Source organism: Georgenia sp. SYP-B2076, assembly GCF_003991205.1.
Lineage (GTDB): Bacteria > Actinomycetota > Actinomycetes > Actinomycetales > Actinomycetaceae > Georgenia.
In genome coordinates this window covers 1-56,310 of record NZ_RXOZ01000012.1, presented here as the reverse complement: position 1 = coordinate 56,310, position 56,310 = coordinate 1, and the positions used below count along the sequence as shown (strand labels likewise).

The window sequence follows — 56,310 nt, the reverse complement described above, 5'->3', positions numbered from 1 at the left end:
GTGCTGTTCCTCACCGCGAAGGACGCCGTCGAGGACCGGGTCGCCGGCCTGACGGCGGGCGGGGACGACTACGTGACCAAGCCGTTCAGCCTCGAGGAGGTCGTCGCCCGGCTGCGGGCGCTGCTGCGCCGCACCGGCCAGATGGCGGCGGCCCGGGAGCCCTCCGTGCTCGCCGTCGGCGACCTGACCATGGACGAGGACGGCCACGAGGTGGCCCGGGCCGGCGAGCCGATCCGCCTCACGGCCACCGAGTTCGAGCTGCTCCGCTACTTCATGCGCAACCCGCGCCGGGTGCTGTCCAAGGCGCAGATCCTCGACCGCGTGTGGAGCTACGACTTCGGCGGCCACGCCAACATCGTCGAGCTCTACATCTCCTACCTGCGGCGCAAGATCGACGTCGGGCGCGCCCCGATGATCCACACGCTGCGGGGCGTGGGCTACGTGCTCAAGCCCGCCGACGGCGCCAGCGTGCGACCTCGTGACCTCGTGACCTCGTGACCGTGACGGCCTCCCCGCGGCCACCCCACCGGCCGGGACGGCGCAGCTGGACGCTCCGCCGGCGCCTGGTCGTGGTCGTTCTCGCGCTGGTCGCCGGGGTGGCGGCGATGATGGGGGTCTTCTCGACGCTGCGGCTGCGCGACTCCCTGCTCCACCAGCTCGACACCGAGCTGGTGGCCGCCAGCGGCCGGGCCACCGAGCACGCACGCAGGCACGAGTCCGGCGAGGAGCGCGAGCCCAACGAGGCCGGCAACCCGTCACCCGGGCCGCCCGGCGGTCTCCGCGCCCTCGGGCAGCGCGTCGGCACGCTGAGCGTCTCGGTCCGCGACGGCGTGGTCCGCTCCGGCCTCATCGACAGGTCTGGCGAGCTCCGCACGCTCTCCACCGGGCAGCAGGCGGCGCTGACCGCCGTGCCCGTCGGCGTGGGGCCCCGCACCGTCGACGTGCCGGGTCTGGGTTCCTACCGGGTCCTCGCCGCCTCCCGGCCGGACGGGGACACGGTCCTCACCGGCCTGTCCACCGCGGACCTCACCACGACCGTGCGCAGCTACGTCGGGACGGAGGCGGTGGTCGCCGCCGTGGGCCTGGCGCTCGCGGCCGCCGTCGGCGCCGCCGTGGTGCGCCGGGAGATGCGCCCGCTCGAGCGCGTGGCCGCCACCGCCACCCGGGTCTCCGAGCTGCCCCTCAACCACGGCGAGGTCGCGCTCGCCGAGCGGGTCGCCCCGGCGGACACCGACCCGAGGACGGAGGTGGGGCAGGTGGGCACGGCGCTGAACCAGCTGCTGGGCCACGTCGAGGGGGCGCTCGCCGCCCGCCATCGCAGCGAGACCCAGGTGCGCCAGTTCGTCGCCGACGCCAGCCACGAGCTGCGCACCCCGCTCGCCTCGATCCGCGGCTACGCCGAGCTGGTTCGGCGCCGCCCCGGGGAGCTGCCCGAGGAGGTGGTGCGCGCGGTGGGCCGCGTGGAGTCCGAGGCGCGCCGCATGACCGAGCTGGTCGAGGACCTGCTGCTGCTCGCCCGGCTCGACGCCGGCCGGTCCCTCGACCAGACGGAGGTCGACCTCACCGCCCTCGCGGTCGACGCCGTCTCCGACGCGCACGCCGCCGGGCCGGACCACCGCTGGCACCTGGACCTGCCCCTCACCGACGGCGACGGCGCCCCCGGCGACGCCGGCGACGAGACCGGCTGGGACGGCGCGCAGGCGGCAGCCACGGGAGGCGACGACGGGCGCACGGTCGTCGTCGGCGACGAGCACCGGTTGCAGCAGGTCCTCGTCAACCTGCTCGCGAACGCCCGCGTGCACACCCCGCCCGGGACGACGGTCGTCACCGGCGTCCGGACGGTGGGCGGTGACGTCGTCGTCGAGGTCCGCGACGACGGGCCGGGCGTCCCCGCCGCGGTGCGCGGGACCCTCTTCGAGCGCTTCGCCCGCGCCGACGCCGGCCGGTCGCGGGCCACCGGGCCCACGGGGTCCACGGGGCTGGGGCTGGCGATCGTGCAGGCGGTCGTGGCCGCGCACGGCGGCCGTGTCGGGGTGGACAGCGAGCCGGGCCGGACCGTCTTCACCGTCACCCTGCCCGCGGCGTGAGGCGCGCGCGTCCCGGTCACACCGGCCGGGGGACGCCGATGCGCACCGACACGCCGGGGCTGAAGTGCGCCAAGGGGCCACCCGCCGGGGGCGGCAGGCCCGCCGCCGCGAAGAGCTGGCCGACGTCGGCGCGCGCCGTCGCGGTGTGCAGCGGCCAGGGGTCGTGCTCGACGGGCACCCGCCACAGGCGCCCCGCCCGCCGGGTGAAGGCCGACCACCGGCCGGTGAGGAAGTTCTCGAGCGGGCCGGGTGAGACCGCTGACCCCGTGATCACGGCGGCCTGCATCCGGATGCCGCCCTGCCGGCGGCGGCTGCGGTAGGCGATGCGTCCGACGTCGGGCTCGACCTCGATCTCGGCCCACCGGTAGGGCAGGCCGAGGGTGCGCAGCGCGGCGACCACCGGCAGCCGGGCGCAGTCCAGGGAGAAGAACCAGATGCCCGTGGCGCCGTCGGCCGCCCGGACGTAGGTGCGCAGGTTCACCTCGGGGAAGCGCGAGAGGTGCGGCACCGCCGGCGTCCCGGGGGTCCGGACGTCGTCCATGACGAAGGGCGTGACCCCGAGCCAGGCGGCGTCGTCGAACGTGTCCACCTCCAGGCCGGGCGGGAGCAGGGCCGCGATCACGGCCGGGTCCGCGCGCCAGTGCAGGAAGGTCAGGTCCCGCCAGCGCTGCAGGGTGAGCGCGAGCGTCACGGGCTGGTCAGGGAGCCGGCCGGTCACGGCGCCTCTCCCGCCCCCGGCGCCCCCGCCCGTCAGAACACGGCCTTGCCACCGGTCACGCCGAGGACGGTGCCCGAGACGTAGCTCGCCTCGTCGCTCGCGAGGAAGACGAACGCGGCGGCCACCTCGATGGGCTGCCCCGCCCGGCCCAGCGGCGTGTTCTCCCCGAAGCCCTCGACCTTCGAGTCGGGGAACGTCGAGGGGATCAGCGGGGTCCAGATCGGTCCCGGGGCCACCGCGTTGACGCGGATGCCCTTCGGGCCCAGCTGGGCGGCGAGGTTGACGGTGAGGTTGTTCAGCGCCGCCTTCGTGGCGGCGTAGTCGAGCAGCGGCTCGGAGGGGTCGAAGGCCTGGATGGAGGTGGTGTTCAGGACGGCGGACCCCGGCTGCATCTCGGGGGCCACCGCCTTCGTGAGCCAGAAGGTCGAGAAGACGTTGGTCGCGAAGGTGCGTTCGATCTGGTCGCCGGGGAAGTCCTCCAACGACTCCTGAGCCATCTGGAACCCGGCGTTGTTGACGAGGACGTCGATCCCGCCGAGGGCGCGCACCGCCCCTGCGGCGAGGTCGATGTTCGCCTGCTCGGTGCGCTGGTCGGTGGGCAGCTGCACGCAGGTGCGCCCCGCCGCCTCGACCTGCCGCTTCGTCTCGTCCGCGTCGGCCTGCTCCTCGGGCAGGAACGCGATCGCGACGTCGGCGCCCTCCTTGGCGAACGCGATCGCGGTGGCCCGGCCGATCCCGGAGTCACCCCCGGTGATCAGGGCCCTCTTGCCGACGAGACGCTCGCGGCCGGTGTAGCCGCTCTCGCCGTGGTCGGGCGCCGGCCGCAGCTGTTCCGCGCTGCCGGGCCACTCCTGCTGCTGCGCGGGGATCTTCGGTGTCTCGGGAGCCATGACGCCATCGTGCTGGGCCGGGCCGGAGGACGCATCCGGGGACGGGCGCACAGGGGCACGCGGGCGGCACGCCGGGGCCCTGCCGGTCACGGGCGGATGGCGTCCCGGTCAGGGCGCCGGGTGGAGGAAGCCGTCAAGGAGCAGGTCGCGGGCGGCGGGGAGGACCTCGGCGGCGACGTCGTCCGCGGGCACCTCGAGCAGCGCGGCCAGGCCCCCGATGATCTGCCCGAGGGTCAGGTCCCCGTCGCACGCCCCGACGGCCCCGGCCACGAGCGTGCCCGGGCGCACGACCCGGCCCAGGCCCCCGCCCTGGCGCAGCTGCAGCACCTGCGGGTCCTGCTCGCCGGGCGCCAGGTACCGCTCCTCGGTGACGTCCCCGGACACGACCAGGCGCTGCGCCGTGAGCGCGCCGAGCCCGGCCGGGCCGCTGCGGCCGGGAGCGCCGGCCGGGCCGCTGAGAACCGCGCCGCCGGCCGAATCGCCGCGGCCGGGGCCGCCGGACCGGCCCCCCGGCTCGCCGCCGATCCCGAGGCCGGCGAGCCAGGCGCGCGTGGCCAGGACGTCGGCGACGTGCCCGCCGAGGGGCTGGCGGACCGGCCCGGTGACCTCCTCGACCCGTTTCCAGGGGGACCGCGGGGACCCGGCGGGACCGGCGTCGTCGGGCCGGTGCAGCACCACGTACCCGAAGCCCACGCCCTCGACGCCGCGGGCCTCGAAGTCCCCCAGCCAGGCGGCGTAGGCCGCCTCGTAGGCGCCGCGGTCGAGGTCGGCGCGCAGCCCGCCGTCGCGCAGCCACAGCTCGGCGTACTCGGCGGGATCCTGGACCTCGCGCTGGACCACCCAGCCGTCCAGGCCGGAGGCCTCGAGCCAGCCCAGGACGCGCTCGCGCCAGTCCTGGCCCTCGTGGTGCTCCCAGTTGCCGAGGAGCTGGGCCACCCCGCCCGGGGCGAGATGGGCGCCGACGCCGGCGACGAGGTCGCGCACCAGGTCGTCGCCGCCGCGCCCGCCGTCGCGGTACTCCATGAGCGGCAGGCCGGCGTCGTAGGCGGCGGCCGGGGTGATGACGAATGGCGGGTTGGACACGACCAGGTCGAAGGTCTCGCCGTCGACCGGCTCGAGCATCGACCCGGCGCGCAGGTCCAGGCACTCCCCCGCCAGGGCCGCGTTGAAGCCGGCGAAGGCCAGCGCGCGCGCCGAGATGTCGGTGGCCACGACGGCGGCGCTGTGGCGGGTGGCGTGCAGGGCCTGGATCCCGCAGCCGGTGCCGAGGTCGAGGGTGCGCCGGCGTGGGTCCCGCACGGTGAGCTGGGCCAGCGTGATCGACGCGCCGCCGATGCCGAGCACGTGGTCGGCGTGCAGGGGCGCGGCGGTGGCGAGCTCGCCGAGGTCGGAGGCCACCCACCAGTGGGCCGTGCCCGCGGCGTCGGTGGCGCCGTAGGGGCGCAGGTCCACGAGGGCGCGCACGGGGTCGTCGTCACCGTGGCCGGCGGCGGTCACCAGCCCGAGCGCCGCCGCGCCGTCGGCTGTCGTGGCGGGTAGCGCGGCGGCCAGCTCGCCTCGGGTGACGTCGTCGCCGAGCATGAACAACCGCAGCAGGGTGGCGACGGGTCCCTCCGCGGCGCGAGCCGTGCGCACGGCGGGCACCCGCTGCTCCCGGCGCAGCGCGGCGCCCGCGACGTCACCGAGGAGCTCCGCGACGCCGTCAACGGTGAACGGGGCGAGGTCCCCTCGCAGCGCGCCGAGCTGCGCGGCGGTGCCGGCGGGCGGGGCGGCGCTCCCGGCGGGCGGGGCGGCGCTCCCGGCGGGCGGGCCGGCGCTGCCGGCGGCGCGGGTGTGGCCGGTAGCACCGGACGGCGGGCCTGCGGGGGCGTTGCTCGGGCGGGGATCCATGGGGACGAGCCTAAGGAGCGCCGTCGCGCGTTCGTGGCCGCCGGCCTCAGGTGAGGAGCATGGCGGCCAGAGCTATGGCGGGTGGGATGCTCTCACCGAGGGCGCTGAGCGAGAGCCGGTGCTCGGAGCCACGCCGAAGCACAGGTTGTAGGCGCCGACGTTGACCGCCCACCGCCCGCACGTCCTGCGGGCGGATCAGGAAGATGCTGTGGAGCCGCTGATCACCGTGGCACGCGATCTCCAGCACGCCGACCACGAGCAGCATGACGGCCGTCAGACCCGCGAACACCTGGGCCACCACGTTCATGACGGGCTCTGCGCGGCCGCCGTGCCGTGCCGCCACATCGCGACGCTCGCGCCGAGCAGGTACAGGAAGGTGAGGACGGTCGCCGGCAGCAGCACCCGCCCCGCGGCCATGGAGAAACCGGTGTGTGCCGTCACGACTCCTCCGACGAGGAGGGCGAGGCCGGCGACGGCGCCGAGCACGCCAAGCCCCCGGCTGTAGCTGCGGCCGAGCGTCATGGAGAGTCCGAGGGCCAGCAGCGTCGTGCCGTTGAGGAGATGGAAGAAGCCGCTGAGCGCCTTCTCGAGCGCGCGGACGCCCTCGGCCACGAGGAACGCCGCCGCCCTGTCGGCCGCCGGCGCGGCGAGCCACGCGTGGATCGCGGCCTTGAGGGCGACGCCGTCGACGGCCATCTGCACGGCGAAAACCCCGGCGACCAGCACCGCCGTGACCCGGGCGACCATCGCGAGCGCGCCGGCCGTCCCTGGCTGGCGGGCCAGGGACCCGGCCAGGGCGACGAGGGCCAGGACGATGAGCAGCGCGGCGAGGAACTGTCCGATGTGGACCGCCGTCCACACGCCGGAGCGGGCGTACTCCGCGAAGGCCGCGGCGGAGTCGTTGGGATTTTCTCGGGACGGGTGCAGCGCCTCCATGACGACCTGCAGCACGATCCCGGCCACGATCGCCACGGCGCCCAGGCGCAGCATCGCCCGGTCGGCGGACCGCAGGGCCGGGACGCCGACATCGTCCACGGGCCGGTGAGCGCGGACCGGCTCCGGGGAACCTGCCCTGGCCATCGCGGACCACCTCCCCGCGGGTGCGGCATGCGGCCGAGCCCGGCGGCACAGTCAGCCCGGGCGGGCGCAGCTCGTGCCGTCCACGCCCCGCCGCGGGTGCGCGGCTGACCGTACGGTGGGGCCGTTACTGGCGCGTTACCCCGGCCGGCGCGGGCGGATCAGGCGCTCAGCTCGTGGAGCAGCCGCGGGAGCTCGTCGAGCAGCTCGCGGGCGAGGAACCCCACCTTCCCGACGCTGGCGGTCAGCGAGTCCCCGGCGCTGGCGTGCAGGTGGGTCCCCCACACCGCGGCCTGGGCGGCCCCGGCGCCCCGGGCGATCAGGCCGGCCATGGCGCCAGCCAGCACGTCGCCGCTGCCCGAGGTGCCCAGCCCCGAGTGACCGGTGGTCGCCTCCCACATCCAGTCCCCGTCGCTGACCAGGCCGCGGCAGGAAACCACGGCGCCGTAGCGCTCCGCCAGCTCGGCGACGGCGTCCTGCACGTCGTCGTCGTCGATCTCCTCGACCTCCAGCAGCCGGGCGGCCTCCGCGAGGTTGGGGGTCAGCACGAGCCGACCGTGCAGGGCCTCGCGCACCTCGCCCAACCCGGGCAGCACGCCCAGGGCGAAGGCGTCCAGCAGCACAGGGGTGGTCTCGGGCATGCGGGCGGCGAGGCCGGTCAGCAGCGCGCGGGCCCCCTCGGGCTCGCCCAGGCCGGGGCCGACCAGCACGGCGTCGGCGCGCTCGAGGTCGCTCGCGATCACGCCGAGCCCGGTGCCGCGCACGTCGCCGCCGTCGTCCTCCGGCAGGCCGCGCACGCCCGCCTCGGGCACCGCGACCGCGAGGGTGCCCGCGACGGAGGACGCGACCGCCAGGGAGAGCCGGCCGGCGCCCACCCGCAGGGCCGCCAGCCCCGCCAGCAGCACCGCGCCGGGCGTGGCCCGCGCGCCGCCCACGACGAGCACCTGCCCGCGCCCGTACTTCGACCCGCTCGGCGACGGCAGCGCCCAGCCGCGCAGGAGCGTGGGGGTGATCGGCTCGGTGCTCATGCGTCCCGCTCCGACACGCTCGGCTCCGCGGTGACCCTCGCAGCGCTCTCGGCGAGGTGGGTGTCGAGGTTGTAGTCAGCCACCTGCCACTCGCCGTCGGTGCGGACGAGCCGGGTCACCGCGGCGTTGCGCACGCCCTGGGTGCGGGCGATCTCGAGGACGCCCGCCTCGTCCAACCCCTCGCAGACGTAGCGGAAGACGAGGATGACGACGTCGTGGCAGGTCACCATGAGCCGCTCGTGGCTCTCCTGCCGCTCGAGGTCGGCCAGGACGGCCCGGACGCGCAGCGCGACGTCCGCCCAGGACTCCCCGCCGGGCGGGCGGTGGTAGAACTTCCCGAGCCACTCGCGCCGGCGCGCCTCCTCGGGGTAGCGGGCCTGGACGCCCGCCCAGGTCAGGGTGTCGGTGATGCCCAGGTCGCGGTCGCGCAGCCGCTCGTCCAGGTGCACGGGCAGGTCGAGCCCGGCCTCGCCCAGGGCGGTGCGGGCCGTGTCGCTGGCCCGGCGGTACGGCGAGGACCACACCGCCTGCGGGGTGCGGCCCGCGGGCAGGTCACGCAGCCAGGCCCCCAGCGCCCGCGCCTGCTCGGTCCCGTTCTCGGACAGCTCGACGTCGGCGTCGCGGGCTGGGACCTCGATGGTCTCGGCGCCCGACGACGTGGCGCGGTTCGCGGCGACGTTGCCGGCGCTCTCCCCGTGACGGACCAGCAGCAGCTCAGTGGCACCCATGGCCAGAACCTATGACGCCGCGGGGCCGGACGCGCGGCGTGCCCTCACCGGGGCGCGTGCTCCTCACCCCGCGGCGTCGCGGTCACGGGCCGGCTCGCCGGCGCCGGCGTCGCCTCCGTCGCTGCCGTCACGGACCGGCGCTCGGTCGACGCGGGGACGGCCGCGGTGCTGCTCTCCTCCTCGGCGTGGTGGACCGGCGCGGGCGCCGCGTGCGCGTCGCTCCGGTGCTCGTGGTCGGTGCGGCCCGCCCGCCGCCGGGAGGCGAGGACGGCACCGAACGCGATCGCCGCGGCGACCAGGGCGATCCCGATGCGGACCCCGTGGTTGGCGCCGGCCGGCACGGAGAGCTGGACGACGGCGGGCGCGATGAGCAGCGCGACGAGGTTCATCACCTTGATCAGCGGGTTGATCGCCGGGCCCGCGGTGTCCTTGAAGGGGTCGCCGACCGTGTCGCCGATGACGACCGCCGCGTGCGCGGGCGAGCCCTTGCCGCCGAAGTGGCCGTCCTCGACGATCTTCTTGGCGTTGTCCCAGGACCCGCCGGAGTTGGCGAGGAAGACGGCCATGAGGACGCCGGCGCCGATCGCGCCGGCGAGGAAGCCGGCCAGGGGGCCGACGCCGAGGCCGAAGCCCACGGCGATGGGCGCGAAGGCCGCGAGCAGCCCGGGCGTGGCCAGCTCCTTGAGCGAGTCGCGGGTGCAGATGTCCACGACCCTGGCGTACTCGGGCCGCGTCTGGCCGGTCATGATCCCCGGGTTGTCCCGGAACTGGCGGCGCACCTCGAAGACGATCGCCCCCGCGGCCCGGGTGACGGCGTCGATCGCGAGGCCCGAGAAGAGGAACACGGTGGCCCCGCCGAGGATCACGCCCACGAGCGTGACCGGGGAGATGATCTCGTAGCTGAGCATCGCGCCGATGAGGCCGTCGGCGGCCTGCGTGCCCGCGTCGCGGATCTCGGCGAGCGCCTGCGCGACGGCGTCGGCGTAGGAGCCGAACAGGGCGGTGGCCGCGAGCACCGCCGTCGCGATGGCGATGCCCTTGGTCACGGCCTTCGTGGTGTTGCCGACGGCGTCGAGGTCGGTGAGGACCTGCGCGCCGGCTTCGTCGACCTCGCCGGACATCTCGGCGATGCCCTGCGCGTTGTCGCTGACCGGGCCGAAGGTGTCCATCGCCACGATGACGCCGACGGTGGTGAGCAGGCCGCAGCCGGCCAGGGCGACGAGGAACAGGGCGAGCCAGGTGGACCCACCGGAGAGGAGGAACACGCCGCAGATGGCGGCGGCGATGATGCCCGCCGTGTACACCGCGGACTGGAAGCCCACCCCGATGCCGGCGAGGACCACGGTGGCCGCGCCGGTGCGGGAGGTCGCCGCCACCCGGCGCGTGGGCGTGGCGGTGGTGCCGGTGAAGTACCCGGTGAGCCACAGGATGATCCCGGCGAGGACGACGCCGATCAGGACGGCGAGGGAGACGGTCAGCCGCGGGTCGCCGGTGTGGGTGCTCAGCTCCTCGCTCACGCCGGGGATCGCCGCGAACGTCGCGGGCAGGTAGGCGTAGGCGCCGACGGCGGCGAGGACCACGCCGACGAGCGCGGAGATGTAGAACCCGCGGTTGATGGCGCGCAGCCCGGACTCGTTGCCGCGCACCCGCGTGATCACGACGCCGAGGACGGCGACGACGGCCCCCATCGCGGTGACGATCAGCGGCAGGATCAGGCCCTGCTCGCCCATCGCCGCCTTGCCCAGGATGAGGGAGGCCACGAGCATGACGGCGTACGACTCGAAGAGGTCCGCGGCCATGCCGGCGCAGTCGCCGACGTTGTCGCCCACGTTGTCAGCGATGGTGGCGGCGTTGCGGGGGTCGTCCTCGGGGATGCCCTGCTCGACCTTGCCCACGAGGTCCGCGCCGACGTCGGCGGCCTTGGTGAAGATGCCGCCGCCGACCCGCATGAACATCGCCAGCAGGGCCGCGCCGAAGCCGAAGCCCTCGAGCACGGCCGGGGCGTCGCCCCGGTAGATGAGCACGACGCCGGAGGCGCCCAGCAGGCCCAGGCCCACCACGCACATGCCGACCACGCCGCCCGTGCGGAACGCGATCCGCGCCCCCTCGGCGCGGCCGTTCGGTTGGGTCGCCGCCGCGGCGACCCGCACGTTCGCGCGCACGGCGAGCGACATGCCGAGGTAGCCGATCGCGGCGGAGAAACCGGCGCCGAAGAGGAAGGCGATCGCCCGGCCGAGCTTGATCCCGCCGTCGGCCGGCAGGAGGAAGAGCAGCCCGAAGACGACGACGGCGAAGATGGCGAGGGTGCGGAACTGCCGCCGCAGGTAGGCGCGGGCACCCTCCTGGATGGCGCCCGCGATCTCTTGCATCCGTGGTGTGCCCTCGCCGGCCGTGAGCACCTGGCGGCGCAGCACGACGGCGATGACGAGCGCGACGACCGCAATCCCCGCGATGGTTCCGACGATGACCAGGCTCGTGGCCCCCAGCTCGAGCATCCGCCCTCCAAGGCAGTGCAGAAGGCGCCCGGTGCGTCAGTGGTGGCCGGGCGGCAGGTGTCACGGGAGCCTACCCGCGTCTGGGGGGCGTGGCCCAGGAAACGGGCTTGCCGGATTTGCCGGGCAACGGTTGCTACGAGGTCCCGGGGCCGGGCACGGCGACTGCGATGAGCGCGTCCGCGAGGGTGCGGTGCAGGGGCAGGCCGTCTGCCATGCCGGTCATGCCGAAGACGCTGCGCACCTGGTCGCAGGTGGCGACCACGTGCAGGCTCGTCTCGAGCGAGGCCATCGCGGCGCGCTTGCGCATGACGGCGTGCACGCCGGTGGAGTCGATGAACGTCACGTCGCCGAGGTTGACCACGATCGCGGCGGGCATGGTGTCCAGGGCGAGCTCGAGCTCGTCGCTGAGCCGCTCGGCCGTGCCGCCGTCGAGCTCGCCGCGGGCGCTGACGACGAGGACACCGTCGATCATGTGACGACAGACGGACAGGTCCACAGGTACCGCCTCCACATCACCGAACACCTTGGGTGTCATGGTGGCACGATCACTTCCGCGCGCCTGCCCCCCGTCCGGGTGATAGGCGCGACGGGGGGCGTGCCGTGACGCGGTGCGCGACACGTCCGGGCGGCGCGGGTCCCGCGGACCGCGGCGGGCCCGCGGGGCGCGGCGGACCCCCGGGGCGCGGCGGACCCCGGGGCGCGGCGGACCCCCGGGGCGCGGCGGACCCCCGGGGCGTGCTCAGCCGGCCCGGTAGGTGAACCGCTCGAAGCCGAGGTGCTCCATCTCGGCGGCCATCGCGGCGCACTCGGCGTCCCAGGCTGCGGCGTCCCAGCCGGCGGCCGCGGCCACGAAGCCCTCCCGGGTGCCCTGCGGGCGGGCCTGCTGCAACGCGAACGCGCGCGCCCCCCGCGCGCGCACGCGCCGGGCGATCTCCAGGGCGCCGCCGGCGGCCGCCGAGCCGGGGTAGACGGTCGTGCGGATCTCGTGGTCGACGCCGCGTGCCAGGACGAGGTCGAGGCTCTCCCACGCCCTCGGCCCCGAGGCGCCCCGCCGGACCACCTCCGGGTAGTCCTCGGGCAGCGCCTTGATGTCCAGGCCGACCCAGTCCACCAGCGGCAGCACGCGCGCCAGCCGGGCCGGGTAGGGCCCGGCGCTGTGCAGCCCCACCGCGAAGCCCAGCTCACGCACGTCCGCGATGGCGGGGGCGAGGGCCGCCTGCCGGGTGGCCTCACCGCCGGAGAAGACCACCCCGTCGAGCAGCCCGCGCCGCCGCCGCAGGAACGCCAGGACATCCGCCCAGCCGATCTCGCCCGGCGTGCGGGCCGGGATGAGGGAGGGGTTGTGGCAGTACGAGCAGTCCCACGGGCAGCCCTGCAGGAACAGGGTCGCCGCCAGCCGCCCGGGCCAGTCGACGGTGGACAGGCGGCTCATGCCGGCGACCTGGAGGTCCCTCGCCCGGGGCGCCGGCCGGCCCCCAGGCCGGGGCGCCGGCCGGGCCCCAGGCCGGGGCGCCGGCCGCGGTGGTGTCGGCGCCTTGGCCAATTGCCCCACGAACGGGACCGGTGTGACGCCGTGGCCCTCCATGGCCGCCTCATGGGTCACATCGGCACCATTCGTGGGACATCCGGGGACGGCAGGGGCCGCCGGCAGGCCCGCCGCGCGAGCGCCCGCCACGCCGGCGCCCGCCGCGCGAGTGAGCGCCGGGCTCGTCACGCGACCGGCGCCGGGACCCGCGGCGCCTGCGCGTGGTCGGAGCGACCCGCCGCGTCCTCGGTGAACATCTCCCGCTCCGCGTACTCGCCCTTCTTGCCGATGTTGAACGAGCTCACCGGCCGGAAGTAGCCCATGACCCGCGTCCAGACCTCGCACGCGACCGGCTCGGCGCCCGGGTGCTGGGCGGCGCACCGTTCGCAGGTGACGTGCTCGCCGGCGAGGTAGCCGTGGTTCGGGCAGATTGAGAAGGTCGGGGTGATGGTGATGTACGGCAGCCGGAAGCTCGTCAGCGATCGGCGCACGAGCTCCTTGCAGGCCGCGGCGGAGGAAATCTTCTCGCTCATGTACAGGTGGAGCACGGTGCCGCCGGTGTACTTAGCCTGGAGCTCCTCCTGGCGCTCGAGGGCCTCGAAGGGGTCGTCGGTGAAGCCGACCGGGAGCTGGGAGGAGTTCGTGTAGTACGGGTTGGCCTCCGTGCCGGCCTGCAGGATGCCGGGGAAACGCTTCCGGTCCTCCTTCGCGAAGCGGTACGTGGTGCCCTCGGCCGGGGTGGCCTCGAGGTTGTACAGGTGGCCCGTGGCCTCCTGGAACTCGACCATGCGCTCGCGGACGTGGTCGAGGACCCGCACGCACAGGGCGTGCCCGCGCGGGTCGGTGAGGTCGTACTCGTCCCGGGAGAAGTTGCGGACCATCTCGTTCATGCCGTTGACGCCGATGGTGGAGAAGTGGTTGTCGAGGGTGCCCAGGTACCGCTTGGTGTAGGGGAAGAGGCCGCCGTCGATGTGCTCCTGGATGACCACGCGCTTGAGCTCGAGGGTGTCGCGCGCGAGGTCCATCAGCTCGTCGAGACGGGCGAGGAGACCGGCCTCGTCGGAGGCGAGGAGGTAGCCCAGGCGGCCCGTGTTGATCGTGACCACGCCGACGGAGCCCGTCTGCTCCGCCGAGCCGAACAGGCCGTTGCCGCGCTTGAGGAGCTCGCGCAGGTCCAGCTGGAGGCGGCAGCACATCGAGCGGATCATGCCGGGGTCGAGCTCGGAGTTGATGAAGTTCTGGAAGTACGGCAGCCCGTACTTCGCGGTCATCGCGAAGAGCCGCTCCGCGTTGGCGCTGTCCCAGTCGAAGTCCTTGGTGATGTTGTACGTGGGGATGGGGAAGGTGAACACGCGCCCGTCGGCGTCGCCGGCGGTCATCACCTCCATGTAGGCCTGGTTGATCATGTCCATCTCGGCCTGCAGCTCGCCGTAGGAGAACTCGCAGGGCTCGCCGCCGATCAGGGGCACCTGCTCGGCGAGGTCGTCGGGGCAGGTCCAGTCGAAGGTGAGGTTGGTGAACGGCGTCTGCGTGCCCCAGCGCGAGGGCACGTTCAGGTTGTAGATGAGCTCCTGGACGCCCTGGAGGACCTGGTCGTAGGTCATCGCGTCCAGGCGCACGAAGGGCGCCATGTAGGTGTCGAAGGAGCTGAACGCCTGCGCGCCGGCCCACTCGTTCTGCAGGGTCCCGAGGAAGTTGACGATCTGCCCGACGGCGGCGGAGAAGTGCTTGGCCGGCGCCGAGGCGATCGCGCCGGGCACGCCGTTGAACCCCTCCTCGAGGAGGCGCCGGAGCGACCACCCGGCGCAGTACCCGGCGAACATGTCCAGGTCGTGGATGTGCAGGTCCCCCTCGCGGTGCGCCGTGCCGGCCGCCGCCGGGTAGACCTTGCTGAGCCAGTAGTTGGCCACCACCTTCCCGGAGGTGTTGAGCATCATCCCGCCGAGGGAGTAGCCCTGGTTCGCGTTGGCGTTCACGCGCCAGTCGGAGCGGTCCAGGTACTCCTCGATCGTGGAGATGGCATCCACGTCGACACGCGGGGCGGGGTGGATCTGGGACATGTGGAGGTCTCCTTGTGGGGCGGACGGCCGGCGGTCCGGCGAGCGCGATCAACGTAAGACGCCGCCCGGCGATGACCACTGCATGTTGTGGCGTGTCGGGGCCGTGACCACAAGATGTTGTGCTCACTTTGTCCGAGATCGGATTTTCTCAGGGGACCAAGGTCCCAGCCACGACGTGTCGCCGACCGCGCCCCGAAGGCGGGAGGCGTGAGTGCTGCGCGGGCTGCTCCCCACCGACCCGCGCCGCAACGCTCCACGCGCGGGCTGCCTCCCGTCACCGACCGCGCCTGGACACGCGGCGTGCGGCAGCCGGCAAGGGGGCGCGCTCAAGGTGTCGTGCCGCACTCGGCGGGAGGCGCCGGCGGGGGCGCCCGCCGGTCCGCCGCCCACCCGGCCCTGCCGCGCCGCGGGGCCACCCGCGGCGGGCGCGGGGCATGTGGGCGCGGTGGCGCACACTGGTGCGGTGTCCAGTCCTGACCTCGTGGAGCTGCTGCGCACCACCGGGACGCGCGACGGCCGGCTGGTGCACCTCGAGCAGATCCCCGCCCGCCCGGGGCGCACCGCCGCCTGGCCGGAGTGGGCCGACGCCGACGTCGTCGCCGGCTACCGGCGCTCCGGCGTCGAGCAGCCGTGGACGCACCAGGTCCAGGCCGCCGACGCCGCGTGGCACGGCCGGCACACCGTGATCGCCACCGGCACGGGCTCGGGGAAGTCCCTCGCCGCCTGGCTGCCGGTGCTGTCCGCGGTGCGCGCGGGCGCCGCGCAGGCCGCGAGCCCCGACGGCGGCAGCATCGGGTCCTACACCCGCCGGCCCAGCACCCTGTACCTCTCCCCCACCAAGGCGCTGGCCGCCGACCAGCTCGCCGGGCTGCACCGGCTCCTCGCGGCCGCGCGCCTGCGCAGCGTCCGGGTGACCACGTGCGACGGCGACACGCCGCTGACCGAGCGGGACTGGGCGCGCGACCACGCCGACGTCGTGCTCTCCAACCCCGACTTCCTGCACTTCTCGATGCTGCCCGGCCACCGCCGCTGGCAGCGCCTGCTGCGCGGCCTGCGCTACGTCGTCGTGGACGAGTGCCACGCGTACCGGGGCGTCCTCGGCGCCCACGTCGCGCTGGTGCTGCGCCGGCTGCTGCGCCTGGCCGAGCACTACGGCGCCACCCCGACCGTCATCTGCGCCTCCGCCACCACGGCGGAGCCGGCGCTGACCGCGTCCCGGCTCGTCGGCGTGCCGGAGGAGGATGTCGTCGCCGTCACCGACGACGCGGCCCCGGCCGGCCGGCGCAGCATCGCCCTGTGGCAGCCGGCGCTGGCCACCGGGTGGGCCCGGTCCTGGCCCGGCGAGGGCGTGGACCTGACGGCCACCGGCCCCGACTCCGAGGCGCTCGAGGACGGCCCGCGGCGCAGCGCCACGTCCGAGGCGGCGGCCCTGCTCGCCGACCTCGTGTCCGCCGGGGCGCGCACGCTGGTGTTCGTCCGCTCCCGCTACGGCGCCGAGGTCATCGCCGAGCAGACCCGGCGGCACCTGCGGGAGGTCGACGGCGAGCTGGCCGCCCGCGTGGCCGCCTACCGCGGCGGGTACCTGCCCGAGGAGCGCCGCGAGCTCGAGCGGGCGCTGCGCAGCGGCGACCTGCTGGCGCTGGCCACCACCAACGCCCTGGAGCTGGGGGTGGACGTGGCCGGCCTCGACGCCGTCATCATCGCCGGCTGGCCGGGGACGCGGGTGTCGATGTGGCAGCAGGCCGGGCGCGCCGGGCGGGCGGGCGCCGACGGCGTCGCCGTGCTCGTGGCCAGCGAGGACCCCCTCGACGGGTTCCTCGTCCACCATCCCGAGGCGATCTTCGGCTCCGGGGTCGAGGCGACCACCTTCGACCCGGCCAACCCGTACGTGCTCGCGCCCCACCTGTGCGCGGCCGCCGGCGAGCTCCCGCTGACCGCCCCCGACCTCGCGCGGTTCGGCCTGCCCGACGAGGCCCTGCTGGCCGAGCTCGCCCGGCGCGGGCTGCTGCGCCGCCGCCCGAACGGGTGGTTCTGGAACTTCGCCCGGCCCGAGCGGCCGCAAGATCTCACCGACCTCCGCGGCGGGGAGGCCCGGCCGGTGCAGGTGGTCGAGATCGGCACCGGCTCCGTCCTGGGCACGGTCGACGGCGCCCGCGCCGACGCGACCGTGTTCCCCGGCGCGGTCTACGTCCACCAGGGCCGCACCTTCGTCGTCGACGCGCTGGAGGACGAGGTCGCCCTCGTCCACGAGGACACCGAGCTCGCGCACCGCACCAAGGCGCGCTCGACGTCGTCCGTGCGCATCATGTCCACGCGCTCCCAGGAGGAGTGGCGGGCGGGCGCGGCGACGGTGACGTGGTCGTTCGGGGACGTGGAGGTCACCAGCCACGTCACCGGTTACGACAAGCGGCGCCTGCCCGGCATGGACATCATCGGGTCCTACCCGCTCGAGATGCCGGAGCGGGTGCTGCGCACGACGGCGGTGTGGTGGACGCTGTCCGCCGAGGCGTGCGAGGCGGCCGGGGTCGGCAAGGACGCGCTGCCCGGCGCGCTGCACGCGGCCGAGCACGCCTCGATCGGGTTGCTGCCGCTGCTGGCCACGTGCGACCGGTGGGACATCGGCGGGCTGTCGACGGCGGTGCACCCGCAGACGGGCCAGCCCACCGTCTTCGTCCACGACGGCTACCCCGGCGGGGCGGGCTTCGCCGAGCGCGGCTACCGGGCGGCGGCGCAGTGGTTGCAGGCCACCCTCGACGCCATCACCGCCTGCGCGTGCGCGGACGGGTGCCCCAGCTGCGTCCAGTCACCCAAGTGCGGCAACGGCAACTCCCCGCTCGACAAGCAGGGCGCCGTGAAGCTGCTGCGGCTGCTGCTGGCCTCGGCGGGCTGACGCGGGGCCGTGGGCGGCGCCGGCGCGCTGACCCGGTCGGCGCCGGCGCGCTGACGCGGTCGGCGACGGCGCGCTCACGCCGGGGCTGCGGCCGGCGTCAAAGGTCGCCCCGGCGTGCCTGCCGGGAACCGGCCCGGGCCGGTGCGGCGCGCCCTAGGATCGCGCACACGGCCGGCGGACTTCTCGGCGGTGGCGTCAGCATGATGGGTGGTCTGATGCGTAGTCGTTTCACAGCCCTCGTTCTCGGGGCCGCGTTGCTCGCCGGGTGCACGGCGGACCCGGCCGTCACCCCGGCGGCCCCCGGCCCGGACGCGCCCGCAACCGGCGCCGCACGCCAGGAGGCCCTGGACGCCCCCGCCGACGAGGGTGGCACCACCGACAACGTGGAGGTGGCGGTCACGTCGTCCGCCCTGGTCCAGAACCAGGTCGCCACGATGGCCCACACCCGCCTCGAGAACCCCTCGAAGCAGGGTGTCACCGTCGCCCTGACCCTGACCGTCCGCGACGCCGCCGGCGCGACCGTCACCGTGCAGCACGACCGGGCCGTCCTCCGGCCCGCCGGCACCACCGGTGTCGTCACGCTGCTCAGCGTGGCCGAGAAGGCGCGGGTGTCCTCGGTCGAGGCCCAGGTCAACGTCGAGCACGTGCAGCCCACCACCGGCCCCGCGCCGACCGTCAACGCGTGGGACGTCGGCGCCCAGGACATCGCCGTCACCTACCAGGCGACCAGGCGCTACGTGACCGGGTTCGACAACCACGTCTCGGGCACGCTGGTCGCCACCGTCCCGGCACGGTTCGCCTACGTGCGCGTCGACGCGATCTGCACCGACGACGCCGGCGCCGTCGTCGCGGCCGGCTCGGGGGTGGCCCCGCAGCCCGTCACCGACGAGGCCCCCGCCCCGTTCGAGGTGACGCTGATCGGGGGCCCGAGCACCGGCTGCGAGATCACCGCGACCGCCCGGGTCTAGGTCGGCCGCCGCGCGTACGCGGCACCGCTGCCCCCGCCCGGCGGCGCGCGGTTCATCCCGCCGGCCCGGCGCGCGGGCCTACCGCCGGTCCGGCGCGCGCGGTCGCCCGTGCCACCAGCACGCCGTCCACCCGCCCCAGGATCCGCACGCGCGCCCCGACCTCGACGACGGCGCCGGTCACCGTGCAGCCGGCCGGCTCGGCGTCGTTGGCCGTGACGACCTGCCCGGCGAGCGTGCAGGGATCTGACGCCGGACCGCCGACCCGGTGCAGGGCCGTGGCGGCCGCGAGCGCCGCCAGGTCGGCCGCCGTCTGCGCCGTGGCACGGGCATGCACGGCCTGGGCGAGCCCGGCGACGGCGATCGTCAGGGTGATGAGGACCGCGACGAGCCCGAGGACGAGGACCGTCCCCGCGCCGCGATCGGACCGGACGCCCTCCCGTTCGCGGTCGCTGCCCGGCCGCCCTCTCATCCCGGCACACCGGGCTCGGGCACGGCGCGGGCGCTCGCCGTGGCCCTCAGGTCGGCCAGCCCGAGCGGGCCGGGCAGGTCCTGCGTGACCTCGACGACGAGGTAGCTCCCGTCACCGCGCACCCGGACGACGGCGTCGGCGCCCGCGAGCCGTGCCGTCAGGTCGGCGACCGCCGCGTACGGCTCCCCCAGCGCGGCGGCGCGGGCCCCGGCCCGGGCGGCGTCGGCCACCCGTACCTGGGTCAGGGCCGCGCTCGCCGCGGTCAGCAGGGCCACGAGGAGCAGCACCACGCCCGGCAGCGCGAGCGCGAGCTCCGCGGTGACGCTCCCCCGCTCAGCTCCGCCCGCCGACGGGCGGGGCCGTCCGGCCCCGCCCGTCGGCGGCTGGTGAGGCGTCATCCCAGGCCGAGGGCCGAGCGGATCAGGTCCGAGATCAGCTCCCGCACCCAGTCGCTCTTGAGGATGGCGAGCAGCACCCCCGCCAGCGAGGCCGCAGCGACCGTCCCCACCGCGTACTCGGCCGTCGCCATCCCCGCCTCGCCAGAGGCGTGCACCTGCCTGAGCCTGCGCCCCATGGCCGCACGGACGCGTCCCCCATGTCGTCGTACCGTCCTCATCGTTGGCTCCTTCCGTCGGGCCCCGAGGGGCCTCGTCCCGGACGAGCCGGCCGGCTGCCGGCCCGTCACCGACGAGACTGCTCGGGCGCGCGGACCACGTGCCGGCGCCGCCGCCGCGGCTGTGGACGCCGGGGCAGGACGCGCCGCTGTGGAGCCGGTGGCACGAACGGGGCGGCTCGAGGCGCGCGCGGTGATGTCCCGACGCCGGGGGCGCGGGCTCGGGTCGAGGGTGCGGGACGAAATCCCTGGTCGAGGGCGCAGGCACGGGTGTGGGCGGCCGACCCCCGGGAGAGGCGCGCGACGTGGCGGCGGTGCTCAGCGTCCGAGGAGGGGGCCGCCGGCGGCGATCACCACGGGGAAGACCCCGAGAAGGATGAACGCCGGCAGGAAGCACAGCCCCAGCGGCAGGACCAGGCGCACGCCCAGCCGGGCCGCGGCCTCCTGCGCCTGCCGGTGCCGGCCGGCGCGTACCGACTCGGCGGCACGCCGCAGGAGCGGGCCCGGGGCGACGCCGTCGGCCCAGGCCGGCTCGAGGGCGTCGGCGAGCGGGGTCAGCATGCCCGGCGCCGACTCCCACGCCTCGGCCCACGGCGCCCCGAGCAGCAGCGCGGTGCCCGCCTGCTCGAGCGCCGGCCCGACGGCCACCCGGCGCCGCCGTCCCCACGGGGCCGCCCTGGCCGGGCGAAGCCGGGCGCGAGAACCACTCGGACCTCCACCGGCCGTTCGCCGGCGCGGGCCATCGGGCACCTGACCGGCCCGAGCCGGCCGGGGGCCAATCCCCGGGCCCCTTGGCGGACCGATGCCCGGACCCATCCCCGCAGCGGCGCCCGGCCCCGGACGACGACCTTCGGTCGGAGCGGTCACGGCCCGGCCGAGCGCCTGGAGCGTCCCCGGCACCGAGGCGCCCGCACCGAGGGCGGCGTCGGCGAGGTCGAGGAGCACGGCGACGTCGATGAGGCCCCCCGGCGGGCTGCCTGGGGTCTGCCGGGGCGGGCCACCGGGCACGCGTCGGGCGGCGCGGCCGTTCATGGCCCAGGGCAGCGAGGCGAGCACGACGGAGAGCACGAGGGCGACGGTCACGGCGGCCGCCCGTCGGCGGAGGTGCGCGCCGCCCGCTCGAGCGCCGCCACCCAGCGCCGCCCCAGGACGAGGAGGACGCCTCCGAGGAGGAGGCAGGCGGTACCGAGGCCGCCGTCGAGCAGCACGTGGAAGGGGTCCGCGCCCACCGCCACGCCCAGCCCCAGCCCGAGCACCGGCAGCCACCCCAGCAGCCGGGCGCTGGAGCGCGGGCCCGCGAGCGCGATGGCGCGCGCGGCCTGGGCGTGGCCGGCCTCCGTGATCCCCTGCGCGCAGCGCTCCAGCACCTCCGCCAGCGGCGCCCCGATCTCGTGGGTGAGCCGGCACGCGGCCAGCGCACCCGGCAGCGCGCCGGCGGTGGTGGCGCCGACGGCGGCGGGCCAGGGCGGCCCGCGCCTCGTGTGCCCGCGGGCGAACCGTCGCAGCGGGCGCGGGAGCCGCTCGTGTGCCTCCTGCCGCGCGGCCAGCTCGAGCAGCGGCGCCGGCACGCCGTCGTCGCCCATCCACGCCTCCGTGCCGGCGGAGTTGCCCGGCGCGAGACCCGCCCGCGCGAACGTCTGCGCCCACGCCGCCTCGACGCCGGACCCGGTGCGCAGCCGTGTGGCCACCTCGGTCACGATCACCCCGAGGTCGACCTCCGCCCCGCGACCGCGACGCCATCGCGCCGCACGCCGCGGGCCGCCGGCGCGACGCGCGGCACCGTGCGGTGCGGCCAGCGACCGCCCGCGGAGCGACAACGGCCGGCCGCGCTCGGAGCGCCGCGGGGGCCGCGCCAGCAGCACGGCCGCCGCGGTGAGCGCCCCCGCCAGGACCGCGGCCGTCATGGCGCCCCCGCCGCGTGCCGGCCGCTGGGCGCAGCACCCAGCCGCGTCGGCGCACCCCGCCGCGGCGGGGTGCCCCCCTCCGGCGTCGGCCGGGTCTCCGCCTCCGGGGACATGCCCAGGCGGGCGGCCAGCCGCGCCCAGCCGGGACCGCGGCGCACCGTGCCGTCGGGCGCCACGGCCAGGGCGATCGTGCAGACGAGCTCGCTGCCCGACCTCGTGAACACCCCCACCTCCACCAGGCGGCGCAGGCCGCCGTCGCGCCGCAGGTGCACCACCGCGTCCAGGGCGCTGACCGCCTGCGCGGCCACCGTGCTCTCCGCCATCCCCGCGAGCGCGCCCAGGGCCACCAGCCGGGCGGGCACGTCCGCCGAGGCGTTGGCGTGGACGGTCGCCCAGCCGCCGTCGTGCCCGGTGTTCAGGGCGGTGAGCACGTCGCGCACCTCGGGCCCGCGGCACTCGCCCAGGACGAGCCGGTCGGGGCGCATGCGCATCGCGGCGCGCACCAGGTCGCTGAGCGGCACCTCACCGACCTGCTGGACGTTGGCGCGGCGGACCTGCAGGTGCACCACGTGCGGGTGGTCGGGGCGCAGCTCGGCCGCCTCCTCGATGCACACGATCCGCTCCCCCGGCCCGACGAGCGACAGCATCGTGGCCAGCAGCGTCGTCTTGCCCGATCCGGTGGCGCCCGAGACGAGCACGTTCGCGCGCCGGTCCACCAGGGCGCGCAGCACCGGCTCGGCGGCCGGGGCCACCGTGCCGCAGCCGACGAGCTCGCCCAGGGTGAAGACCCGGGACCGCTGGGTGCGCAGCGAGATGAGGGTCCCGCCGGCGGAGAGCGGGGGCAGGACGGCGTGCAGGCGTGTGCCGTCGGGCAGGGAGCCGTCGACCACCGGGCTGGCGTCGTCGAGGCGCTGCCCGCAGGCGGCCGCGAGACGGGTCGCCAGGGCCCGCACGGCCAGGGCGTCGGCGAAGGTCTCGTCCGTCGTCTCGACCCGCTCGAGCCCGTCACCGCGGTCGATCCACACGCCGTCCGCGCCGTTGACCAGCACGTCCGTGACGCGCGGGTCCTCCAGCAGCGGCTGGATGACGGGGCCCGCGCCGCGCAGCTGGGCGCGGACCGCGGTGTCGAGCTCGAGCAGGCCGCGCGCGCCGAGGGCGGCCACCGGGCCGTCGGCGAGCGCGCCGGGCAGCGTCTCCCCCCGCGCCAGCGCGGTGCGGACCTGCACCACCGCCTGGGCGGACGCGACGGCGGTCACGCGCCCAGCCCCAGCCGCTCGAGCAGCACCCGGGCGGTCGCCACGAGATGGCCGCGGCGCTGGTCCCCCGGCGCCACGCCGTGCTCGATGCCCGCGGGGAGCGCCCGCTCGTCGCGCATCCGTGCCACCAGCGTCATCCCCGCGGCCTCGGCCAGCTCGCCGGCGTCGTCGCCGCGGACCACGAGGTGGGCGCGGGTGCGCGCGAGCGCCGGGGCGGCCGCGACGAGGGCCGCCTTGCCACGCACGCCGTCGCGGCCGACGACGACCACGTCCGGGCACCACGTCAGCCACAGCTCCTGCGCCGGGCCCGGCGCCAGGACCTGGCGCGGCAGGTCGAGGACGACGACGTCGTGGCCCTGGCCCAGGGCCCGCACGGTGGAGCGGGCGAGGAGCCCGACCGGCCCCGTCCCCCCGCGCCGGTCCCCGGAGAGCACCCGCACGAGGTGCCAGTCGGGCAGGGCGAGCGCCAGACGCTCGGGCAGGAACGCCCCCTGCTCCTCCCGCAGGTCGGCCCAGCGCTTGCCGGGGTCGTGCTCGATCCCGAGGAGGACGTCGAGGCCCCCGCCGGCGGGGTCGAGGTCCACGAGCGCCGTCGCCGCCCCGCCCGCGACGCTGACCCGCGCCAGCGCCGCGGCCAGGACGGAGGCCCCCGCCCCGCCGTGGGCGCCGACGACGCCGACCGTGCGGGCGCGGTGCCGGACCGCGGTCGCGACGAGCAGGTCCAGGAGCACGCCGGAGTCGCCGGGCAGGTCGACGGCGCCCGGCACCGCCGCGCCGTCGGGCATCTCGGCGAGCCGGCCCGCGTCCACCCGCACCTCCAGGCGCTCCGCGGGCGCGCCGTACGTCCCGGCTACGTGGCGCAGGGCGACGACGCAATGCGGCATGGGCTGGTCCGGCGCCACAACCGTCAGGCCCACTCCCGCCAGGTCCGTCAGCCGCCGGACATGGCCGACGACGGCGGGGTCCTCGCCGCGCAGCGCGACCTGCACCGTCTCCTCCGCGTCGCCGCCCCAGCTCACCCTCATGCTCCCGCGCCCTTCGTGCGTCGTGGTCCGAGCGTGCCCGTCCCGCCCCGGCCGGGCGGGGCGCGTGTGGACATCCGGCGCCGTCGCGGCATGTGGACCGGGCCGCCGTGGGCGGTGCCGGGAACGGCTCCCGGCCCGGGTCGACGCCGCGGCGAGGGCGCGGCCGGGCACCGGGTCCGCGGCCGCCCCCGGAGCGCGGGACAGCGCACGGCGTGACCTGCCAGAGTGTGGCCATGCACCTGACGCACTTCGGCCACTCCTGCGTGCTCGTCGAGACGTCCGCCGCTCGGCTGCTCCTCGACCCGGGCACCCTCTCCGAGGGCTTCGAGCACCTCCGGGACCTCGACGCCGTCCTGATCACCCACCAGCACCCCGACCACGCCGACCTCGCCCGCCTGCCCGCCCTGCTCGCGGCGAACCCGCACGCCGTCGTCCTCACCGACGAGGGGACCGCCCCGGCCGTCGAGGGCCTGGCCGTCGACGGCCTCGGCGCGCGGGTGCGCACGGTGCGTCCGGGCGAGGAGCTGACCGTCGGCGGCGCGACCGTCGACGTCCTCGGCGGCGCCCACGCCACCATCTACGACGACGTCCCGGGAATCGCGAACGTCGCCTACCAGGTCGACGGCGGCGCGTTCTTCCACCCGGGCGACTCGCTTGTCGTGCCTGACGCGGCCGTGGACGTGCTGGCCCTGCCCACGAGCGGGCCCTGGCTGAAGCTGGCGGAGAGCATCGACTACGTCCGCGCGGTCGTGCCGCGGGTGGCCGTCCCCATCCACGAGCGCGCGATGGCGAACACGCGGATGGCGTACACGAACCTCGAGCGGTTCTGCCCGGCGGGCACCACGTTCACCCCGCTGCAGGCGGGCGAACGCACGGCCCTGTAGGGCGCGGCCCACGCCCGGAGGTGCCCGTGAGCGGCGAGCCCGAGAGCCCCGACCGGCCCCGCCCGGCCGCGTTCTTCGACCTGGACAAGACGGTCCTGGCCGCGTACACCCCGATGCTGCTGGCGCGCCCGTTCCTCGCGGCCGGGCTACTGACCCGTGCCGGCATCGCCCGCTCGGCCTGGGCGCAGCTCGGCTACGTGTTCCTGGCGGCGGACCATCGCCGCAGCGAACGGGTCCGGGGCCAGCTGAGCCGGATGGTCGCCGGCTGGGAGGTCACGCGCCTGCAGGAGGTCGTCGAGCTCGCGCTGGACACCGCCGTCTCGCCGTACGTCTACCTCGAGGCCGTCGAGCTCATCTCCCAGCATCACCGGGCCGGCCACGACGTCGTCATCGTCTCCGCGTCGGCCGAGGACGTGGTGCGGCCCGTCGCGCGGATGCTCTTGGCCGATGACGTCGTCGCCTCCCGCATGCACGTCGCCGACGGCCGCTACACCGGCGCCATCGACTACTACGCCTACGGCGCGACCAAGGCGGCGGCGGTGCGTGACCTCGCCCGGCACCGCGGTTACGACCTCGCCCGGTCGTTCGCCTACTCCGACTCGATCACCGATCTGCCCATGCTCGAGGCCGTCGGTCACCCGGTGGCGGTCAACCCCCACCGGGACCTGCGCCGGATCGCCGTGTCGCGCGGCTGGGAGGTGCGCGACTTCGCCCGGCCCGTGCCGCTGCGGGCCTGGTTCCCCCGGCCCGTGGACGCGCGGGTCACGGTGGTGGCGGTCCTGGCGGCGACGGCGGTGACGGCCGCGGCGGTCCTCACCGCGCTGGCCACCGGCAGGCGGTTCCTGCGCCGGTCGCGGCGCTGAGTCCCCGCGCCTCCGCCCGGGCGCGTGCCGCCGCCTCGGCCACCCCGTCCTGCCGCTCGAGGGCGTGCAGGGCGGCGACGACGTCCGTGGCCATGCTCACACGGTACGTGGCCCCTTCGTCCCGCGGTCGCCGGCGCCTGCGCCGCGACGATCAGAGGGTGCTGTCCCTCCCCCAGACCCTCGAGCTGCACGGCGACCTCGCCGTGCACAAGGTCGAGCTCGCCCGGACGCCCGCGCGTCACCTGCTCTCGGCCGCGCTGGCGGGCGCCTACGTCGGCGTCGGGGTGCTGCTCATGCTCGCGGCGGCGGGGCCGTTGCGGGCGGCCGGCAGCCCGTGGGCGCCCACGGTCCAGGGCGCCGTCTTCGGCATCGCCCTGGTCCTCGTCGTCTTCGCCGGGGGCGAGCTCGCGACGAGCGCGATGATGATCCTCGCCCAGGGGACGATGCTGCGCCGCGTCGCGCCCGGCGCGGCGGCCCGCGCCCTGGGCCTGACCGTGGGCGGCAACCTGCTCGGCGGCGCGGCGCTGGGCCTGCTCGTCCACCTCTCCGGGGTCCTGGCGCCGTCGACGGCGGGCGGGCAGATGCTCGCCTGGTACGTCGAGCACAAGGCGGCGGCGAGCACGGGCGAGCTCTTCGTCCGGGGCGTCCTGTGCAACATGCTGGTCTGCCTGGCCATCTGGTGCGCGAACCGGATGAGCAGCGAGGGCGCCAGGATCGCCGTGATCGCGTGGTGCCTGTTCGCGTTCGTCTCCCTCGGCTTCGAGCACGTCGTCGCGAACATGACGACGTTCACCCTCGCGCTGCTCGCCGGGGCGGACGCCGCCACGTGGGGCGAGGCCGCCCGCAACCTGGTGGTCGTCGGGCTCGGGAACCTCGTGGGCGGCGCCGTCCTCGTCGGCGGCGCGTACGTCGCCGTCGGCCGCGACGATAGGGTTCCCGCACGACCATGGAGGACCGTTGAGCACTCAGGACAGCCATCCCACGAGCGGGTCTGAGGGCTCCCCGACGCCGCCGGGAGGCGCACCCGCCTCACCCCCGGAGGGCTCCGCGCCGCACGCGCCGGTACCCCCGCGCTCACGCATGCGCGCCCACCTCCTCGCCGTCGTCGTGGGCCTGGTCCTGACGCCCGTCGGCCTGCTGGCCCTGCTGCACGGAGCCGCCCAGACGGTGGCGGCCCTCGGTGACGGCGCGGGCCCGGAGCCGCTGCTGGGGCTGGCATGGGCGTTGCTGGGCGCCGCCCTGCTGGGCGCGGTCGCCGCCGTCGCCGCGGTCGGGTCGAGCCTGGCCCTGGTGGTCGGCGGCGTCGTGTGGGGCGTGCTCCCCGGCCTGCTCGGCGGGTCCGTGGCGCGCCTCCTGTTGGAGCGGGCGGTCGCCGGGTCCGGCGTCGGCGTGGCCGACGCCGTCGCCTTCCCGGCGCTGGGCGGCACGCTGCTGGCGGCGGGCGTGGTGCTCACGGGCGCCGGGCTCGCCGCGCACCTGGCGCGCCGGGCGGGACGCGGCCAGGAACGCGCGGAGGCGGAGCTCGCCGCCGCCGACCGCGACGACGACTCCAGGGCCGGCACCGCCGCCCCGGTCCCGCCGCGCTCCCGGGTGAGGGCGCACGTCCTGGGCACCGTCGTCGCGGTGGTCCTCACGCCGTTGGCCCTCATACTCCTGGGCAGCGCCGCCAACCGCCTCATGCTCGGGTTCATGGTTCTGCGCGACGACAGCGAGCCGTGGCAGCAGGCGCCGCTCCTCGGTGCCTGCGTCCTCCTGCTCGTCGTCATGGTGCTCGGCCGATGGTCCTCGCTCGGGCCGCAGCTCGCCGGCTGGCTCCTGTGCCTGCTGCCCGGGGTCGCGGTCGCGCTCAGCGGCGCGGTCCCCTCGCTGCGCGGGCCGCTCGAGACCGTGCTGGGCAGCCCGGCGGGGAGCGCGCTGATCCTCGGCGGCGCGCTCGTGGTGCTCGGCGTCGTGATGGTGGTCGGCGGCGCCGCGGCGCACTTCGCGCGGCGGGCCGGCCGTCGCTTCGAGCGCGTCGACCTCGCCCTCGCGAGCCGCTGACCAGCGGCGTCCCGGCGCGGCGGGCCCGGGGTCGTGGTGCGCCGTCGGTACGGTGACGAGGATCCCAGGAGGCCCGTTGACCACGCCCGACCCGCAGCACCACGACCCGCGCATCGCCGCCCGACCCCGGGGCGTCGACCCGGCGCCCCCTGGGGCGGGCGACGCGCGCACGGCCGTCGCCGGCGCCTCCGGCGTCACCGCACCGAGGTTCGACGTCACCGGGCTCGACACGCCGGGCCTGGGCACGCCGGCGCCTGACCTGCCGGGCCCGGGCACGCCGGGTCCGGCCGCGCCCCAGCTGGAGCCGGACCCCGCCGACCCGCCGGGGCCGGGCCCGGACGACACACGCGCACGGCACGGCGCGGGCCGCGGCGCCGATGCCGCGGTCGTCGACGACCCGGAGTCCACCGCCGTGCGGCGCCAACGCCTCCTGCGCCTGCCCGAGGACGAGCCGCAGCGTGGCGGCGAGGCGGGCCCGGTCGGCTCGCCCGGTGCCGACGCGGGTACGAGCGCGGGCGCCGCAGGCGGCCATGCCGCGACGACCGGCGTGGCCGTCCCCACGGGCGCCCGGCCGGTTGCCAGGGACGCTTCGCCCGCCGCGGCGGGGGACGTCGCGCCGGACGCCGTCACGCCCGTCACGGCCGCGGTCCCCAGCCCGGGCACTGCGCCCGTCGCCGGTGCCGCCCCGGACGCCAGCACCGGGCGCGCCGAGGCGCCCGCGTTGCGTGCCCGCTGGCGCGACGCCCCGGTCCCCGAGGCCGACGTCGTGCTGGCCGGCGCCACCCACACGCGGGCGCGCTCGCGCGCCGCTGCCCACTGGTGGGGACTGGCCGTGGCGGCGGTACTCACCCCGGTCGCCTGGTACCTCGTGGCCGACGGCGGAGCCCGCCTCACGCTCGGCGACACCACGCCGTGGTCGACGGGTGCCGTGGCACCGGCCGCGCTCGTCGAGCTCGCGGGCGGCCTTGTGGTGGTCGCGCTGGTCATGCTCGCCGCCCGGTGGTCCTCGGTGGGCGCGATCGTCAGCGGCGCGCTGGTTCTCGCCGCCGGCGCGGCCTTCCTCGCCTTTCCCGGCGAGACGCGGGAGCTGCTCACGCCCGTGCTCGACCGGCTCCGCGGGTTCAACGACCTCGGCGGCAACGTCGCCCACCACCTCGTCTCCGACGGCTCGAGCGGGCGACTCGCCCTCTACGGCGTCGCGCTGGCCCTCCTCGGCGTGGTCTCCCACGGCGCCCGACGGCAGGGCCGCCGCGAGGAACGCGCACGCGCGACGCACGAGAGCCGGGAGCAGCCGGTCACGCGCAAGGGCGTCGCCCGCCACGGCTCCGCGCGCTGAGGCCGCGTCCGCCTGGGCGTGCCGCGGGCCCGGCGCCCAGCGCCGGCCCGCGAACGTTCGGCGGGGGGCGCCCGATTCGCTATGTTGGCATCGCACTGTGTGCCACGGCACACCGCCGCCGCCTACGGCTCCGACGACCGCACCAGGGAGGACACAGATGTCCCACAACGAAGCTCCAGCCGTGCCGAACGAGGGTGGGCTGGAGAACCTCCTGCACGAGCACCGCTCGTTCCCGCCGAGCCCCGAGTTCGTCGCCCAGGCCAACACCGGCCCGGAGATCTACGAGCGCGCCGCCGCGGACCGTGAGGGCTTCTGGGCCGAGCAGGCGCGCGAGCTGTTGACCTGGTCGAAGGACTTCACCGAGGTCCTCGACTTCTCGGGCGCCCCGGTGGCGCGGTGGTTCGGCGACGGGCAGCTCAACGCCGCCTACAACGCCGTCGACCGGCACGTCGAGGCCGGGCACGGCGACCGGGTCGCGATCCACTTCGAGGGCGAGCCGGGCGACAGCCGCGCCGTGACCTACGCCGAGCTGCTCGACCAGGTCAGCCGGGCCGCGAACGCCCTGACGGCGCTCGGCGTGCGCACGGGCGACCGGGTCGCGATCTACCTGCCGATGATCCCCGAGGCCGTCATCGCCATGCTGGCCTGCGCCCGCATCGGCGCCCCGCACTCCGTCGTCTTCGGTGGGTTCTCCGCCGAGGCCCTGCACAGCCGCATCGACGATGCCGAGGCCCGCGTGGTCATCACGGCGGACGGCGGCTACCGCAAGGGCAAGGCCACCGCCCTGAAGCCGGCCGTGGACGACGCGCTGAGCAAGGGCAGCCCAGTCGAGCACGTGCTCGTCGTGCGCCGCACCGGCCAGGACGTCGCCTGGACCGAGGGCCGCGACGCGTGGTGGCACGACGCCCTCGAGGCGGCCAGCCCCGAGCACACGCCCGTGCCGCTCGACGCCGAGCACCCCCTGTTCATCCTCTACACGTCCGGGACCACCGGGAAGCCCAAGGGCATCATGCACACCACCGGCGGGTACCTCACCCAGTCGGCCTTCACCCACAAGTACGTCTTCGACCTCAAGCCCGAGACGGACGTCTACTGGTGCACCGCCGATATCGGCTGGGTCACCGGCCACACCTACGTCACGTACGGTCCGCTGGTCAACGGCGCGACCCAGGTCATCTACGAGGGCACCCCGGACACCCCCGACAAGGACCGCTGGTGGGCGGTGGCGGAGAAGTACAAGGTCTCCATCCTGTACACCGCCCCCACGGCGATCCGCACCGCCATGAAGTGGGGCGAGGAGTACCCCGCGCGCCACGACCTGTCCTCCCTGCGGGTCCTCGGCAGCGTCGGGGAGTCCATCAACCCCGAGGCGTGGATGTGGTACCGGCGCGTCGTCGGTGGTGACCGGACCCCCGTCGTGGACACGTGGTGGCAGACCGAGACCGGCGCGGCGATGATCTCCCCGCTCCCCGGCGTCACCGCCACCAAGCCGGGCTCCGCGCAGACGCCGCTGCCCGGCATCAGCGCCGAGGTGCTCGACGAGGCCGGCCACCCGGTGCCCAACGGCGGCGGCGGGTATCTCGTGCTCACCGAACCGTGGCCGGCGATGCTGCGCGGCATCTGGGGCGACCCGCAGCGCTTCCAGGACACCTACTGGTCCCGCTTCGAGGGGATGTACTTCGCCGGTGACGGCGCGAAGAAGGACGAGGACGGCGACATCTGGCTCCTCGGCCGCGTCGACGACGTCATGAACGTCTCCGGCCACCGGCTCTCGACGACGGAGATCGAGTCCGCCCTCGTCTCGCACCCCATCGTCGCCGAGGCCGCCGTCGTGGGCGCGAAGGACGACACCACCGGCCAGGCGGTCGTGGCGTTCGTCATTCTGCGCTCGGACGCGACAGCGCGGATCGACGAGATCGGCGAGAACGTCGTCGCCGAGCTGCGCGCCCATGTGGCCAAGGAGATCGGCCCGATCGCCAAGCCGCGCTCGATCCTCGTGGTCGCGGAGCTGCCCAAGACGCGGTCCGGCAAGATCATGCGCCGCCTCCTCCGCGACATCGCCGAGGGCCGCGAGGCCGGGGACGTGACCACCCTCGCCGACTCCGAGGTGATGAGCAGGATCAGCGCGGGGATGCAGCGGTAGGGCGCCGGGCGGGTGTTCCTCGCCCGGCGCTCCCGGGGCGTGAACCACCGCGCCAGACGGCCTAGCCTGGGTCCATGCCTGCCGTCTCCCACACCCCCGGTGCGGGAGACGCCCGGACGGACGGCGTGGACCGCCGCCACGAGATCGGCCGGGCCGCCCGGGACACCGTCGGCGTCGGCATGGGCTACCTGCCGCTCGGCGCGGCGTTCGGCGTGCTGCTGGCCACCAGCGGCCTGGACTGGTGGTGGGCCCCGGTCTTCTCGGTCCTCATCTATGCCGGTTCCATGGAGTTCCTGGCCATCGGCCTGGTCACCGGCGGTGTGGGTTTGGCGCAGGTGGCGGCGACCGCGTTCTTCGTTAACTTCCGGCACGTGTTCTACGGGCTCAGCTTCCCGCTGCTGAAGATTCGCTCCGGGCTCGGCCGGCTCTACGGCGTCCACGCGCTCACCGACGAGGCCTACGCCCTCCTCGCCACGAAGCCCCACCACGACCTCACCGGCACCCGTGTGCTGGCCACCGAGGTGCTGTGCCACCTCTACTGGCTCACCGGGTCGGTCACCGGTGCGCTGCTCGGCGCCTCGCTGGGCCTCGACGCCGGGGGCCTCGGCTTCGCGCTGACGGCCGTGTTCGTGGTGCTGACCATCGACGCCTTCCGCGCCGCGCCCGACGTGCCCACGCTCGTGATCGCCGTCGCCTGCGCGGTCCTGGCGCTCGCCGTCCGGCCGGGCAGCATGCTGGTGGTGGCGCTCCTCACGTTCGTCGCGGTGCTGATCGGCCGGTTCCTCCTCGCGGCCCGGCGGGCGCGGCATGCCTAGCGCGGCCCAGACGCTGCTCACGCTCCTGGTGATCTTCGCGGTCACCTACGCGCTCCGGCTCGCGCCCTTCCTCGCGCTGCGCCGCGTCCGGGAGTCCCCGGTGGTCGCCTACCTCGGCCGCACCATGCCGCTGGGCGTCATGGCCGTCCTGGTGATCTACACCCTCTCCGCCGTCGACCTCACGGCCGCCCCGCACGGGCTGCCCGAGGCCGCCGGCATCCTGGTGACCGCGGGGCTGCACCTGTGGCGGCGCAACGCGATGCTGAGCATCGTGGCCGGCACGGCCGCGTACATGGCGGCCCTCGCGCTGCTCTGAGCGCCCGCGGCTCTCTAACGGGGGCGCGCACCCGGTAACGTGCCCGTGTGGTTGCCGACTCGAGCTGTGTCCTGGTCCCCGGGCCGTGGGAACACCACAACATCCCCGCCAACGGCGCCCAGTTCCATGTGGTCCTCGCCGGACCCCAGGACCCGGCGCGCCCGCTGGTGGTCCTCCTGCACGCCTTCCCGCAGTTCTGGTGGGCGTGGCGCCACCAGATCCCCGCGCTGGCCGAGGCCGGCTACCGGGTCGCGGCCATGGACCTGCGCGGCTTCGCGGGCTCGGACAAGCCCCCGCAGCGCCACGAGACCGCCGTGTTCGCGCGCGACGTCGCCGGCGTGATCCGCTCGCTCGGCGCCCCGGGCGCGGTGATCGTGGGCCACGGCTTCGGCGGCACGGTGGCGTGGTCCATGCCCTCCTTCGCGGCGGGGCTGACCCGCGCCGTCGCCGTGCTGGCCAACCCCCACCCGTTGCCGCTGCACTCGTTCGGCAACCACGTGCCCCTGCGCGCCCTGCGCGCCCTGGCCCGCTTCCAGGTGCCGTGGTTCCCCGAGCACAGCCTCAGGCACGGCGACCTCGTCGCGCGGCTGCTGCGGGCGTGGTCGGCGCCGGGCAACGACGGCGCCACGTCGCAGTCCGAGCTGTACACGCAGGCCATGGGGCTGCCGTTCGCTGCGCACAGCACCATGGAGCACTTCCGGTGGCTGGTGCGCGCCACGCCCCGGACCGACGGGCGCCGCTACCTCGCCGCGGTGCGCCAGCCCGTCGCGGTCCCCGTGCTGAGCGTCCGCGGGGACGCGGACCCGCTGATGCCGGCCGGCGCGTTCGCCCGGGACGCCGACCACGTCGCCGGGCCGTGGCGCCAGGAGGTAATCCCCGGCGCGGGCCACTTCCTCCCGGAGGAGGCGCCCGGCCGGGTCACCGAGCTGCTGCTCGAGTTCCTCGGCGCGCACGCGCCCGTCCTTGCCTGACCCGACCAGTACCGACGCCAGCACGCCAGGCCCGCCGGCACACCGGTCCGACGCCGGGCGTCGTCAGACGGTCACCAGCGCCCGGGCGGCCGCAGGGTCGGTCTCGCCCTCGCCGTAGGACGGGCACAGCTCGGCCAGGACGCAGGCCCCGCACGCCGGCTTCCGGGAGTGGCACACCCGCCGGCCGTGGAAGATCAGCCGGTGGCACGCCATGGTCCACTCCTCCGGCGGGAGCAGCTCGGCGATGCGCCGCTCGACCTTGACCGGGTCCTTCAGCGTGGTCCAGCCCAGCCGGCGGGCGAGTCGCCCGACGTGCGTGTCCACGGTGATCCCCGGGACACCGAAGGCGTTGCCCAGCACCACGTTCGCCGTCTTGCGCCCGACGCCGGGCAGCCGGACCAGCTCCTCCAGCGTGCCGGGCACCTCGCCGCCGTGCTCGGCGACCAGGGCGGCCCCGAGGCCCTGCAGCGCCTTGGCCTTGGCGCGGAAGAACCCGAGCGGTCGAAGGATCTCCTCGAGGTCCTCCAGGCGCGCACCGGCGTAGGCGGCGGCGTCGGGATAGCGGCCGAACAGCGAGGGCGTGACGGCGTTGACCCGTTTGTCCGTCGTCTGGGCCGAGAGCACGGTGGCGACGAGGAGCTCGAGCGGGGTGGTGAAGTCGAGCTCGCAGCGCGCGTCGGGCCACGCCCGGGCGAGGAGCTCGTCGACCGCCTCCGCCTGCTCTCGCGCGGCCTTCGCCGACCGTGGTCTCGCCCGTGCAGCGCTCATACCGCCCAGGGTAGAGGGCACGCCAGGGCTCTGACCTGTGCCAGCGATCACTCGGGGTGGCAGGATGGGGCCCAGTATGTGGGCTGCGCCCCGTACGTCAGCATTCAGACGCCCGATGGCAGATGGGACCCCTTGTGGAAACGAACGTGATCGGCTCCGTGCCACTTTTCGAGGCACTCGGCGAGCAGGACCAGGCCGAGCTGCGCGCCGCGATGACTGAGACGACGCTGCGCCGCGGCGAGACGCTCTTCAACGAGGGGGACCCCGGCGACCGCCTGTACATCCTCACGGACGGCAAGGTGAAGCTCGGCCACACGTCCCCCGACGGTCGCGAGAACCTCATCGCCGTCCTCGGCCCCGGAGAGCTCCTCGGTGAGCTCACCCTGTTCGACCCGGGCCCCCGCTCGACCACGGCTACCGCGGTGGCCACGACGCGCATGCTCGAGCTCGAGCACAAGGACCTCATGCAGTTCCTGGACACGCGTCCCGAGCTCGCCAAGCACATGCTCAAGGCCCTCGCCCAGCGCCTGCGCCGCACCAACGAGTCGCTCGCCGACCTGGTGTTCTCGGACGTGCCCGGACGCGTCGCCAAGGCCCTCCTCGACCTCGCCGACCGCTTCGGCGAGCGCACCGACGAGGGCGTCCACGTGCCCCACGACCTCACGCAGGAGGAGCTCGCGCAGCTCGTCGGCGCCTCCCGCGAGACCGTCAACAAGTCCCTCGCCGAGTTCGTCTCCCGCGGGTGGATCCGCCTGGAGGGCCGGGCGGTCCTCCTCCTGGACACCGAGCGGCTGCGGCGCCGGGCCCGCTGAGCCCACCGGGGACGTCCCCGCGCGACGACGGCGCCGCCACCCGACCGGGTGGCGGCGCCGTCGTCGTCGGTGCGTGCGGGGGTTCAGCGCACCGCGACCACGATCTCGACCTCGACCGGCGCGTCCATCGGCAGCGCGGCCACGCCGACGGCGGAGCGGGCGTGGACGCCGGCGTCACCGAAGATCTCCCCGAGCAGCTCCGAGGCGCCGTTGATGACGCCCGGCTGCCCCGTGAACGAGGGCTCGGAGGCGACGAAGCCAGTCACCTTGACCACGCGCACCACCTCGTCGAGGCTGCCCACCTGGGCGGCGACGGCGGCCAGCGCGTTGAGGGCGCACGTGCGGGCGGCGTCCTTCGCGCTCTCGGGGCTGACGGACCCGGCCGACTCCCCCACCTTGCCGGTTACGGGCAGCGCCCCGCCCACCAGCGGCAGCTGGCCCGACGTGTACACGAGGTCCCCGTGGCGCAGCGCGGGCACGTACGCCGCCACGGGGGCGGCGACGGGTGGAAGGGTGAGGCCGAGCTCCGCGAGACGGTCCGCGACGCTCACTTCTCGCCCTTGGCGCGCTTGAGGTAGGCGACGAGGTTGACGGAACCGCTCGGCCCGGGCACCACCTGGACGAGCTCCCACCCGTCCTCGCCCCACTGGTCGAGGATGGCCTTGGTGTTGTGCGTCAGCAGCGGAATCGTGGCGTACTCCCATGTGGTCATGGCGTCATCCTAGGCAGCGCCGCCCACATCCCTCACCCGGGCCACAAGGCCGTGCGCGACCCTCGCCCGGGCGCCCCGGCGAGGGCGGCGTCGCGCCCGGTCACACGAGCTGGGCGCGCGTGCGCGCGATGATCCGGGGCGGCCGCTGGGCGCGGATCTCGGCGATGAGCTCGTCGTCCTCGGTGGCGAGCCAGCTGGCCCAGTCCACCACCTCGGGGAAGCGGCGCAGCAGGGCCCGCCGCTCACGCTCGGTCAGGCCGCCCCACACCCCGAAGCTCGTCTGCGAGCTCAGCGCGTCGGCAAGGCACTCCATCCGGACGGGGCAGCTGAAGCACAGCTCGCGTGCGGTCCGCTGGGCCGCACCCCGCACGAACAACGCGTCGGGCTCCGTCGCCGCGCATGCGGCACGGGATGCCCAGGTCTGGTCCTCGCTCATGGGTCCTCCTACGGTCAACGACAGCAAGTCCGCCAGGCGGCCGGCGGGCGGATCTCGACGTCAGCTCCCCAGCCAAATCGACTGACGATTTTCGTCTACGGGTGACGCTATCGCGTGTGACGGGTCTCACGGAAGCCCATTCTCGAAATTCGGAGCGTCGCACCGAAACGACGGCGCGGCGCGTGGTACGTCTCCGACGTGGGGCGGGACTCTGCGTCCCACGTCGCGGACCAGGAGGGGACGGCGACCAGCGCGTCCGAGGACGGGCAGGGACGCCGCCGAGTGCGGCCACGTACCCTTAGACCATGTCGCCAGCCCCGTCGTCGTCCGGACGCGCTGTGAAGCCGAGGCAGCTGCTCACGATGCTGCTCGCGTTCGTTCTCGTCGCGGCCCTGGGAGGCGTCCTCACCGCCGGCCTCCTCATGCCCGCCGTCGGCGCAGCGGGCACGGTCAGCAACGCCTCGACCAAGCTCTTCGAAGACCTGCCGAGCGAGCTGGCGATCCCGGAGCCCTCCCAGCAGAGCGTCATCCTCGCCGCCGACGGCTCGACGATCGCCTCCTTCTACATGGAGAACCGGATCGTGGTCGGCCTCGACCAGGTCTCGCAGCACATGCGCGACGCCGTCATCGCCGTGGAGGACAAGCGGTTCTACGAGCACAAGGGCATCGACCCCGAGGGCATGCTCCGCGCAGCCGTCAACAACATCGCCGGCGGCCAGCTCGCCGGCGGGTCGACCCTGACGCAGCAGTACGTGAAGAACGTGCTGATCGACGCCGGCCGGGTCTCCGGCGACGAGAAGGCGATCCGCGAGGCGACCGAGTCCTCCATGGGCCGCAAGCTCCGCGAGGCGCGGCTCGCCATCGGGCTCGAGCAGCAGGTCAGCAAGGACAAGATCCTCGAGGGGTACCTCAACATCGCCCAGTTCGGCCCGTCGCAGTACGGCGTCGAGGCGGCCGCCCGGCACTACTTCAACAAGTCGGCCGCCGACCTGAACATCGCCGAGTCCGCCGTGCTGGCCGGCATCACCCAGTCACCCGCGCGGTGGGACCCCGTCCGCAACCCGGAGAACTCGCAGCAGCGGCGCAACGTGGTGCTGGGCACCATGCTCGACCAGGGCTTCATCACCAAGGCCGAGTACGACGAGGCCGTGGCCATCCCGATCGCGGACATGCTGAACGTGCAGACCGCGCCCAACGGGTGCGGCGCCGCCGGCACCGCGGCCTACTTCTGCGAGTACGTCGTGGACGACCTGCTCCAGAACGAGGGCTGGGGCAAGGACCTCAACGACCGCAAGAACATGCTCTACCGCGGCGGCCTCGCCATCCACACCACGCTCGACCCGGTCAAGCAGCAGGCCGCGTACGACAACGTCACGACCTCCGTGCCGGTCAACGACCCGTCCGGGATCAAGATGGCCCTGACCTCGGTGGAGCCCGGGACGGGCAAGATCCTCGCGATGGCGCAGAACACCAACTGGGGCACGTCGAGCGACTCCGACTCCAGCGCCACCCAGGTCAACCTCAGCGTCGGCCTGTCCCACGGCGGCGGCCTGGGCTTCCAGTCCGGATCGACCTTCAAGGTCTTCACCCTGATCGAGTGGCTCGAGACCGGGCACTCCCTCAACGACAAGGTCACCTCCACGAAGCGGAACTTCCCCCGCGCGTCGTGGAACATCTCCTGCGCCCCGAACATGCGCGACGACTACAACAACGCGACGAACGTCGAGGGCGTCCCCAGCTCGCCGATGATGACGGTGCTGGAGGCCACCCGCCTCTCGGTCAACCTGTCGTACATCGAGATGGCCAACCAGATGGACATGTGCGGCATCATCGACAACGCGATGAGCATGGGACTGATGCGCGGCGACGGCTCGGCGCTGACGCCCAACCCGGCCGCCGTGCTCGGCACCAACCCGGTCACGCCGCTCGGCATGGCGAACGCCTTCGCGACGCTCGCCGCGGGCGGCAAGTACTGCACGCCGGCCGCGATCACCAAGGTCACCGACAGCAGCGGCAACGACATCCCGGTGCCGAAGTCGACCTGCACGCAGGTGCTCGAGCCGGACGTCGTCAACGGGGTCAACTACGCGCTCCAGCAGGTCGTCTCCGACCAGCCCTTCTCGACCGGGCGCAGCGCCGTGCTGCCCGGCCGGCCCGCTGCCGGCAAGACGGGAACGGCGAACGACGACGCGCACGCCTGGTTCGTGGGGTTCACCCCCCAGCTGGCCGCCGCGGTGTGGATGGGCCACTCGCAGGGCGACGTCTCGATGATGGGGTCGACCATCAACGGGACGAGACAGAAGTGGGTGTACGGCGGGTCCTTCCCCGCCAAGACCTGGAAGGCCTACATGACCAAGGCGCTCGACGGTGCCCCGGTCGTCCCGTTCCCGGCGGCCCCCTCCCGGCAGATCTTCGGCGAGCGCGTGCCCGTCCCCAACGTCACGGGCCGTTCCGTCGAGGACGCGCGCGCGGCACTGTCCGGTGGCGGCTTCCGCGTCAGCGTCGGCGACGCCATCGCGTCCGACCGGCCGGCCGGCATCGTCGCCGCCACCGCGCCCCGCGCGGGCGCGCCGGTGGCCAACGGGTCGACGGTGACGCTGCTGCCCAGCGCCGGGCCGGCGCCCGCCCCGGCCCCCGAGGCTCCCGGGCCACCCGCCCCCGCGGCGGGCGACGCGCAGCCCAGCGCGCAGGGCGTGCTGACACCGCGGCGGGCCTGGAGCGGCTGGGACGAGTACTTCGGGGCCCGGAACTGAGCGCCTGGGGCGCCCGGCTGGCCGGCGCGACAGCACTCGCCGGCCTTGGGTCGCTGGCGTGGGCGCTCGCGGAGACGTCGATGTTCGCCCTGCGCACGCATGAGGTGCCCGTGCTGCCCGCGGGCGCCCGACCGCTGCGCGTGCTGCACCTGTCCGACCTGCACCTCGTCCCGAGCCAGCGGCACAAGGTCGCGTGGGTGCGCGACCTGGGCCGGCTCGAGCCGGACCTGGTGATCACCACGGGCGACAACATGGCGCACCCGGACGCGATGCCCTCCGTCCTCGAGGCGTACGCGCCGCTGCTCGAGCGGCCCGGCGCGTTCGTCCTCGGCTCCAACGACTACTTCGCGCCCTACCCGAAGAACCCGGCACGCTACCTCCTGCCGGACGCCCGCACGGACCCCGGTGACGAACGGGTCCACCTGCCCGCCGAGGAGCTCGCGGACGCCTTCCGCCGCGCCGGCTGGCAGGACCTGACCAATCGCCGCGACGCCGTGACCGTCGCGGGGACGGACCTTTCGTTCGTGGGGGTCGACGACCCGCACCTGGAGTACGACAGGTTCCCAGCCCCGGACGGCGCCGCCGGCACCCGTGGAGCGCACCCGGGCACCGCCGGACGCCCGCGCCTCCGCCTGGGGGTCACGCACGCCCCGTACCGGCGGGTGCTGGACGCGATGCACGCCGACGGGTGCGACCTCGTCCTCGCCGGGCACACGCACGGCGGGCAGCTGTGCGTGCCCGGCTTCGGCGCTCTCGTGACCAACTCCGACCTGGACCGCTCGCGGGCCAGCGGTCTGCACGGCTGGCCCGGCCCTCGCCCGGGCGCCCGCGGGGGCGAGGACTCGACGTGGCTGCACGTCAGCGCGGGCCTCGGCACGAGCCCATACGCCCCGGTGCGTTTCGCGTGCCGGCCGGAGGCGTGCCTCCTCACCCTCGTCCCCCGTCCCGCGTAGCGGCGTCGGTCCCGCCCGGCGTCAGGCGGCGGCGGGCCCCATGGCCCCCGGCGCCGTCCCGCGACGTCGGGCGCCGTCCGGCGACACACGGCCTCCGGCGTCGTCCCGCGGCGCCCGACGGCGGCCGCCGAGTCGGCCCCGGGACGTGGCGTCCGTCTCATCCGGGGGATCCGGTTTCACGGACACCCCCTGCCTCCGCTATTCTGATGCGGTTCCACCGGGGTGTGGCGCAGCTTGGTAGCGCGCTTCGTTCGGGACGAAGAGGCCGCAGGTTCAAATCCTGTCACCCCGACCCGGAAGGGCCGCCTCCCGCAGGTGCGGGAGGCGGCCCTTGCTCGTTGTCCCGCCCTGCCGTTGCGCCCGGCCGCGCCGGACGCGATGCCCTGGCGCGCAAAGGCCGGCACCCGCAACGGGTGCCGGCCTGTCGTAGCGGTGCGTGTCAGCTCGACGCGATGGTACTCTCCGGCGTCGAGCTGCCGTTGCCGGACGGCGCCTTGCCGGTGAAGGCCGAGAACAGGCCGGCCAGGTCGAGGCCGGTCAGGGACTTGATCACCTGTTGCCCCTCCCCCAGCGCCTGACCGGCGACCTTGGTCACCGCTCCGGCGCCGTCGGTGGAGATGACCGTGAGGTGGTCGATGTTGGAGACCGGCTCGGCGGCGGCGCGCATGATGTCCGGCAGCAGCGAGACGACCTGCTGCATGATGACCGCCTGCCCCTGCTCGGCCAGCGCCTTGGCCTGCGCCTCGGTGGAGGCCGCCACCGCCAGGCCCTCGGCCTTGGCTGCCGCTGCCCGGGCGTTGCCCAGGGCCTCGATCGCCTCTGCCTCGTTGCGCTGGGCGGCGAGGTTCGCCTGGGCGATGGTCGTGCGCTGGAACGCCTCGGCCTCCGTCTCCGCCTTCTTCGCGTCACGCTCACCCTCGGCCTCCTTGGCCGCGGCGTACGCGGCGGCGTCGGCGGGCTTACGGACGTCGATGTCGAGCTGCTGCTCGGTCACCCGGGCCTGCTCCAGCAGCGCCTCACGCTGCTGCGCGGCGACGACCCGGTCCTGCTCGGCGCGGGCCAGCTGACCGGCGGCGTCCGCCTCGGCGTTGGCCTTGTCGGTCTCCGCCTTGATGGTCGCCTGCTTGAGCGAGAGGTCGCGCTGACGCTCCGCGATCCGCTCCTGGGCCTCCAGCTGGGCCGTCTCGGACGTCAGCCGAGCCTGGGCCTCCTTGACCTCCGCGACCTGGCGGGCCTCGGCGGCCTGGGCGCGGCCCAGGTTGCCGAGGTAGTCCGACCCGGGCGTGGAGATGTCGGAGAGGTTCACCAGGTCGAGCTGGAAGCCCTGCTCCTGCAGGTCCGGCGTGATCGACTGGACGACCTTGTCCTGCAGCGCCTGCCGGTCGGAGATGATCTCCTCGACCGTCATGGAGCCGAGGACGGGACGCAGCGCCCCCTCCAGCGCCTGACGCAGCGGCTCCTCGAGGGTGGCCTGCTGCGACATGAACCGCTGGCCCGCGCGGCGGACGCCCTCCTCGTCACCGCGGACCTTGAACAGCACGGAGGCCTTGACGGACACCGCGATGAACTTGCTGTCGACGCCCTCCACGGTCAGCGAGAGCTGGCGCTGCTCGAGCGAGACCGGGAACGCCTCCTGGAGGACGGGCCAGACGAACACGCGGCCGCCGATGACGACCTTCTGGCTGTCGGTGGCGGACTTGTCCCCCTTCCCGGCGCCGCGGCCGACGATGATGAGGGCCTGGTTGGGCGGGACGCGGCGGATGCGCTTCGTGATGAGGGCGACCACGGCAAACACGACGACCAGCAGCACGACGACGGACAGCGCCGTGGCGTTCTCCGAGAACAGGGACATGGGGTTCCTTCGTTCGAGATGGCGCGCCCGGCGGTCGCGGGCGCGTGGGGAGTGAGAGGGCCGTGGGGAGTCAGACCGCGGTGACCTTGACCCGTGCCCCGGCCCGGGAGACGACGCGGACCCGTGTGCCCGGGGCCAGCTCGGTGTCGGACCACGCCAGGCGGGACTCCACCTCCCGCGGGTCGTCGAGGCGCACCTGGCCGCTCGCCGGGCCGGTGGTCGCCGTGAGCGAGCCCTCCAGGCCGACGACGTCGTAGGAGGTGTCGCCGTCGCCGGAGCGCACCAGGGCCGTGATGGCCTTCTGGACGATGAACGCAGCCACGGCGCCGGCGGCGACGGCGACGAGCGCGGCCACGAGGGCGCTCGCCCCCAGCGACGTCGCGAGCACGCCGACGGTGCCCAGCGTCGTCAGCGCGGCGCCGAGGGCGCTCGAGGAGAGACCGACCTCGAGTGAGTCGAAGGCGTCGAAGATCTCCCCCACCGTCAGTGACACGACGAGGACGAGCAGGCCGATGCCACCGATGATCAGGAACGCGGTCATCGGACGGCCTCGCCGGTTCGCGTACGGATGCGGCTGGATGTGAGCACGGGGGCCTCCTGGTGATCGGTGCGACGGTGGTGAAGGTGCGACGGCGCCTCGCCGCGAGGTGCGGGGAACCGCATGACTGCTTCCACCGCCCACCTTGCCGCACACAGCCTTTCCCATGGCGTACTTGCGCGGTTTCTTCGTCCGTAATTGGGTGGTCACCCGGCGGCGGGGAACTCCCACACCCAGCGCTCGTGGCCGTCACGGACGAACGCGCCGACGACCCGCGCGCCCAGCCACCGGTTGATGGCCACCGCTCGGCTGTCCGTCGCGGTGACGCCGATCGGGACCCGGCCGGCGCCGGTCAGGTGCCCGGCGAGCGCGGCGACGAGCCCCCGGCCCAGGCCGCGGCCGCGCCAGGCGGGGTCCACCACGAGCGCGCCGAGCTCGGGCCGGTCGGGGAAGGCGTGGTGCGCCCACGACGCGCCGGGGGCGGTGTTCGGCTCCTCAGCCAGGCAGAAGCCGACGAGGCGCCCCTCGGCCTGCGCCCGGGCGTGCGCGGACGCGTGGGCGGCCCGCGCGGCCAGGCGGGGGTCCTCGCCCCGCAGGCGCGCCACGTCGTCGACCACGTCGGCGGGCACGGGGCCGGCGTGCACGCTCAGGGTCCAGGAGGCCAGCAGGCCGCCGGCGGGCGGCGCAGTCACAGTCACAGCGGCACAACCTAGGAGGCCCCGTTGAACGCGACGTGAATGGCTCCCGGCACCGCGGTAAGCGCCGGGACACCGGCGGGCCACCCGCCCGACGTGCGGCGTTCACCCGGCCGTCCACTTTCCGGACATGTGTGTTCCGTACGGTCGGCGCGGATCCCACCTCAAGGAGCGAACGATGACCGAGACCACCCCACGCCGCCGCCTCCTCCCGCTGCTGAGCGCCCACCCCGGCGGCCGCTCGGCCATGACGTGCCGGTACCGTTGCGGCGACGCGTGCTTCCACGACATCCCCAACACGTCCGGCAACGACTACTTCGGCGATGTCGTCGCGAGCGCCGTCTCCCGGCGCAGCCTCCTCAAGGCCGGCGCCGTGATCGCCGTCACGGGCGCCGCGACCACCGCCCTCGGCCAGGAGCCCGCCATGGCGGCCCCGGGGAAGGGCGGCCCGGGCAACGGCGCGCCTGCCGGCGCCCCCGGCCTCCGGTTCGACGCCGTCGCGCCCAACACGGCGGACGTCCTCACGCCGCCGCCCGGGTACCTCCAGGACATCGTGCTCCGCTGGGGCGACCCGCTCTTCACCGACGCCCCCGCCTTCGACCCGGCGAACCAGAGCGCCGAGGCGCAGCAGCGCCAGTTCGGCTACAACTGCGACTACCTCGGGCTCCTCCCCCTCAAGGGGCGGCAGGACTTCCTGCTCGTGGCCAACCACGAGTACACCACCGAGGGCATGATGTTCCCCGGCTACGACCCGGACAACCCCACCGCCGAGCAGGTCGCGACCGCCTGGGCCGCCCACGGCCTGAGCATCGTCGCCGTCACCTCGGGCCGGCGCGGCAAGCGCTCCGGTGCGCTCGACCCGGTCGTCGGCCACCGCCTCAACCGCCGGTTCCATACCGGCACGGCGTTCGAGCTCAGCGGCCCGGTCGCCGGCTCCCCCGTCGTCCGGACGGGCGCGGACCCCGAGGGCCGCACCGTCCTGGGCACGCTCAACAACTGCTCCGGCGGCCTCACGCAGTGGGGCACGTGGCTGACGGCGGAGGAGAACTTCAACCAGTACTTCGCCCACGCCGCCTCCGTCGCCGACCCGGTGGTCAAGGAGCGCCTGCGCCGCTACGGCATGTCCGGCGGCGCCAGCGAACGCAAGTGGGAGCGCTTCGACGACCGGTTCGACCTCACCAAGGAGCCCAACGAGGCCAACCGCTTCGGGTGGATCGTCGAGATCGACCCCTACGACCCCACCTCCACGCCGCGCAAGCGCACCGCGCTGGGCCGGTTCAAGCACGAGGCGGCCACGACCCGGCTCACCCGGGACGGCCGGGTCGCGGTCTACATGGGCGACGACGAGCGCTTCGACTACTTCTACAAGTTCGTCTCCACCGGGCGCTACCGCAGGGGCGACGACCGGCGCAACGCCGACCTGCTGGACAACGGCACCCTCTACGTCGCCCGGTTCACCGGGAGCTCGCCCGCCGCGGAGATCACGGGCGACGGCGCGCTGCCCTCCGACGGCGCCTTCGACGGCGGCGGCGAGTGGATCCCGCTGGTGACCTCCACCGGCTCCGAGGCCGTCTCGCACGTGCCCGGCATGTCCGGCGTCGAGGTCCTCACCTTCACCCGCCAGGCGGGCGACGCCGTGGGTGCGACGAAGATGGACCGCCCCGAGGACGTCGAGCCGAGCCCCAGGTCGGGCGTGGTCTACCTCGCCCTGACGAACAACTCCAACCGCGGCGTCGTGGGCCAGGCCGGCGCGGACGAGGCCAACCCCCGCACCAAGAACCGCCACGGCCACGTGGTCGAGGTCGCCGAGCGACGCAACGACGCCGGTGAGCTGGCGTTCGGCTGGCGGATCTTCCTGCTGTGCGGGGACCCGAACGACCCGGGCACCTACTTCGCCGGGTTCGACAAGTCCCAGGTCTCGCCGATCTCCTGCCCGGACAACGTCACCTTCGACAAGTACGGGAACCTCTGGATCAGCACCGACGGCAACGCGCTGGGCAGCAACGACGGCCTGTTCGGCGTCGCGGTCGAGGGCGAGTTCCGCGGTCAGGTCAAGCAGTTCCTCACCGTGCCGCGCGGCGCGGAGGCCTGCGGGCCGTGGGTCGAGGACGACCGCGTCCTCGTTTGCGTCCAGCACCCCGGCGAGACGGACGGGGCCGCGTTCGAGACGCCCACCTCGCACTGGCCCGACGGCGGCACCGCCATCCCGCGCCCCTCGATCGCCGTCGCGTGGCGTGCCGACGGCAAGAAGATCGGGCACGCCTGACCGCTCCGCCCGCGCGACGCGGGGCCGCCCGAGGGGCCGTCGAGGGGGCACTGCCCCTCGGCGGCCCTCGCCGTCTACGCCGCCACACGCCGAGACGCCCGTCACTTAGGGATACCTCCCCTTCGTTGCGGCGCCGGCGGCGGCGATGATTCCCTACGCGATATGACCGGATCCATGATCGCGCGCCGCCAGAAGGAGCAGCCCCACATCACCGCCGTCCACGAGCCCCGACCCGCCGCACGCCCGCACACCGACCACGCCTCCACGCCGTCAGCCGGGCCGAGCGCCACCGCCGCGCACCCGCGCCCCACCACGCAGCGGCACGCCGCCCCCGACGACCACGACCGGCCCGAGCCGCACCCGCGTGGCAACCTCGCGCAGCGGCTCAACTCACTGCGCGCCGGCGTGCTGGGGGCGAACGACGGGATCGTCTCCACGGCCGCCGTCGTCGTCGGTGTGGCGGGGGCGACGGCGTCGACCGGACCGATCCTGACCGCCGGCCTGGCAGCGGCGGTCGGCGGAGCCGTGTCCATGGCGCTCGGCGAGTACGTCTCAGTCTCCAGCCAGCGCGACAGCGAACGCAGCCACATCGAGCGCGAGCGCCGCGCCCTCGCGACGGACCCGGCCGGGGAGCTCGCCCAGCTCGCCGCGGTCTACGAGGGCCGCGGCATCTCGCCCGCGACCGCGCGCCGGGTCGCCGAGGAGCTCACCGCGCGCGACGCCCTGGACGCCCACCTGCGCGCCAAGCTCAACATCGACCAGGACGACGTGGCCAGCCCGTGGCACGCCGCGCTGGCCTCGGCCGTGGCCTTCACCGTCGGCGCGGTCCTGCCGCTCCTCGCGATCCTGCTCCCGCCCGCGGGTGTGCGCGTCCCGGTGGCCTTCCTCGTCACGCTTGCCGCCCTGGCGCTGACGGGCGCCGTCGCCGCGTGGATCGGCGGCGGGTCGAAGCTCCGGGCGGCGACGCGCGTGGTCGTCGGCGGGGCCGTGGCGCTCGCCGCGACGTTCCTCGTCGGCAGCGCGCTGGGCTCCGCGGGCATCATCTAGCCGCCGCACTAGGCTCGGCGGCATGCCCGTCCCGGACTTCATCACCGTCCTGCGCTCCCGCATCGGCACCGACCTGCTCTGGCTGCCGGGCGTCACCGGCGTCGTCCTGGACGACGCCGGCCGGGTGCTGCTGGGCCAGCGCTCCGACAGCGGGCGGTGGGCCCTGCCGTCGGGCATCCTCGAGCCCGGCGAGCAGCCGGCGGTCGGGCTGGTCCGCGAGATCGGCGAGGAGACCGGGGTGCGCGCCCGGGTCCTGGCCCTGACGTCGGTGACCTCCGGCTCGGTGGTCCAGTACCCGAACGGCGACCGCTCCCAGTACCTCGACCTCACCTTCTGGTGCGAGGCAACCGGCGGGGAGGCGCACGTGGCCGATGACGAGTCGCTCGCCGTCGGCTGGTTCGCCCTCGATGCCGTCCCGGCCGACCTGACCGCGAGCTCTCGCGAGCGGCTCACGCACGCGCTGGCGTTCCGGGACAACCCGTCGGCGGGGCCTTACTTCAGGCGCTGACCACCTGCCCGCCGGGCGCCTCCACCCGGAACCGACGCCGGTACTGCTGCGGGTTCAGCCCACGCACGTGGCGGAGGTGCTGACGCAGCGCCGCGGCGTTGCCGAAGCCGACCTCGGCGGCGACCCGCTCCACCGGGTGGTCCGTCTCCTCCAGGAGCTGTTCCGCGCGCCGGACCCGCTGCTGGGTGATCCACGCGTGCGGCGTCGTGCCCGTCTCCGCGCGGAACCGCCGCGCGAAGGTCCGCGCAGACATCGACGACCGCGCGGCGAGGGACCCCACGTCCAACGGCTCGTCGAGGTGCTCGGTGATCCACGTCAGGAGCGGGCCGAGCGTCTCCGCGTCGCAGCCCGGGATCGCGTTGTGGATGAACTGCGCCTGGCCGCCGTCACGCTGCGGGGGGACCACCATGCGCCGGGCCACCATGTTCGCCATCGCGGAGCCGAACTCCTTGCGCCACAGGTACAGGCTCGCGTCGAGCCCGGCCGCGGTGCCGGCGCTCGTGAGGACCGGGTCGGCGTCGACGTAGAGCACCTCCGGGATCACGTGGGCCGTCGGGAACCGCGCCGCGAGCTCGTCGGTGTACATCCAGTGGGTTGTGCAGTCCCGGCCGTCGAGCAGCCCGGCAGCGCCGAGCGCGAAGACGCCGGAGCACACGGACATGATGCGGGCGCCGCGCTCGTACGCCAGGCGCAGCGCCGTGACCACCTCGGCCGGGACGTCCGCGGAACGGGGGACAGCGGGCACGACGACGAGATCGGCCTCGGCCACGCGTCCGAGGTCGTGGCGGATCTGGAGGTCGTACCCGACGCTGGTCGGCACGACGCCCCTTCGTGGCGCGCAGACCGCGAAGTCGAACACCGGCAGCCCCATGTCCGAGCGGTCCGTGCCCCACGCCTCGCAGACCACGCCGAGCTCGAAGGGGGCGACGCCGTCGTACACGATCGCGGCCACGTTGCTGATCATGTTCGCCATCGTGGCACAGACATGGCAGAAAACCGATGGAACGAGGCAGGCCTGCCACTGTTGGCGGTATTTCAACGGAGTGATGATTTCTGCCATGACTTTCCTCATGGCTCTCCTGATCGTCCTCGCCGTCCTCCTCGCCGCCGCTTATACGGCCTACCTGCTGCGCGTCATCGGAGATGACGACCGCGGGCACGCGTTCACCCACCGCGCGGCGCCCGGGAGCCACGCGACGCACGACAGCCCGGCCGACCACTGACGGCCGGCGAGACGCGACGGTGAGCCCCGCCGGAGGAATGGCCTGTCACCACCGAAGGGAGATGGACATGGGCCCGTACGCCGGGGACCCGCACGACATGATTGCCCGGATCCGCCACGACGAGCTGCTCGCCGAGGCCGAGCACCACCGGCGGCTTCGCGACCTGCGAAGCCGGGCGGTCCCGCCCACGCCGCTCCTGCAGCGGCTGCGCCGCCTCGCCTGGAGCACGGCGGGACCACGCCGCCGGGAGCTGGCCGGCTGCCCGGAGGGCTGAGCAGGGCCCGCGCGTGACCGCTCCGCGGGTGGGGCGCGCGGCGTGACCGCTCCCCAGGTCGGGGCGCAAGCGCGTGACCGCGCGGCGGCCGGGTGCGCGAGGTCATGCCCCTCACCGGGGCCGCCGACGGGCGGGCGTGTGGGTCCCTCGCCCTAGGCTGCGACCATGACGACGACGAACGCGGGCCAGTGGCCGCGGCCCACCTGGGAGCTGCGGCTGCGGGCCCACCAGGTCGGCCTCCCCGACTGGGCGTTCTACCGCCCCGACCGCGCCTGCGTCATCGCCACCTCCCGCGGGGTGCTCCAGGTGCACTCCTGGGACGCGCGCACGGGCCGCCTGACCCTGGCGACCGACCGGCGGGAGGGGACGACGACCGCGACGATCGACCCCCACGGCGAGTGGCTCTGGTGGTTCGACGACACCGACGGCGACGAGTTCGGCCGGTGGCGCCGCCAGCCCTTCGGCTCGCCGCCCGGCCAGGGGGTGCAGGACCCGGTCGCGCTGCCCGACGCCTACCCCGCGGGGCTGCTGCTCACCCGGGACGGCACGGCCGTCGTCGGGCGCAGCGACGCCCACGGCACCACCATCCACCACGTGCCCGTGGGGGCGATCGCCCACGGGACGGACGCCCCGGCGCTGCTGTACGCGCATGCCAACGACGCCGAGGCGGCGGCGCTGTCCCACGACGGCAACCTGGTCGCCGTCGAGCACTCCGAGCGCGGGGACAACCGGCACATGGCCCTCCGGGTCCTCCGCGCCGACACCGGGCAGGTGGTGGCCGATCTCGACGACGGCCCCGGCAGGGGGCTCAGCGCCATCGACTTCGCCCCGCTCGACGGCGACCTGCGCCTGCTCGTGGGGCACGAGCGCCGCGGCCGCGCGGAGCTGGCGGTGTGGGACCTCGGCACGGGGCTGCTCCGCGACGTCGTGCTGCGCGACGGCGACGGCGAGCCGCTGCCCGGTGAGGTGACGGACGCGTGGTGGTACCCGTCCGGGCGCGAGCTCCTCGTCGCCGTCGACCACCTGGCCCGGACCCGCCTGTACCGCAGCGACGCGGCTACGGGGACGACGTCGCCGGTGGGCCCGGCGGACGGGAGCGTTGCCGAGGCGACCCCCCGGCCCGACGGCGACGTGTGGCTGCGGTGGTCCTCCGCCGCGGCGCCGCGCACGGTGCTCTCCGCCACGACCGGCCGGGAGGTGCTCGGCGCCGGTGGGCTGCGCGCGGCGCCGTCGGTGCCCGTCCACGATGTGTGGGCCGACGGTCCGGGCGGGCCGGTGCACGCGCTGCTGCGCCTGCCGGCCGGTGACGGCCCGTGGCCGGTGTTTGTGGACGTCCACGGCGGACCGGCGTGGCACCGCTCCGACTCCTTCTCGCCCTACCTGGCCGCCTGGGTGGACCACGGCTTCGCCGTCGTGAGCGTGAACTACCGCGGCTCGACGGGGTACGGCTCGGCGTGGCGCGACGCCCTGGAGGGGCGGGTCGGGGCCACCGAGCTCGAGGACATCGCGGCGGTGCACGAGAAGCTCGTGGCCGACGGCGTGGTCGACCCGGCCCGCTCGGTGTTGGCGGGGGCGTCGTGGGGCGGGTTCCTCACCCTCCTCGGCCTCGGCACCCAGCCGGACCGGTGGGCGCTCGGCCTGGCCGAGGTCCCGGTGGCGGACTACCTGGCCGCGTACGCGGAGGAGATGCCGGACCTGCAGGCCTTCGACCGTTCGCTGTTCGGCGGCTCGCCGGCCGAGGTGCCCGAGGCGTACCGCGCCGCCAGCCCGCTGACGTACGTGCCCGCGGTCCGCGCGCCGGTGCTGATCATGGCCGGGGAGAACGACCCCCGCTGCCCGATCGGGCAGATCCACAGCTACGTCCGCGCGCTGCGGGCCCGCGAGGACTACGCCGGCCCGGTGGAGCTGTACACGTTCGGGGCCGGCCACGGGTCGGTGGTCGACGATGAGGAGGTCGCCCAGCTGCGGCGCCAGCTGGAGTTCGTGCGCCTGCACCTGCCCGCGGGGACGGTGAGGGAGCCCGCACCGAGCTAGGGGTCCGAGAGGTCGGCCGCGCGCGTCGTCGCGGTTGGGCGCGTCGTCGCGGTCGGGCGCGCGGTCGCGGTCGAGCGCGCCGTCGCGGTCAGGGGCGCCGTCACCAGGCGGGTCAGCTGCTGGCGGCCACCCACCACCTGGGCCTCGTCCACCTCCACGCTCGCGCGTAACCCTTCGATGACGATCGTCATCACGCCGTTGGTGAACCAGGGGCCGTGGTCGAGCTGCCAGGTGACCGGCACGTCGGCCACGCCTGCGCGGCGCGCCAGCCGCTGCCACGTGCGCCGGACGGGCGGCCGCTCCAGAGCCTGGTGCGCCCACCGCACCACGACGTGCATCGGGTTGCGGAACGGCGACATCGTCAGCTGGTGCACCGCCGTGCCGGGATGGTCGACGCCGGCCAGGTATGCCCGCGCGGTGTAGGAAGAGTGGATGTCGCCGGAGAGTACGAGGACCGACGCGGGCGGCTCCGGGGCCTCCACCAGGGCCCGCACCAGGTCGAGGAACTGGTGGAAGGACTGCTGGAAGGCGGCCCAGTGCTCGAGGTCCACGGCGCGGCGCACGCGCTCGCCGAACCAGGCGGCCACCGGCCCCCACGCGCGCCGGGAGCTGACCGCCTCGCTCCAGCCTTCCAGGTGGTGCACGCCGTGGGGCAGGAAGACCGGCAGGGTGGTGCCCACCAGGAGGTGGCCGATGCGCTCGCCCTCGCGCGGGGTCAGGGCGTGGTCCACGACCCACCGCCACTCGGCGTCGTCGACCATCGCCCGGTCGTGCGGGTCGAGGCGCCGTGAGCAGCGCGAGTCGATGACGACGAGGCGGATGCTGAGCCGAGCGTCACCGAAGTCGCGGAAGTAGCTCCAGCGGGCGGTGCCCGGCTCGGCGTCGGCGCGCCACGCGAACTCGTCGAGGATGCGGGACCGCTCCTCGTCGTCGTCGGTGGTCCGCACCGCGGCGAACATCGCGTCCTCGGCCAGCTCGCGCGGCGAGAGGTTGCCCAGGTGCTGGTACACCCAGTACGAGGCGAAGGCGCCGGTGACCCGGTCGTGCCACCAGGGCCGCGTGGCCATGTGCTCGCGCCAGCTGCGGGAGGTGTTCCAGTCGTCCCGCAGGTCGTGGTCGTCCAGGATCATGCAGGTCGGCACGGTGGAGAGCAGCCACCGCACCGCCGGGGTGGTCCACGTCTCGTGATAGAGCCAGGTGTACTCCTCGAAGTTGCGGACCTCGTCCCTGACCGCGTGGCGGCCCGGGCCCCCGGTGTGCGCCGCCTTCAGGCGTGCCGTGATGTCCGGCGACGGGTCGTCGGCGTAGATCTGGTCACCGGCGAGGAAGAGCGCGTCCGGCCAGCTCGCAGGGGGCGCGGCAGCCATCGTCGCGGCCAGCGCCGCGAGGGCGTCGGCCCCGAGGGTCGCGAGGCTCTTGTCGTCGTCGCCGGCGCTGCGCCGGCAGGAGCCGAAGGAGAGCCGGAGCCGCTGGTCGTGGCGGATGGTGCGGATGACGCTCGGCGGGAAGTCGCTGTCGGGCTCGGGCCAGACGTGCACGCCGTCCAGGCGCACCTCGTAGGGCGTCTCGGAGGCCGCCGCGAGGCCAGCGAGGACGACCAACGCGTAGTGGTGGCCGTGGATCGTCCAGGTGGGGTCCTCGGCGGCCCGCCCGCCGGCGCGCACCGCCACGACGCACGGGCGGTCCGTCTCGACCCACACGGTGGCGCTGTCGGCGTTGACGTAGCGCAGCAGCGGCCCGACGAGCAGGCGAGGCGGCGGGTGCCCCTCGGATGGCCGCGCGTTCGGGACCATGCGGCGAGGGTAGCGCCAAGCTCCCGCGCCCGCCCTGGCGTGCTGACGCTCCCGGCCGCGGCGGCGGCCGCCGGCACCGGGCCGGGGGCACCGCGCCGGGAGCGTCGGCCAGGAGGCGTCAGACCGGGAGCGTCAGACGGCGAGGAGCTCCTTCGCGAGCAGCTCGGCGATCTGCACGGTGTTCAGCGCCGCGCCCTTGCGCAGGTTGTCGCTCGTGACGAACAGGGCCAGACCCCGCCCGCCGGGCACCGACTGGTCGGTGCGCAGGCGCCCGACGAAGCTCGGGTCCGCCCCCGCGGCCTGCAGCGGCGTCGGGACGTCGGAGAGCTCCACGCCGGGGGCCTGCGCGAGCAGCTCGGTCGCGCGCTCGGGGCTGAGCGGGCGCGCGAACTCGGCGTTGATGGACAGCGCGTGGCCGGTGAAGACGGGCACGCGCACGCACGTGCCGGCCACCGCCAGGTCGGGCAGCTCGAGGATCTTGCGCGACTCGTGGCGCAGCTTCTGCTCCTCGTCCGTCTCCAGCGAGCCGTCCTCGACGATCGAGCCGGCCAGGGGGACGACGTCGAACGCGATCGGCGCGGCGTACTTGACGGGCGCTGGCAGGGTCACGGCCGAGCCGTCCAGCGCGAGCCGGGTGAAGTCCTGCTCGACGGCGGCGCGCACCTGGGTCTCGAGCTCCTTGACGCCCGCGAGCCCGGAGCCGGACACGGCCTGGTAGGTGGAGACGATGAGGCGCTCGAGGCCGGCCTCGGCGTCCAGCACCTTCAGCACGGGCATCGCGGCCATCGTGGTGCAGTTGGGGTTCGCGATGATGCCCTTGGGCCGGTCCGCCATGGCGTGCGGGTTGACCTCGGAGACCACGAGCGGGACCGCGGGGTCCTTGCGCCAGGCGGAGGAGTTGTCGACGACGACCGCGCCCGCGGCGGCGAACTTCGGCGCGAACTCGCGCGAGGCCGTCGCGCCGGCGGAGAAGATCGCGATGTCGATGCCGCCGAGGTCCGCCGTCGCGACGTCCTCCACGACGACGTCCTGGCCGCGGAAGGGCAGGACGGTGCCCGCGGAGCGCGCGGAGGAGAAGAACCGCACCGAGGCGGCGGGGAAGTTCCGCTCCGCCAGGAGCGTGCGCATGACGGCGCCGACCTGGCCGGTGGCGCCGACGACGGCGACCGTGACGCCGGCGCGGGCGCCCGCCTGCTGGGCGGAAGCTGCGGTGGTGGTGCTCATCGTCCTGTCCCTCCGTAGACCACGGCCTCGGACTCTTCTGCGTCGAGGTCGAACGCGGTGTGGACCGCCCGAACGGCGGGGTCGAGGTCCTGTGCCCTCGTGACCACGGAGATGCGGATCTCCGAGGTCGAGATCATCTCGATGTTGACGCCGGCCGCCGAGAGCGCGCCGAAGAGCTTGGCGGAGACGCCCGGGTGCGAGCGCATGCCCGCGCCGACGAGCGAAAGCTTGCCGATCTGGTCGTCGTAGCGCAGCTCGGTGAACCGGAGCTGCCCCCGGGCGGCCTCGATCGCCGCGAGCGTGGCCGGGCCGTCCGCCTCGGGGAGCGTGAAGGAGATGTCCGTGAGCCCCGTCGCCCCGGAGGAGACGTTCTGGACGATCATGTCGATGTTCGCGTCCGCGGCGGCGACCACCTCGAACAGGTGCGCGGCGGTGCCGGGGACGTCGGGCACGCCCACGACGGTGATCTTGCCCTGGCTGCGGTCGTGCGCGACGCCGGAGATGATCGGGGCTTCCATGGCTTCCTCCTCGGCCGGGGCGTCGACGGGAGCGTCGGTCACCCAGGTGCCTTCCTTGTACGAGAACGACGAGCGGACGTGGAGCGGGACCTTGTAGCGCCGCGCGTACTCCACCGCGCGCAGGTGCAGGATCTTCGCGCCCTGGGCGGCCATCTCGAGGGTCTCCTCGTAGGTGATGCGCTCGATGCGCCGGGCGCTGGGGACGATACGCGGGTCGGCCGTGAACAGGCCGTCGACGTCGGTGTAGATCTCGCAGACGTCGGCCTGCAGGGCCGCGGCGAGGGCGACGGCGGTGGTGTCCGACCCGCCGCGCCCGAGGGTGGTGACGTCGTTGAGCTCGTTGACGCCCTGGAACCCGGCGACGATCGCGACCTGGCCGTCCTTGATGGCCCGCGACACGCGCTCGGGGACGACGCCGACGATGGAGGCCTTGCCGTACCGGGTGTCGGTGCGCAGGCCCGCCTGCTGGCCGGTGTAGGACCGCGCCTTGACGCCCAGCTTGTCGATCGCCATCGCGAGGACGGCCATGGAGATGCGCTCGCCGGCGGTCAGGAGGATGTCCATCTCGCGGGCCGGGGCGTCGTCGGTGATCTGGGCGGCGAGGTCGAGCAGGTCGTCGGTGGTGTCGCCCATGGCCGAGACCACGACGACGACGTCGTTGCCGGCCTCCTTGGTGGCCACGACGCGCCTGGCGACGCGCTGGATGCTGGCGGCGTCGGCGACGGACGAGCCACCGAACTTCTGCACGACGAGGGCCACGTGGGTGCTCCGGGACGAAGGGGCGCGACGGCGCCACCTGGTGGCGCCACCGACGGTGCTGACGGCGTCCAGTGTAGGGACGTCTCACGCTCCGGTCGGCGTCAGATCCGCATGGTGGACCTCGCGGCTGGCGGGGGCCGCGCGCCCCGCGCGGCGGCCCCCGCCCGGACGGTGGACGTCGGCCCAGGTGCGGGGCTCACGACCAGTACTGGCCCGCCGTCTGCCACCCGAGGCGGACGACGAGCGCGCTGACGACCACGACGAAGATCACGCGGACGAAGGCGCTGCCCCGGGCCACCGCCATCCGGGCCCCGATGTACGCGCCGACCAGGTTGGCGCCGCCCACGATGAGGCCGAGGGACCAGATCACGGCGCCGTTGGGGACGAAGAACACCAGCGCGCCGAGGTTCGTGGCGAAGTTGACGATCTTGGCGATGGCGCTGGCCGGCAGGAACGCGTAGCCGAGGACACCGACGAGCGCGATGACGAGGAAGCTGCCCGTCCCGGGCCCCAGCACGCCGTCGTAGGCGCCGATGACGAGCCCGACCACGAGCGCGGCGCCGACGTGCCGGTGCCCCTCCCACCGCAGGTCGGTCTTGCGGCCGATCTTCGGCCGGGCCAGGGTCCAGACCGCCACCGCGATGCAGACCACGAGGATGACCGGCGTGAACAGGGCCGCCGGGATCCGGCTGGCCACGGCGGCCCCGCCGACGGCCGCGGCGAACGCCGCCAGCGCCATCGGGGCCGCGGTGCGCAGGTCGGGGCCCACGCGCCGGTAGTAGGTGATCGCGCTGGTGGAGGTCCCCATGATGGAGCCCACCTTGTTGGTCGCGAGGGCCTGCACGGGGCTGATGCCGGGCACCAGGAGCAGCGCCGGCAGCTGGATCAGCCCTCCGCCGCCGACGACGGCGTCGACCCAGCCGGCCGTCAGCCCGGCGAGGACGAGCAGGACGACGGCGAGGGCATCGATCTCAGGCACGCCGGACATCACACCACGCCGGGGCGGTGGCGCGACGCCAGGGCCGCGGGTCGGGCGGCGGCCCGCCGCGCACCCGACGGGCCGCGGTCACTCGATGCGGCGGCGGCCCTCGAAGGCCCGGCCGAGCGTGACCTCGTCGGCGTACTCCAGGTCCCCGCCCACGGGCAGCCCCGAGGCGAGCCGAGAGACGGCGATGCCCATCCCGCGCAGCATCCGCGCCAGATAGGTGGCCGTGGCCTCGCCCTCGATGTTGGGGTCGGTCGCGAGGATGACCTCCTCGATCTCCCCGTCGGCCAGGCGGGTCATGAGCTCACGGATGCGCAGGTCGTCCGGGCCGACGCCGTCGATCGGGTTGATGGCGCCGCCGAGCACGTGGTAGCGCCCGCGGAACTCGCGCGTGCGCTCGATCGCGACGACGTCCTTGGCCTCCTCCACCACGCACAGCACGGTGGGGTTGCGCCGCGGGTCCTCGCAGATCCGGCAGCGCGGGTTCTCGGAGACGTTGCCGCAGATCTCGCAGAAGCGGACCTTGTCCTTGACCTCCGTGAGCGCGTGCGCGAGCCGCGCCACGTCCTCCGCCTCGGAGGACAGGACGAAGAAGGCGATGCGCTGCGCGCTCTTCGGCCCCACCCCGGGGAGCCGGCCGAGCTCGTCGATGAGGTCCTGGACGGCCCCCTCGTACACGCCGGCCACTACATCGCCCCCGACCCGTGCGGCGGCACCGCGATCTCCTCGATCACGGTCCCACCGAGGATCTTGGCGACCAGCGGCGCACCCACGAGGCCGGAGCCCTCGGCGTCGGGGTCGTCACGCGAGGCGACGTCGTCGGCGGGGGCGACGGCCGGGCGGCGCGAGGGCTCCGCCGCGGGCCGCGGGGCGGTCGCACGCGGCGCCGCCGTGCTCACGGGCGCCTCGGCCGCTGTGCGGTGGGAGCCGGCGGGACCGTCCTCGTACGGCTCCGGGCCGGGGTCGTCGTCCACGGGCTCGGGCGGGAGCGGGTAGTCGTCGGCCGGTTCGCCGCCCGACGCGGAGCCCGACCGGTCCGGGTGCGCGGCGGTCGTGCGGGACGGCGTGGCGGGGGCGCCGGGGCCCTGCGGGCTGGTGGCGGAGGGCGCCTGGGCGTGCGCGGCACCCGCGGGCGCGCCGGCGGCCGGCGCCCCGGCCGGGACAGCCGG

The 56,310-nt window shown here is 75.1% G+C and carries 53 protein-coding genes, 1 tRNA gene and 1 pseudogene (1 of these 55 only partly in view); 23 read left to right on the top strand and 32 right to left on the bottom strand.

Annotated features, from left to right (window positions below):
* Both EJK16_RS08165 and EJK16_RS08160 read left to right on the top strand, forming a co-directional pair.
* A protein-coding gene (locus EJK16_RS08165) for a response regulator transcription factor (protein ID WP_127128180.1) crosses the window boundary here: on the top strand, positions 1-498 show its 3' portion. Its footprint begins 273 nt before the window's first position; only the last 498 of its 771 coding nucleotides appear in the window; its start codon lies beyond the left edge, outside the window; the stop codon is at positions 496-498.
* 2 nt (positions 499-500) lie between these two features.
* Positions 501-2,087 (top strand): cell wall metabolism sensor histidine kinase WalK, encoded by a 1,587-nt coding sequence (locus tag EJK16_RS08160; protein ID WP_240645872.1) that lies wholly within the window; start codon positions 501-503, stop codon positions 2,085-2,087.
* Positions 2,088-2,103: 16 nt separating this feature from the next.
* Here EJK16_RS08160 and EJK16_RS08155 read toward each other — a convergent pair whose 3' ends face one another.
* The 11 genes from EJK16_RS08155 to EJK16_RS08100 all read right to left on the bottom strand — a co-directional run bounded on the left by EJK16_RS08155 (position 2,104) and on the right by EJK16_RS08100 (position 14,498).
* Positions 2,104-2,805: a YqjF family protein gene (locus EJK16_RS08155; protein ID WP_127128178.1), complete on the bottom strand. Its 702-nt coding sequence runs from the start codon at positions 2,803-2,805 to the stop codon at positions 2,104-2,106.
* Positions 2,806-2,837: 32 nt separating this feature from the next.
* Positions 2,838-3,695 (bottom strand): SDR family oxidoreductase, encoded by an 858-nt coding sequence (locus EJK16_RS08150; protein ID WP_127128176.1) that lies wholly within the window; start codon positions 3,693-3,695, stop codon positions 2,838-2,840.
* A gap of 108 nt (positions 3,696-3,803) precedes the next feature.
* Positions 3,804-5,585, bottom strand: coding sequence for a methyltransferase (locus tag EJK16_RS08145; RefSeq protein WP_240645871.1), 1,782 nt, complete (start codon positions 5,583-5,585; stop codon positions 3,804-3,806).
* A 46-nt stretch (positions 5,586-5,631) separates the two neighbouring features.
* Positions 5,632-5,892 (bottom strand): hypothetical protein, encoded by a 261-nt coding sequence (locus EJK16_RS08140; RefSeq protein WP_127128174.1) that lies wholly within the window; start codon positions 5,890-5,892, stop codon positions 5,632-5,634.
* Positions 5,889-6,665 (bottom strand): hypothetical protein, encoded by a 777-nt coding sequence (locus EJK16_RS08135; protein ID WP_127128172.1) that lies wholly within the window; start codon positions 6,663-6,665, stop codon positions 5,889-5,891. Before EJK16_RS08135 ends, EJK16_RS08140 begins: the two co-directional genes overlap by 4 nt.
* 158 nt (positions 6,666-6,823) lie before the next feature.
* Positions 6,824-7,690 carry an NAD(P)H-hydrate dehydratase gene (locus EJK16_RS08130; protein ID WP_127128170.1) on the bottom strand — a complete coding sequence of 289 codons (867 nt, stop codon included), beginning with the start codon at positions 7,688-7,690 and terminating at the stop codon, positions 6,824-6,826.
* Entirely contained in the window at positions 7,687-8,418 is a 732-nt protein-coding gene (locus EJK16_RS08125) for a histidine phosphatase family protein (protein ID WP_127128168.1), read from the bottom strand. The genes EJK16_RS08130 and EJK16_RS08125 overlap by 4 nt, the downstream gene beginning before the upstream one ends.
* Positions 8,419-8,462: 44 nt before the next feature.
* Positions 8,463-10,913 carry a sodium-translocating pyrophosphatase gene (locus EJK16_RS08120; protein WP_127128166.1) on the bottom strand — a complete coding sequence of 817 codons (2,451 nt, stop codon included), beginning with the start codon at positions 10,911-10,913 and terminating at the stop codon, positions 8,463-8,465.
* 133 nt (positions 10,914-11,046) lie between these two features.
* On the bottom strand, positions 11,047-11,448 hold the full coding sequence (locus EJK16_RS08115; RefSeq protein WP_127128164.1) for an STAS domain-containing protein: 402 nt from the start codon (positions 11,446-11,448) through the stop codon (positions 11,047-11,049).
* A 204-nt stretch (positions 11,449-11,652) separates the two neighbouring features.
* The gene (locus EJK16_RS08105) at positions 11,653-12,345 is read right to left on the bottom strand and encodes an anaerobic ribonucleoside-triphosphate reductase activating protein (RefSeq protein WP_205739666.1); all 693 of its coding nucleotides are present in this window, start codon (positions 12,343-12,345) and stop codon (positions 11,653-11,655) included.
* A gap of 278 nt (positions 12,346-12,623) precedes the next feature.
* Positions 12,624-14,498: a ribonucleoside triphosphate reductase gene (locus tag EJK16_RS08100; RefSeq protein WP_127128162.1), complete on the bottom strand. Its 1,875-nt coding sequence runs from the start codon at positions 14,496-14,498 to the stop codon at positions 12,624-12,626.
* Between the two features lie 463 nt (positions 14,499-14,961).
* On the opposite strand from EJK16_RS08100, the gene EJK16_RS08095 reads away from it, so the two are divergent.
* A complete protein-coding gene (locus EJK16_RS08095) occupies positions 14,962-17,388 on the top strand; it encodes a DEAD/DEAH box helicase (RefSeq protein WP_127128160.1) in 2,427 nt (808 codons plus the stop codon).
* Positions 17,389-17,603: 215 nt separating this feature from the next.
* Positions 17,604-18,356 (top strand): hypothetical protein, encoded by a 753-nt coding sequence (locus EJK16_RS08090; protein ID WP_127128158.1) that lies wholly within the window; start codon positions 17,604-17,606, stop codon positions 18,354-18,356.
* Positions 18,357-18,408: 52 nt separating this feature from the next.
* Here the strand turns inward: EJK16_RS08090 and EJK16_RS08085 are convergent, their stop codons facing one another.
* The 7 genes from EJK16_RS08085 to EJK16_RS20120 form a co-directional block, all read right to left on the bottom strand.
* The gene (locus EJK16_RS08085; RefSeq protein WP_127128156.1) at positions 18,409-18,825 is read right to left on the bottom strand and encodes an Rv3654c family TadE-like protein; all 417 of its coding nucleotides are present in this window, start codon (positions 18,823-18,825) and stop codon (positions 18,409-18,411) included.
* Positions 18,822-19,223, bottom strand: coding sequence for a TadE family type IV pilus minor pilin (locus EJK16_RS08080; RefSeq protein ID WP_240645870.1), 402 nt, complete (start codon positions 19,221-19,223; stop codon positions 18,822-18,824). Before EJK16_RS08080 ends, EJK16_RS08085 begins: the two co-directional genes overlap by 4 nt.
* Complete coding sequence (locus EJK16_RS08075; RefSeq protein WP_240645869.1) at positions 19,220-19,378, bottom strand: DUF4244 domain-containing protein; 159 nt, start codon at positions 19,376-19,378, stop codon at positions 19,220-19,222. The genes EJK16_RS08080 and EJK16_RS08075 overlap by 4 nt, the downstream gene beginning before the upstream one ends.
* Before the next feature lie 378 nt (positions 19,379-19,756).
* The gene (locus EJK16_RS08070) at positions 19,757-20,086 is read right to left on the bottom strand and encodes a type II secretion system F family protein (protein WP_205739665.1); all 330 of its coding nucleotides are present in this window, start codon (positions 20,084-20,086) and stop codon (positions 19,757-19,759) included.
* A gap of 431 nt (positions 20,087-20,517) precedes the next feature.
* The gene (locus EJK16_RS08065; protein WP_127128152.1) at positions 20,518-21,342 is read right to left on the bottom strand and encodes a hypothetical protein; all 825 of its coding nucleotides are present in this window, start codon (positions 21,340-21,342) and stop codon (positions 20,518-20,520) included.
* The gene (locus EJK16_RS20125; protein WP_240645868.1) at positions 21,339-22,598 is read right to left on the bottom strand and encodes a TadA family conjugal transfer-associated ATPase; all 1,260 of its coding nucleotides are present in this window, start codon (positions 22,596-22,598) and stop codon (positions 21,339-21,341) included. The genes EJK16_RS08065 and EJK16_RS20125 overlap by 4 nt, the downstream gene beginning before the upstream one ends.
* Positions 22,595-23,623 (bottom strand): hypothetical protein, encoded by a 1,029-nt coding sequence (locus tag EJK16_RS20120; protein WP_127128150.1) that lies wholly within the window; start codon positions 23,621-23,623, stop codon positions 22,595-22,597. The genes EJK16_RS20125 and EJK16_RS20120 overlap by 4 nt, the downstream gene beginning before the upstream one ends.
* A gap of 233 nt (positions 23,624-23,856) precedes the next feature.
* Between EJK16_RS20120 and EJK16_RS08050 the strand changes: the two genes are divergently transcribed.
* From EJK16_RS08050 to EJK16_RS08010, 9 genes are all read left to right on the top strand, one after another.
* Positions 23,857-24,507, top strand: a complete 651-nt coding sequence (locus EJK16_RS08050; RefSeq protein WP_127128148.1) for an MBL fold metallo-hydrolase — start codon at positions 23,857-23,859, stop codon at positions 24,505-24,507.
* A gap of 26 nt (positions 24,508-24,533) precedes the next feature.
* Entirely contained in the window at positions 24,534-25,370 is an 837-nt protein-coding gene (locus EJK16_RS08045) for an HAD family phosphatase (protein ID WP_127128146.1), read from the top strand.
* Between the two features lie 158 nt (positions 25,371-25,528).
* Positions 25,529-26,365, top strand: coding sequence for a formate/nitrite transporter family protein (locus tag EJK16_RS08040; protein WP_127128144.1), 837 nt, complete (start codon positions 25,529-25,531; stop codon positions 26,363-26,365).
* An 85-nt stretch (positions 26,366-26,450) separates the two neighbouring features.
* On the top strand, positions 26,451-27,410 hold the full coding sequence (locus EJK16_RS08035; RefSeq protein ID WP_127128142.1) for a hypothetical protein: 960 nt from the start codon (positions 26,451-26,453) through the stop codon (positions 27,408-27,410).
* Between the two features lie 76 nt (positions 27,411-27,486).
* Complete coding sequence (locus EJK16_RS19520) at positions 27,487-28,746, top strand: hypothetical protein (protein ID WP_164737244.1); 1,260 nt, start codon at positions 27,487-27,489, stop codon at positions 28,744-28,746.
* 157 nt (positions 28,747-28,903) lie between these two features.
* The gene (gene acs, locus EJK16_RS08025) at positions 28,904-30,889 is read left to right on the top strand and encodes an acetate--CoA ligase (protein WP_127128140.1); all 1,986 of its coding nucleotides are present in this window, start codon (positions 28,904-28,906) and stop codon (positions 30,887-30,889) included.
* 74 nt (positions 30,890-30,963) lie between these two features.
* Positions 30,964-31,704 (top strand): AzlC family ABC transporter permease, encoded by a 741-nt coding sequence (locus tag EJK16_RS08020; protein WP_127128138.1) that lies wholly within the window; start codon positions 30,964-30,966, stop codon positions 31,702-31,704.
* Positions 31,697-32,020 (top strand): branched-chain amino acid transporter permease, encoded by a 324-nt coding sequence (locus EJK16_RS08015; protein WP_127128136.1) that lies wholly within the window; start codon positions 31,697-31,699, stop codon positions 32,018-32,020. The genes EJK16_RS08020 and EJK16_RS08015 overlap by 8 nt, the downstream gene beginning before the upstream one ends.
* A 47-nt stretch (positions 32,021-32,067) precedes the next feature.
* Positions 32,068-32,991: an alpha/beta fold hydrolase gene (locus EJK16_RS08010; RefSeq protein WP_127128134.1), complete on the top strand. Its 924-nt coding sequence runs from the start codon at positions 32,068-32,070 to the stop codon at positions 32,989-32,991.
* Positions 32,992-33,054: 63 nt separating this feature from the next.
* Here EJK16_RS08010 and nth read toward each other — a convergent pair whose 3' ends face one another.
* Entirely contained in the window at positions 33,055-33,759 is a 705-nt protein-coding gene (gene nth / locus EJK16_RS08005) for an endonuclease III (RefSeq protein WP_127128132.1), read from the bottom strand.
* Between the two features lie 122 nt (positions 33,760-33,881).
* Here nth and EJK16_RS08000 point away from each other — a divergent pair, with 122 nt between their 5' ends.
* Complete coding sequence (locus EJK16_RS08000; RefSeq protein ID WP_127128130.1) at positions 33,882-34,571, top strand: Crp/Fnr family transcriptional regulator; 690 nt, start codon at positions 33,882-33,884, stop codon at positions 34,569-34,571.
* Between the two features lie 83 nt (positions 34,572-34,654).
* Here EJK16_RS08000 and EJK16_RS07995 read toward each other — a convergent pair whose 3' ends face one another.
* The 3 genes from EJK16_RS07995 to EJK16_RS07985 all read right to left on the bottom strand — a co-directional run bounded on the left by EJK16_RS07995 (position 34,655) and on the right by EJK16_RS07985 (position 35,719).
* Positions 34,655-35,122 carry a RidA family protein gene (locus EJK16_RS07995; protein WP_127128128.1) on the bottom strand — a complete coding sequence of 156 codons (468 nt, stop codon included), beginning with the start codon at positions 35,120-35,122 and terminating at the stop codon, positions 34,655-34,657.
* Positions 35,119-35,283, bottom strand: a complete 165-nt coding sequence (locus EJK16_RS07990; RefSeq protein WP_127128126.1) for a DUF4177 domain-containing protein — start codon at positions 35,281-35,283, stop codon at positions 35,119-35,121. The genes EJK16_RS07995 and EJK16_RS07990 overlap by 4 nt, the downstream gene beginning before the upstream one ends.
* 100 nt (positions 35,284-35,383) lie before the next feature.
* Positions 35,384-35,719 (bottom strand): WhiB family transcriptional regulator, encoded by a 336-nt coding sequence (locus tag EJK16_RS07985; RefSeq protein ID WP_127128124.1) that lies wholly within the window; start codon positions 35,717-35,719, stop codon positions 35,384-35,386.
* A gap of 338 nt (positions 35,720-36,057) precedes the next feature.
* Here EJK16_RS07985 and EJK16_RS07980 point away from each other — a divergent pair, with 338 nt between their 5' ends.
* The 3 genes from EJK16_RS07980 (at position 36,058) to EJK16_RS07970 (ending at position 39,717) form a co-directional block, all read left to right on the top strand.
* Entirely contained in the window at positions 36,058-38,472 is a 2,415-nt protein-coding gene (locus tag EJK16_RS07980) for a transglycosylase domain-containing protein (protein ID WP_205739664.1), read from the top strand.
* Positions 38,469-39,425 carry a metallophosphoesterase gene (locus EJK16_RS07975; protein ID WP_370275991.1) on the top strand — a complete coding sequence of 319 codons (957 nt, stop codon included), beginning with the start codon at positions 38,469-38,471 and terminating at the stop codon, positions 39,423-39,425. Before EJK16_RS07980 ends, EJK16_RS07975 begins: the two co-directional genes overlap by 4 nt.
* A 218-nt stretch (positions 39,426-39,643) precedes the next feature.
* Positions 39,644-39,717, top strand: a tRNA-Pro gene (locus EJK16_RS07970).
* Between the two features lie 147 nt (positions 39,718-39,864).
* On the opposite strand, the gene EJK16_RS07965 is transcribed toward EJK16_RS07970, so the two are convergent.
* The 3 genes from EJK16_RS07965 to EJK16_RS07955 all read right to left on the bottom strand — a co-directional run bounded on the left by EJK16_RS07965 (position 39,865) and on the right by EJK16_RS07955 (position 42,513).
* A complete protein-coding gene (locus EJK16_RS07965; protein ID WP_127128118.1) occupies positions 39,865-41,277 on the bottom strand; it encodes a flotillin family protein in 1,413 nt (470 codons plus the stop codon).
* 70 nt (positions 41,278-41,347) lie between these two features.
* Positions 41,348-41,818, bottom strand: coding sequence for an NfeD family protein (locus EJK16_RS07960; RefSeq protein WP_164737243.1), 471 nt, complete (start codon positions 41,816-41,818; stop codon positions 41,348-41,350).
* Positions 41,819-42,021: 203 nt separating this feature from the next.
* Positions 42,022-42,513 (bottom strand): GNAT family N-acetyltransferase, encoded by a 492-nt coding sequence (locus tag EJK16_RS07955; RefSeq protein ID WP_164737242.1) that lies wholly within the window; start codon positions 42,511-42,513, stop codon positions 42,022-42,024.
* A 175-nt stretch (positions 42,514-42,688) separates the two neighbouring features.
* Between EJK16_RS07955 and EJK16_RS07950 the strand changes: the two genes are divergently transcribed.
* The 3 genes from EJK16_RS07950 (at position 42,689) to EJK16_RS07940 (ending at position 46,331) form a co-directional block, all read left to right on the top strand.
* Positions 42,689-44,776, top strand: a complete 2,088-nt coding sequence (locus EJK16_RS07950) for a PhoX family phosphatase (RefSeq protein ID WP_127128113.1) — start codon at positions 42,689-42,691, stop codon at positions 44,774-44,776.
* 162 nt (positions 44,777-44,938) lie between these two features.
* The gene (locus EJK16_RS07945) at positions 44,939-45,823 is read left to right on the top strand and encodes a VIT family protein (RefSeq protein WP_240645867.1); all 885 of its coding nucleotides are present in this window, start codon (positions 44,939-44,941) and stop codon (positions 45,821-45,823) included.
* A gap of 22 nt (positions 45,824-45,845) precedes the next feature.
* The gene (locus EJK16_RS07940) at positions 45,846-46,331 is read left to right on the top strand and encodes an NUDIX domain-containing protein (RefSeq protein WP_127128111.1); all 486 of its coding nucleotides are present in this window, start codon (positions 45,846-45,848) and stop codon (positions 46,329-46,331) included.
* Here the strand turns inward: EJK16_RS07940 and EJK16_RS07935 are convergent.
* Positions 46,321-47,295 carry a GlxA family transcriptional regulator gene (locus tag EJK16_RS07935; protein ID WP_127128109.1) on the bottom strand — a complete coding sequence of 325 codons (975 nt, stop codon included), beginning with the start codon at positions 47,293-47,295 and terminating at the stop codon, positions 46,321-46,323. The two genes, EJK16_RS07940 and EJK16_RS07935, sit on opposite strands and share 11 nt — an antisense overlap.
* A gap of 94 nt (positions 47,296-47,389) precedes the next feature.
* Here EJK16_RS07935 and EJK16_RS19515 point away from each other — a divergent pair, with 94 nt between their 5' ends.
* The 3 genes from EJK16_RS19515 (at position 47,390) to EJK16_RS07925 (ending at position 49,862) form a co-directional block, all read left to right on the top strand.
* A complete protein-coding gene (locus EJK16_RS19515) occupies positions 47,390-47,554 on the top strand; it encodes a hypothetical protein (RefSeq protein ID WP_164737241.1) in 165 nt (54 codons plus the stop codon).
* 67 nt (positions 47,555-47,621) lie between these two features.
* The gene (locus tag EJK16_RS07930) at positions 47,622-47,828 is read left to right on the top strand and encodes a hypothetical protein (RefSeq protein WP_127128107.1); all 207 of its coding nucleotides are present in this window, start codon (positions 47,622-47,624) and stop codon (positions 47,826-47,828) included.
* Positions 47,829-47,993: 165 nt separating this feature from the next.
* A complete protein-coding gene (locus EJK16_RS07925) occupies positions 47,994-49,862 on the top strand; it encodes a prolyl oligopeptidase family serine peptidase (protein ID WP_127128105.1) in 1,869 nt (622 codons plus the stop codon).
* Here EJK16_RS07925 and EJK16_RS07920 read toward each other — a convergent pair.
* The 6 genes and pseudogenes from EJK16_RS07920 to EJK16_RS19510 form a co-directional block, all read right to left on the bottom strand.
* Complete coding sequence (locus EJK16_RS07920) at positions 49,859-51,655, bottom strand: alkaline phosphatase D family protein (RefSeq protein WP_127128103.1); 1,797 nt, start codon at positions 51,653-51,655, stop codon at positions 49,859-49,861. The two genes, EJK16_RS07925 and EJK16_RS07920, sit on opposite strands and share 4 nt — an antisense overlap.
* A gap of 132 nt (positions 51,656-51,787) precedes the next feature.
* A complete protein-coding gene (locus EJK16_RS07915) occupies positions 51,788-52,879 on the bottom strand; it encodes an aspartate-semialdehyde dehydrogenase (protein WP_127128101.1) in 1,092 nt (363 codons plus the stop codon).
* Positions 52,876-54,156, bottom strand: coding sequence for an aspartate kinase (locus EJK16_RS07910; protein WP_127128099.1), 1,281 nt, complete (start codon positions 54,154-54,156; stop codon positions 52,876-52,878). Before EJK16_RS07910 ends, EJK16_RS07915 begins: the two co-directional genes overlap by 4 nt.
* A gap of 196 nt (positions 54,157-54,352) precedes the next feature.
* Positions 54,353-55,144: a TSUP family transporter gene (locus EJK16_RS07905; protein ID WP_127128097.1), complete on the bottom strand. Its 792-nt coding sequence runs from the start codon at positions 55,142-55,144 to the stop codon at positions 54,353-54,355.
* Between the two features lie 78 nt (positions 55,145-55,222).
* Positions 55,223-55,819 carry a recombination mediator RecR gene (gene recR / locus EJK16_RS07900; protein WP_127128095.1) on the bottom strand — a complete coding sequence of 199 codons (597 nt, stop codon included), beginning with the start codon at positions 55,817-55,819 and terminating at the stop codon, positions 55,223-55,225.
* A gap of 8 nt (positions 55,820-55,827) precedes the next feature.
* Positions 55,828-56,310: pseudogene (locus EJK16_RS19510) on the bottom strand (hypothetical protein); the annotation flags it as partial.

Coding starts and splice junctions, on each gene's coding strand:
- EJK16_RS08150 (WP_127128176.1), bottom strand. CDS start 3,695: ATGGCTCCCGAGACACCGAAGATCCCCGCGCAGCAGCAGGAGTGGCCC.
- EJK16_RS08145 (WP_240645871.1), bottom strand. CDS start 5,585: ATGGATCCCCGCCCGAGCAACGCCCCCGCAGGCCCGCCGTCCGGTGCT.
- EJK16_RS08140 (WP_127128174.1), bottom strand. CDS start 5,892: ATGAACGTGGTGGCCCAGGTGTTCGCGGGTCTGACGGCCGTCATGCTG.
- EJK16_RS08135 (WP_127128172.1), bottom strand. CDS start 6,665: ATGGCCAGGGCAGGTTCCCCGGAGCCGGTCCGCGCTCACCGGCCCGTG.
- EJK16_RS08130 (WP_127128170.1), bottom strand. CDS start 7,690: ATGAGCACCGAGCCGATCACCCCCACGCTCCTGCGCGGCTGGGCGCTG.
- EJK16_RS08125 (WP_127128168.1), bottom strand. CDS start 8,418: ATGGGTGCCACTGAGCTGCTGCTGGTCCGTCACGGGGAGAGCGCCGGC.
- EJK16_RS08120 (WP_127128166.1), bottom strand. CDS start 10,913: ATGCTCGAGCTGGGGGCCACGAGCCTGGTCATCGTCGGAACCATCGCG.
- EJK16_RS08115 (WP_127128164.1), bottom strand. CDS start 11,448: ATGACACCCAAGGTGTTCGGTGATGTGGAGGCGGTACCTGTGGACCTG.
- EJK16_RS08105 (WP_205739666.1), bottom strand. CDS start 12,345: ATGAGCCGCCTGTCCACCGTCGACTGGCCCGGGCGGCTGGCGGCGACC.
- EJK16_RS08100 (WP_127128162.1), bottom strand. CDS start 14,498: ATGTCCCAGATCCACCCCGCCCCGCGTGTCGACGTGGATGCCATCTCC.
- EJK16_RS08090 (WP_127128158.1), top strand. CDS start 17,604: ATGCGTAGTCGTTTCACAGCCCTCGTTCTCGGGGCCGCGTTGCTCGCC.
- EJK16_RS08085 (WP_127128156.1), bottom strand. CDS start 18,825: ATGAGAGGGCGGCCGGGCAGCGACCGCGAACGGGAGGGCGTCCGGTCC.
- EJK16_RS08080 (WP_240645870.1), bottom strand. CDS start 19,223: ATGACGCCTCACCAGCCGCCGACGGGCGGGGCCGGACGGCCCCGCCCG.
- EJK16_RS08065 (WP_127128152.1), bottom strand. CDS start 21,342: ATGACGGCCGCGGTCCTGGCGGGGGCGCTCACCGCGGCGGCCGTGCTG.
- EJK16_RS20120 (WP_127128150.1), bottom strand. CDS start 23,623: ATGAGGGTGAGCTGGGGCGGCGACGCGGAGGAGACGGTGCAGGTCGCG.
- EJK16_RS08050 (WP_127128148.1), top strand. CDS start 23,857: ATGCACCTGACGCACTTCGGCCACTCCTGCGTGCTCGTCGAGACGTCC.
- EJK16_RS08035 (WP_127128142.1), top strand. CDS start 26,451: ATGCGCGCCCACCTCCTCGCCGTCGTCGTGGGCCTGGTCCTGACGCCC.
- acs (WP_127128140.1), top strand. CDS start 28,904: ATGTCCCACAACGAAGCTCCAGCCGTGCCGAACGAGGGTGGGCTGGAG.
- EJK16_RS08020 (WP_127128138.1), top strand. CDS start 30,964: ATGCCTGCCGTCTCCCACACCCCCGGTGCGGGAGACGCCCGGACGGAC.
- EJK16_RS08015 (WP_127128136.1), top strand. CDS start 31,697: ATGCCTAGCGCGGCCCAGACGCTGCTCACGCTCCTGGTGATCTTCGCG.
- nth (WP_127128132.1), bottom strand. CDS start 33,759: ATGAGCGCTGCACGGGCGAGACCACGGTCGGCGAAGGCCGCGCGAGAG.
- EJK16_RS08000 (WP_127128130.1), top strand. CDS start 33,882: ATGGGACCCCTTGTGGAAACGAACGTGATCGGCTCCGTGCCACTTTTC.
- EJK16_RS07990 (WP_127128126.1), bottom strand. CDS start 35,283: ATGACCACATGGGAGTACGCCACGATTCCGCTGCTGACGCACAACACC.
- EJK16_RS07985 (WP_127128124.1), bottom strand. CDS start 35,719: ATGAGCGAGGACCAGACCTGGGCATCCCGTGCCGCATGCGCGGCGACG.
- EJK16_RS07965 (WP_127128118.1), bottom strand. CDS start 41,277: ATGTCCCTGTTCTCGGAGAACGCCACGGCGCTGTCCGTCGTCGTGCTG.
- EJK16_RS07960 (WP_164737243.1), bottom strand. CDS start 41,818: ATGACCGCGTTCCTGATCATCGGTGGCATCGGCCTGCTCGTCCTCGTC.
- EJK16_RS07950 (WP_127128113.1), top strand. CDS start 42,689: ATGACCGAGACCACCCCACGCCGCCGCCTCCTCCCGCTGCTGAGCGCC.
- EJK16_RS07945 (WP_240645867.1), top strand. CDS start 44,939: ATGACCGGATCCATGATCGCGCGCCGCCAGAAGGAGCAGCCCCACATC.
- EJK16_RS07940 (WP_127128111.1), top strand. CDS start 45,846: ATGCCCGTCCCGGACTTCATCACCGTCCTGCGCTCCCGCATCGGCACC.
- EJK16_RS07935 (WP_127128109.1), bottom strand. CDS start 47,295: ATGATCAGCAACGTGGCCGCGATCGTGTACGACGGCGTCGCCCCCTTC.
- EJK16_RS19515 (WP_164737241.1), top strand. CDS start 47,390: ATGACTTTCCTCATGGCTCTCCTGATCGTCCTCGCCGTCCTCCTCGCC.
- EJK16_RS07930 (WP_127128107.1), top strand. CDS start 47,622: ATGGGCCCGTACGCCGGGGACCCGCACGACATGATTGCCCGGATCCGC.
- EJK16_RS07925 (WP_127128105.1), top strand. CDS start 47,994: ATGACGACGACGAACGCGGGCCAGTGGCCGCGGCCCACCTGGGAGCTG.
- EJK16_RS07920 (WP_127128103.1), bottom strand. CDS start 51,655: ATGGTCCCGAACGCGCGGCCATCCGAGGGGCACCCGCCGCCTCGCCTG.
- EJK16_RS07915 (WP_127128101.1), bottom strand. CDS start 52,879: ATGAGCACCACCACCGCAGCTTCCGCCCAGCAGGCGGGCGCCCGCGCC.
- EJK16_RS07905 (WP_127128097.1), bottom strand. CDS start 55,144: ATGTCCGGCGTGCCTGAGATCGATGCCCTCGCCGTCGTCCTGCTCGTC.